This is a genomic window from Comamonas sp. wu1-DMT (genome assembly GCF_040187805.1).
Taxonomy (GTDB): Bacteria; Pseudomonadota; Gammaproteobacteria; order Burkholderiales; family Burkholderiaceae_C; genus Comamonas; species Comamonas thiooxydans.
In genome coordinates this window covers 169349-211333 of record NZ_JBANEM010000011.1, presented here as the reverse complement: position 1 = coordinate 211333, position 41985 = coordinate 169349, and the positions used below count along the sequence as shown (strand labels likewise).

Here is a 41985-nt window from a genome sequence, read left to right as displayed (position 1 = left end):
TGCCCACCACAACCTGAGCCTGGGCGTGGCCAACTCCATCGTGGCGGTGGAAGAAGGCTGCGACCGCGTGGATGCCAGCCTGGCCGGCATGGGCGCGGGTGCCGGCAATGCTCCGCTGGAGGTGTTCATCGCAGCCGCAGAGCGTCTGGGCTGGAACCACGGCACCGATCTCTACAAGCTCATGGATGCCGCCGACGACATCGTGCGCCCGCTACAAGACCGTCCGGTGCGCGTGGACCGCGAAACACTGGCACTGGGTTACGCAGGCGTTTACAGCTCGTTCCTGCGTCACTCCGAAGCTGCGGCGGCCAAGTATGGACTCAAGGCCGTGGACATTCTGGTGGAGCTGGGCAAGCGCCGCATGGTCGGGGGTCAGGAAGACATGATTGTCGACGTAGCGCTGGACCTGCTGAGGCAACGCGAAGCCGCCTCCCTCTGATCTTTTCACCATCCTCGCGGTCAGCCAGCCGTGGCTGCCGCCTTCACGGAGTCATTTATGAACGCACCCCACACGGAAGCCTCCAGCAGTCGCTTTGTCACGATCACCGAAGCGGGACAGCCCCTGAGGCTGCACTACAACGATGTCGGCTCCGGCAGCGAAGTCGTGGTCATGCTGCACGGCTCCGGCCCAGGCGCCAGCGGCTGGGCCAACTTCCACCGCAATATCGAACCGCTGGTGGATGCGGGATACCGTGTCATTTTGCTGGACTGCCCCGGTTGGAGCAAAAGTGACACCATTGTCAGCACAGGCTCGCGTTCGGATCTGAACGCACGCTGCCTCAAAGGCGTGCTGGACGCGCTGAACATCGCCAAGGTTCACATCATCGGCAACTCCATGGGCGGTCATAGCGCCGTGGGCTTTGCGCTGGCCAATCCCGAGATGGTGGGCAAGCTCATCCTCATGGGCGGCGGCACCGGCGGACCCAGCGCCCTCGTGCCCATGCCCGCCGAAGGCATCAAGCTCATCGGTGCGCTGTACCGTGACCCCACCGTGGAAAACCTCAAGCGCATGATGAATGTGTTTGTGTACGACAGCAGCAGCCTGACCGAAGAGCTGTATCAGCAGCGTCTGGCCAATATCCTGGCCCGCCGCGATCACCTCGAAAACTTCGTCAAGAGCGCCCAGATCAACCCGAAGCAGTTCAGCGACTACGGCGCACGCCTGCATGAAATCAAGGCCAGGACCTTGATCATCTGGGGCCGTGACGACCGCTTTGTGCCATTGGACATCGGCCTGCGCCTGCTATGGGGCATTCCCAACTCGGAATTCCACGTGTTCAGTCAGTGCGGCCATTGGGCACAGTGGGAGCACGCCGAGGTCTTCAACAATATGGTTCAAGACTTTCTCGCTCGCTGACCGGCCAGTGAGCCAGCAAGAAGTGGAAGCAAGCCATTGAGATGAATGCCATGCATGGACAACATGCTCAATGGCTTTTTTGGGATGCAGAGCAGGCAGCGGCCCAACCATCCCTGCCTCCAGCAGACTCCGCCGCCGATTGAGCGCAGCTGGATGCGACAGCCTGGTTGTCAAACGGATATTGGCATCAATCAAGCGAAATTCCGCGTCTCGTCGCGAGGACCACTTCGAAGCATTTCACTCACTGTGATCCTTCTGCGACTCAAACATATCCGCCCGGGTCATGCTCCGCTAGTGGGAAAATGCAGCCCTTACCGAGAGCGGATTGAATTGTCATTTTTTGCCACCGCATCCTCAGGATTCAGCAAAGCCGGAATCTCGGCCACCAGCGCGTCAATGGCCACCCGCAATTTGCAACGCAATTGCCGTGCCTGTGGCCAGAGTGCATGGATCTCATAGGAGCGTGCCCGATAGTCGGGCAGGATATGCACCAGCTCTCCACGCTTGGCATAGCTGCTCAGCAGCCAGCAGGGGACCCAGGCAATGCCATAGCCCGCCACAGCAGCAGCGGCAATGGCCTGGATATCGTCCATGCTGATCTGGGTGCGCACCTGCAGGCGGTAGTCTGAGCTGCCGTCTCGCCCAGCAACTGGCGAAACATTCCACGGAGCGACAACACCCGAGTGCGAGTAACTGATGACCGCATGACCATCGAGCTCTTCCAGTTTGCTGGGCGTGCCGTGGCGTGCCAGATAGGCCGGGGAAGCTCCGATGCTGATGTGCTGTGTGCCCAGCAGGCGCGCAGACAAAGTGCCGCTGTCTTGCAGCGGGCCTATGCGTATGGCCAGGTCAAACCCCTCCTCGATCAGATCGACTGTACGGTCGCCAAACGACAGATCGATGCTCAGCTGCGGATACAGACGCGTCAGATTCAGCAGTATTGGCGCAACGCACAGCTGCCCAAAGCCTTCTGGCACGCTGACCCGCAGGCGCCCGATGGGCTCCATGCGGCCACTGTCCAGATCCGCCTCGGCTGCATCCAGCTCCTTGAGTGCACGGGTGCAGCGCTCGTAGTAGATCTGTCCTTCCGCAGTCAGGGTCTGGGTACGCGTATTGCGCTGCAGTAGCCGCGAGCCCAGACGTGCCTCCAGCCTGGCAACGGCCTTTCCCACGGCAGAGCGCGTCACGCCAAGCCGCTTGGCAGCAGCAGTGAAGCCGCCCGCTTCCACTACCTGTACAAAGGTGGAGACTCCTTCCAGAGGGTCTTGCACAGTCATGTCGATTGGATCCTTCAGATCCCCAATTATGGGAAATAAGTGCGTAAATTTAAGAATTTTATTCCCATAGACTCGCGTTGAACGTTCTGCGCCAGAACGCTGTTTCCCTTTTCTGGAGTGCGCAACCATGTCCTCGAATGATGTTGATCTCTTGAACACCAGCAGCCTGGAGCCGGCACCGACCCGGCGCAATCGCATTGCGCTGCTATCGGTCTGTCTGGCCGCACTGATGTTCAGCCTTGAAATATCCAGCGTGCCTGTCATCTTGCCCACGCTGGAGTCCGTTCTGCACAGTGACTTCAAAGACATTCAGTGGATCATGAATGCCTACACCATCGCCTGCGTCTCGGTGCTCATGGCCACCGGGACACTGGCGGACCGGTTTGGCCGCAAGCGGATCTTTCTGATCTCCATAGCCCTCTTTGCGTTTTCATCGCTGCTGTGCGGCCTGGCATGGAACACACCGATGCTGATTGCCAGCCGCGTGTTCCAGGGGGCCAGCGGCGGCGCCATGCTGATCTGCCTGGTAGCCGTCCTCTCGCATCAATTTCCGCAAGGCGCCGAGCGCAGCCGCGCCTTCAGCACCTGGGGAGTTATGCTCGGCATAGGCTTGGGCTTTGGCCCGCTGATTGGCGGCATGATCGTCGCCCTATCGGACTGGCGCTGGGTATTCTGGGTACACGTGCTGATTGCCACGCTGACCTTCTTTCTGGCCGCCATCGCCGTGCAGGAATCGCATGACCCAAAGGCCGGCGCGCTGGATCTTGCGGGCATCGTCACGCTGTCCCTCGCGGTGTTCGGCCTGGCCTTCTTTGTGACGCAGGGCTCCGATACCGGTTTTGGCAGCATGTCTGCGCTGGCCGCCATGGCTGTGGGTCTGCTGAGTTTTGCAACCTTTGTGTGGGTGGAACTGCGTGCCCAGCATCCCATGTTCGACTTCTCCGTCTTTCGGGTGCGCAATTTCTCCGGTGCACTGATGGGCTCCATGGGCATGAACTTCAGCTTCTGGGCGTTCATCATCTACCTGCCCATCTATTTTCAAAGTGCGTTAGGTCAGGATGTCACGGCCGCCGGCGTCTCGCTGCTAGCCTACACCCTTCCCACGCTGGTGTTCCCGGTGGTTGGAGAACGCATCGCCATGCGCTATGGCCCGCGTATCGCCATTCCGCTGGGGTTATTCGCCATCGGCCTTGGATTCATGCTGATGCTCGCTGGCAGCCAGCTCGCCCACAGCCACTGGCTTTACGTGCTGCCGGGCTGCATGATTGCCGGTGCAGGGCTGGGTATCACCAACACCCCGGTGACAAATACCACCACGGCAGCGGTCTCCAGCACACGCGCCGGCATGGCGTCCGGCATCGACATGAGTGCCCGCATGATTACGCTGTCGATCAATATCGCGCTGATGGGTTTCCTGCTGGTGCATGGCGTACAGCAGCACCTGCAAACCGCATTGCGCGACCCTGTCGATGCTGCAGCGCTGCGCGAGATGGCCAACGGCATTGCCTCTGGCAACCTGCAAGCCCTGTACGCCCAACAGGCAGGCGCTGGCGCCGTCACTTCGCCACAGGCACTGACAGACATTGCCCGCGAGGCATTGGTGCACAGCTTTGGCGGCGTAATGCTCTATGCGGCCATCGCCGTGTGGCTGCTGGCACTGGGCAGCTTTGTGATCTTTTCGGGTCGCAGGGCAGCACGGTGACTTGTATGGCGGTCCAAGCCGATGGGCAAGAATCTGCTCGCTGATCTGCAACTTGGTTGCCTGCATTGTCATGGACATCGATTTCCTGCCTGGGCAGCAAGCGGCAGGCCTCGACAACCTCACAGACATTGGCAACCGTGCCACCTGCTGTGTGCACCAGGCCAGAATCAGCATCCATGCCGAAGTACCACCGGCTGCCTTTCCAGCTCTGGTGCACCTCTTCACCATGCACCTTGTTTCGATTCCTGGTGAATGCCAGTGCAGCACTCAGGGTAGCGTCCACAGTGGTGCCAGTGTGCGGCATAGCTGCCCAATGCGTTGCCGTGGCAAATTCATGACACGCTCCAAGTCGATCAAAGACTGCCGTACTTTGGCACCACCTGCGATTTGCTGAATCGTGTCGGCGGCTCTTCACAGATAAAAGAGGCACATCGCAATATATTTAAAAATCAGGATATTTATCCCAATAAATTTGTTTAACAAATTTATCGAAACCATCCAGACTTCCTCCAAGACTCATAGAACTTGGAGACATCTGTTGGAGCAAAAAATTTTCAGTGCGCCTGGGCACTTTTTCCGCCCCTCGCGTTCACATGCTGTTGTGATTGGCGGCGGGACTATGGGAGCCGATGTCGCGGTCGTCCTTTGCCGAGGAGCTTGCAAAACGACTGTTGTCGAGTCCAATCCCGACCGGGCTGCCAAAGTCCCTGGGCTGGTCCATCACGGCTTGACCCAACTGGATGCGGCGCAGCAGCTTGCCCACCTGTCCGTCGTCTCGTCATTGGACGACCTCGACTGGAGCTCTGTGGATCTTGTGATCGAATGCATCCCGGAGCGCTTGGACATCAAGCAAGCGCTTTTCAAGCAACTCGAGCAGCGCGCCCGCAAGAATGCATTGCTGGCCAGCAATAGCTCTAGCTTCCCCATTACAGCCATTGCACAAGGCCTGGCAACGCAGGAACGCATGCTGGGTCTGCATTTCTTCATGCCTGCGCACCTGACGCCTCTTGTCGAAGTGGTGTGCGGCGAGGCATCCCGCATGGAATGCGCAGAGAACCTTCATGCCTTCATGCGCCAGTGCGGCATGGTGCCGGTGCTGGTCAAGAAAGATTTGCCAGGCTTTTTGGCGAACCGCCTTCAGCACGCGCTGGCTCGCGAGGCTTTTGCACTGATTGAAGCGGGCATTGCATCGGCCGAGGATGTGGATGCAGCCGTGCGCTTTGGCTTCGGCTTTCGCTTTCTTGCAGCGGGCCCCGTGCTTCAGCGCGACCATGCAGGTCTGGAAGTCCACTGCGCCGCTGGAGCGACTATGTATCCATCGCTGGCGGACAACAAGGAACCAAGCCCATGCCTTTCGCGAAGAGTGGCTGAAGGCAAGTTCGGCATGAAGTCCGGTGAAGGATTTTTCAAGTGGACCCCGGAGAGCATCGCGCAAGAGAAACAGCGCTACCAGAAGACGCTGCTGGCAGGTCTCGAAATTCTCAAGAGCGAATTGCCTTCCGTGGGCGACGCTGCCGAGCAATAAGAGGAACGCATGATGAATACACCTCTGATCATCACCGTTGCCCCCAACGGAGCCTACAAGACCAGGGAGCAACACCCCGAGGTTCCTCTGACTGCCGCCGATCTGGCACAGACCGCCAAGGAATGCCTGGACTCCGGGGCGTCCATGATTCATATGCATGTACGCAAGCCTGACGGCAAGCATTTACTCGATGCCCGCGCCTACATTGAAGCCACTGCTGCAGTGCGCAAAGCAGTGGGCCGGGAACTGGTGGTTCAGGTCACCACTGAAGCGGCACAGGTCTACCAGCCATACGAGCAGATGCGGGTCGCCCGCGAAACGGCTCCGGAAGCGATCTCTGTCGGCTTGCGCGAAATACTCAAACCTGAAGTTCCCGAAGCGGATATCCGGTCCTTCTTCACATGGCTCAAGCAGAGCAATGTGATGACCCAGGTCATCCTGTATGACGTGGAGGACGTGCAGGCCTGGCAGCGCCTGCTTGCAAGCGGCGTCATCCCGGCAAACAAATGGTTTCTGCTTTTTGTACTGGGCCGCTACTCCGCCGGTCAGACCTCTTCGCCCATCGATCTGCTGCCGTTCCTGAATGCCCACGACGATGCCCATCCATGGGCGATGTGTGCCTTCGGCCCTCAGGAAAATGCATGCGCGATGGCTGCTGCAAGTCTCGGAGGCCATGCGCGCGTCGGCTTCGAGAACAACCTGTTCCTGAAGAGCGGCGAGCCGGCAGCAAGCAATGCAGCCTTGGTCGCCCAGGTTTGCGAGGGGGCCGCAGCGCTGGGCCGTCCTCTGGCCACGGCTCACGATATTCGAGGCATGTTCCTGAACTGATCAGCACTTCAAGGCAGTAGCGCCTCTTGTGTCTTCAAGTAGTGATCTCTTGGAGGCACAAGATGCTCTGCCGTCAGGCAGATCAGGCGCTCCCTCGACCCCTCCCCCTGCGCCAGCACCGCCAGCAGCTCGTGATGCTCCTTTTGGGATTGCAGCTGACGCTCTCTGGACATCAGCGTTCCAAATCGAATCGCATGCGTTTGGCGCGCGAAGTCTTCGATGGACTGCGACAGAAAAACATTGCCGCATTGAGCAAACAAAAGCCGATGAAACTCCTGGTTGGTTCGAAAAATGCCGCGCGGGTCCTGTTGCTGGATAGCTGCGTCGTGCCCGGCCTGAATGCGCCTGAGCTGCTCCAGGGCATCATGGTCCAGAGGCAGCGCAATTCTGCGCATCGCCTCCAGCTCAAGCAGCTCTCTCATTTCATAGAGATGAATGACTTCCTCCCTGCTGAAAGCCTTCACCATGGAGCCAATGTTGCGCCTGCGCTCAAGCAGGCCAGCACTTTCCAGCTGAGCCAATGCGTCTCGCACCACATGGCGTTTGGCTGCGAACCTTTCCATCAGATCATCTTCGACAAGACGCACTCTGGGAGCCAAGAGGCCCAGAACAATGTCTTCCTCCAATGTCGCGGCAATCACGGATGCACCGTCCTCGGATGGACGGCGCTCCTTGGCAAAAGCGCCCGTCGGCATATGAACTTAACTCCTTGGAATCGAACCCTTGCGCTGCGTCGCGGTCAAGAAATCAAAGTCTGCGCCACGATCGGCCTGCAAAACAGTTTTCTTGAACAGATGCGCGTAACCACGCTCTGCCACAGGAACTTGAACAGGCTTGGCATTCTGACGCATAGCCAGCTCTTCATCGCTGACCAGCCATTTAATACTGCGCTCGCGCACCGACAGGCGAATTCTGTCCCCGGTTTGCACCCAGGCCAATGGTCCGCCAATCGCCGCCTCTGGCGTCACATGCAGGACGATGGTGCCGAAAGCGGTACCGCTCATACGGCCATCGGAAACACGCACCATGTCTTTCACGCCTTGGGCGGCGAGTTTCTTGGGAATGGGCAGGTAACCCGCTTCCGGCATCGCCGCTGCTTTGGGACCGATATTCTTGAGCACCAGCACATCCTCGGCCTGAACATCAAGCTCGGGCGAGTCGATACGAGCGGCCAGATCCTCTGCATTCTCGAAAACAACGGCACGGCCCTCATGCTCCATCAGCTCGGGGTTCGCTGCGGACTGCTTGATGATGGCGCCTGCCGGGGCAAGATTGCCGTGCAGCACAGCAATGCCTCCCTGTGGATACAAGGGGGCATCCAAAGTCTTGACCACATGCTGCTTGAAGCCTGGGCCGGCCGCCTCCAGCTCCTCGCCCAGGGTGCGCCCCGTCACGGTCAGAGCATCCAGGTGCAGCAGGGGCTTGAGCTCTCGAAGCAGGGTATGCATGCCGCCGGCTGCATGAAAGTCCTCCATGTAGTGGTCGCCGGAAGGCTTGAGATCGAGCAACACGGGAGTATTGCGGCTCATGGCGTCCAAAGCCTTGAGATCCAGCTCGTAGCCCAGGCGACCCGCAATCGCGGCCAGATGCACGATGGCATTGGTCGAGCCTCCCATGGCCAACAACACCCGCATGGCATTTTCGAAGGCAGCAGGCGTGAGAATCTTGTCAATGCTCAGTCCAACACGCGCCATGTACACGGCCACCTCACCGGATCGCTCCGCAATTCGAATGCGGTCGGCAGTAACCGCTGGAGGAGTTGCACTGCCAGGAATGCCAATCCCCAGAGCCTCTGCAATGCAGGCCATCGTGCTGGCAGTGCCCGCCACCGAGCAGGTACCCACGCTGGCGACGAGCTGATTGTTGACGTCGGAAATTTCCTCAGCATCAATTTCTTCGGCACGAAATTTTCCCCAGTAGCGCCGGCAATCGGTGCACGCACCCACTCTTTCGCTTCGATGCGATCCCGTGAGCATGGAGCCGGTAACCAGTTGCACTGCCGGCAGTCCGACCGAAGCAGCTCCCATCAGCTGAGCCGGCACCGTCTTGTCACACCCCCCCGATCAACACGACCGCATCCATGGGTTGCGCTCGCAGCATCTCCTCCGTGTCCATGGACATGAGGTTGCGCAGATACATGCTGGTCGGCTGGGAAAAGCTCTCGTGCAGCGAGATGGTCGGGAAGTCCATGGGCAGACCACCTGCCATCAGGATGCCGCGCTTCACTGCCTCAATCAATTGCGGCATGTTTCCGTGACAAGGGTTGTAGGAGCTGCCTGTGTTCGAGATACCGATCACAGGCCTGTCCAGCGCCTTGTCGGTATAGCCCGCTCCCTTGATAAAGGCCTTGCGCAAAAAGAGAGAGAAACCGCGATCACCGTAGTTGGTGAGTCCTTTGGAAATGCCGCTCGAAGCGGCTTCCGGATGAATCGTGGCTTGCTGGCCTGGCTTGTTCGTCATGGGAGGGTTAACCATTGTTGATGCATTGATTATTAATAATATTATTGATTAAAAGAAAAATCGAGCGCTCAAACAAGAAAGCGCATACCTGAAAACCCTAAAGGAGACTTCATGAAACCCACAGAACTCGTTAATCCGGGCATGCGCCGCCGCAAGCTCATTAACCTGGTTGCAACCGCCCTCGTCGCATCTGGTGCATCGGGAGCAGCCTGTGCGCAAACTGACTACCCCACCAAACCCGTGAGGCTGGTAGTTCCCTATGCGCCGGGTGGAGCGACCGATGTCATTGGCCGCGTTCTTGCCAAGCAGCTTTCAGACGCACTCGGGCAGCAGTTCGTCGTCGACAATCGCGCCGGAGCTGGCGGTAGCCTTGGTGCAGGTCAAGTCGCCAAATCACCTGCCGATGGCTACACCTTGCTGATGGGTGCATTCACAAGCCACACCATCAATGCAGCGCTGACGCCTGCTGCGGCTCCTTTTGACATCCATAAGAGCTTCTCTCACATCTCGGTCGTAGGTACCGTTCCACTGGTATTTGTGGTCAACCCCAATGTTCAGGCGAAGTCCGTCAAGGAACTGGTAGCGCTTGCCAAGGCCAGCCCCGGCAGCGTCACGTTTGCATCCGCAGGCAATGGCTCGCCTCAGCATCTCTCGATCGAGATGTTCAAGCGTCAGACACAGGTTGAAGTCGTTCATGTGCCCTACAAAGGCAGCGGACCCGCTCTTTCCGATCTGCTCGGCGGTCAGGTCAATGCCATGATTGACACCGTTCCTGCCGCACAAAGCCAGATCAAGGCAGGCAAGCTCCGGGCCCTGGCCACCACGACCAAAGAACGCGTTGCCTCGATTCCAGACATCGCTACTGTCGTGGAAGCTGGATTTCCAGACATGCAGGTCAGCTCCATGTTTGCACTTTCGGCTCCTGCAGGAACTCCAGGTGCAGTCATTCAGAAGATCAATTCAGCGCTGAAAGTGATTCTGTCCAAGCAGGATGTCAAGGACTCCATGCTCGCCCAGGGCACTATTGCTACCTACAGCACGCCGGACGAGTCGGCCAAGATCATCAACGCCGAATACGCCAAGTGGGCCCGATTGATCAAAGACAGCGACATCAAGGCTGAATAAGCGAAGATAACGGAGCTCCAGGACGCTGCAGCTCCGCTACCTATACTCTGGTGGTGGAAGCCAACCTATCAACCAAAGACCTGAGAGCGGTAGTAGCCCTGAGCCAGACCAAGAGCTTTGGTCAAGCCGCCCTCCTGGTTCACCTCTCCCAATCTGCGCTGTCGGCCCTGATTGCGCGTGTAGAAGCCCAGATCGGAGCAAGACTGTTTGAGCGCACCACTCGCGCTGTCGAGCTGACCGATGCGGGGCATGTTTTTATTGCCCATGCCCAGGAGATCTTGCGAGATACGCAGCGAGCTCTACGGGCCGTGACGGACACCGTCCAGCTCAGAACGGGATCGGTGACGGTTGCCGCACTCCCCTCTTTGGCCGCCTCGCTGCTGCCAAAGGTCTTTGCCGAATTCACGCGGATTCATCCCGGGGTACGCTTGTCCTTGCTTGATACCTTATCTGGCCCTGCGTTTGATCTCGTTCGTGATGGCAAGGTCGACTTTGCACTCACTGCAGCAGATCCCAAGCAAGAAGACCTCGCCTATGAGCAATTGATGGAGGACCAGTTCTTTCTCATCTGTCCCGATGACCACCCTCTATCCAAGCAGGCAGGTCCCGTCGCGATCGAGAACACCTTGGACTATCCGCATGTCTCCATGCCCAGTTCTGCCAGCGTCCGGCAGTACATTGATGCGGATCTGCACTCAAAAGGGCTTTATTTCGCTCCTGTCTTTGAAGTTGACCATATTGCAACCATCGGAGCCCTGGTCAGTGCCGGTCTGGGCATCAGCGCACTGCCTGAAACAGCCGTATCGCTGTTGCAAGCTGGCCGCCTTGTGCAGATTCCTTTGTCGCCCCCTGGAATTCAACGCCCCTTGGGCATGGTGATGCGCCGCCACGCACCTCGAAGCTCGGCGGCCAAGGCATTGGAGGCGTTAATCAGAGCGAGCCTGCACAACCTGGCCTCTCATTCAAGCTAGAGCACTGCTGCAGATTCCGCAAAAGAGAGAGGTCGAAGGGAATGTAAAAAATTCTCCACGAATCGACACGAGCCGCCTGAACCGTCAAAAACCAACAAAAGCTGTGGGAACTTTGTCTTTAGCACTCTCTCTAACGGAGTGCTAATATGAAGATCATGGAAGAAAGGAAACCTGCAATGAAAACTGCCTCCGGCTCCATTGCTACTGCCTTGGCGCCCGCGAACCCCTGGGCGCTGGTACCTCCGCTGGGCAACCTGGATGCCTATATCTCGGCGGTCAATCGTATGCCAATGCTCACCCTTGAGGAAGAGCAGGACTACGCTCGCAAGCTCAAAGAACACAATGATCTGGACGCCGCCGGGCGTCTGGTGATGTCCCACCTGCGTCTGGTCGTCTCCATCTCGCGCCAGTACCTGGGCTATGGTCTGCCTCACGGCGACCTGATTCAGGAAGGCAATGTGGGCCTGATGAAGGCTGTCAAACGATTCGACCCCGATCAGGGCGTGCGTCTGGTCAGCTACGCCATGCACTGGATCAAGGCGGAAATCCACGAGTACATTCTGAAGAACTGGCGCATGGTCAAGGTCGCCACGACCAAGGCCCAACGCAAGCTGTTCTTCAATCTGCGCTCGATGAAGCATGACCTGAAGTCCGATGCTGCCATGGCGGACGAAGAGCTGGCCCTGCGCGAGACGCTGACCTCGAACGAAATTGACGCGGTTGCTGCCAAGCTCAACGTCAAGCGCGAGGAAGTCATCGAGATGGAAACCCGTCTGGCCGGCGGCGATGTGCTGCTGGATCCTTCTCCCAGCGACGACGGAGAGCAGGCCTTCGGCCCCATCGCCTACCTGGCTGATGCCAGCCACGAGCCTACCGCCATGCTTGAATCGCGTCAGCGCGATCATCTGGCGACCGATGGTCTGGTCATGGCCCTGGAGGGACTGGATGACCGCAGCCGCCGCATCGTTGAAGAGCGCTGGCTCAAGGTCAATGACGACGGCTCTGGCGGCATGACGCTGCATGAGCTGGCTGCCGAATACGGTGTGAGCGCCGAGCGCATTCGCCAAATTGAGGTAGCTGCCATGAAAAAGATGAAAAAAGCGCTGGCCGAGTTTGCGTAAACGCCAACTTGCGCTCCAAGCCTTTAAAAGGCTGAAATGCTGAACCTCAAACCCGGATAATTTCCGGGTTTTTTATTTTTCGGCATTGATGCATGTTCTCATGCACACCGATCGCCTATCAAGAATTCAAAAGAGACCTGCCATGCCTATTCGCACTTCGCACATCTTGAAGAACCTGTCCCGCCGCAACCTGGTTGCGGCAGGAGTCGCCATGGTGGCGACAGCAATGGCTCCGGCCGTCCTGGCAGCCGACAACTGGCCCGACAAGCCCCTTCATCTGATCGTGGGCTTCCCCGCAGGCTCCTCGCCCGATCTGACGGCCCGCGCGTTGGCCGAGCCATTGGAGAAGAAGCTGGGTCAGACCATCATCGTGGAAAACCGCGTGGGAGCCGGCGGCAATATCGCCGGCGAATATGTCGCCAAGGCTGATGGCTACACCTTCAGCGTGATGATCAACGGCAATATGACCATTGCCAAGATGCTCAACCCTGCCGTGCGCTATGACCCCATCAAGGACCTGCAGCCCGTGAGCCTGATCGGCGTGGCTCCGCTGGTACTGGTGGCCCCTGCGTCGGCCCCACAAGGCAAGGCCTTTATGGAAGCGGCCGCCAAGGCTGGCGACAAATGGAGCTATGGCTCGCCCGGTGTCGGTACCGTGGGCCATCTGGGCATGGAACTGCTCAAGAGCCGCTCGGCCATCAAGGCCGTGCACGTGCCCTATACCGGCTATCCTCAAGTGTTCAACGGCATTCAGGGCGGCGATTTGAAGCTGTCCATGCTCCCTCCGGCACTGGCCATGGCACAGATTCAGGCCGGCAAGCTGCACGGCATTGGCGTAACCTCTGCAGCACGCAGCCCGCTGGCTCCCGGCCTTCCCAGCCTCAAAGAGCTCGGCGTCAACAACTTTGATCTGGAAATCTGGAACGCCGTGGCTGCGCCCAGGTCCATGCCCAAGGCCCATGTGGACAAACTGGCGGCTGCCGTCAGCGAGATCGTGCGTACGCCCGAGATGCGCCAGAAGCTGTCCATGCAAGGCTGGCAAGCCGTGGGCAGCTCGCCCGAAGGCCTGAGCAACCGCATCCAGCAGGATGTGAAGGCACTGGGCACCATCATTCGCGAGCAGGGCATCACGGCGCAGTAAACACGCCCCCTGAGCCGCCTTGCGGCTTCCCCCGAGGGGGGACGACAGCCTCGCTGCGCGGCGGCGCTTGCTCGCTGTCACCAGATGACGTGCGCCAGTTTTCCTCCATCCCACACGCTGAAGCGACTGCGGGTATCAACGAGAGCTACTGCGGCGTCCTTTATCATGCGCCCGACAGGCATGGGTTTACGCTATGCCGTCGGGCGCATTGTTGTATCTGGGGCAGCGCCACCGCTTTTGGAGCCTTCATGGACGCTGGTACCTGGTTCACGCAGCTCAATGCCTGGCAAGTCATGGCATTGGGCCTGGTTTTTTTCGGGCTTATTTATCTTCTGGGCGGCCTGCTCATGGGCGCTCTGACGGCATCTCTTGCCCGTGCCGGTATTGGTAGGCCACTGGATATACGTCCGCTCAAGCCCGACCAGTTGCAACGTGAATGGCGCCAGTCCTTTCATTCCATACTGATCTTCGGCATAGGCATGATCGTCCCCTGGGGCTTTCTGCAACTGGGCTGGGCCCAGCTCTCGCCCACAGCCAGTGCTGGACGCATCGTTGTGGAGATCTTTGCGCTGCTGATCTGGAACGATGTGCACTTCTGGATCAACCACCGCCTACTGCACACGCGCCGCCTGGTGCGCTATCACGGCGACCATCATCGCTCCGTGGTGACCACGCCCTGGTCCACCTACAGCTTTCACCCCATCGAGGCGCTGATGCTGGGCAACATCATCTTGCTGCCCATGCTGGTGCATGACTTCTACTTCTGGTCGCTGGCCTCGGTGCCGGTGCTGAGTCTGATCCTGAATCTGATCGGCCACTCCAACTACGATTTTTTCCCCTCAGTCTCAGATACCCATCCACTGGCCGCCAGCCGCCGTCACCATCTGCACCACGCGCGCCCGGCAGGCAACTATGGCTTTGCGCTGGCCTTCATGGACCAGATCATGCGCACGCGGGTCGCAGACAACACCCCCAAAAGCTCCAGTCACTGAATGAGCAGGCACCCAGGCCAGCGCCGGTATCCAGTCCTGCGCCACTGGCGGGACTGGCAATCCGTCTTCTACATGATTCTGCTGCCGCTGCTCGTGTGGTGGCAGTGGAGGCATGGCTTCAGCTTCATTCTCTACAGCATCGAGCTGTTTCTGACATTGGGAGTAGGCGTGATTCATCACAACCACACCCATGTGCGCATGTGGTGGGGGCGCTGGACCAACCGCTTCACCGATTACTGGCTGACCCTGCTTCAAGGCCACCCCACCTTTGTGTTCTGGCCCGCCCATGTGGCCAATCACCATCGATTTCGCCATGGACCGCGCGATCTGGCACGCACCTACCGGCCAGAATGGGGCGGCGATACCAATCATCTGTGGGGCTATCTGATGCACCCGGTGCAGGCGGCTTTCGTGCTGTATCCGCTGTTCTTTCGCTGGCTGAACAATCTGCACCGTCACTGGCCTGGCGCCTTTCGCTACTGCATGGGGCAATACACGCTGTGGCTGGGAAGCTGGAGCTTCTTTCTCTGGCTGGACTGGCAAAAGGCGTTGATCTTCATCATTCTTCCCCAGTTGCACGGCCTGCACTGGCTGCTGGCTACCAACTATCTGCAGCATGCCCACGCCGATGGAAGGCCGATGACCAGAGCGCAGCGCAATACTCCAGGTATCGAGCTGAACTACGCGCGCAACTTTGAAGGCCTGGTCAACCCCCTGCTTTTTAATATTGGCCTGCACACCGCGCACCATGAATGCCCGCATGCCCACTGGTCCGAACTGAGCGGGCTGCATGAGCACATTTACCGCCAACGGGTCACACCTGCATTGAACGAAGGTGGCCTGCTGCCTTATATGGGACGCGTGTTTGTATTGGGTCTGGTCTGGCCCGCGGCAAGAACCCAGCCGCAGATGCCGCCCGACGCTGTGAAGTAAAAACCTGTTGAGGATCTATGCCTGTTGCCTATTCCAAGGTCTATCTGCAATCTGCCGGCATGTTTCTGCCTGGTGCCCCGGTGGACAACGCTGGCATGGATGCGTTTGTAGCACCGCTGAACCGCATCTCCGAGCGCATCAAGCGCCGCATCCTGGCCGAAAACGGCATCCAGACCCGCCACTACGCCATTGATGGCGAAGGCCAGACGGTGTTCAGCAACGCCCGCATGGCTGCCGGCGCCATCGAGGAGACCCTGGCCCTGGCCGGCAAAAAGCTCGGCGATGTCGGCTTTCTGTCCAGTGGCTCCTCGGGGGGCGATGCGCTGATGCCCGGCTTTGCCAGCATGATTCAGGGCGAAATGGCCGCCCCGCCCATGGAAACGCTTTCTGTGCATGGGGTCTGCGCCGCCAGTGTGGGGGCCATGCAAGCCGCAGCCATGGCTGTGGAGAGCGGCGCCCATGCACTGGCCCTGTCGGTGGCCAGCGAAATGCCCTCGCGCCTTTTCAAGCGCTCGCGCTTTGCAGCCCAGGGCTATGACACCGATTTCGACGCCCACTTTCTGCGCTGGATGCTGTCCGACGGCGCGGGCGCCGTGTTGCTGGGCGGCCCCAAGGCCCTGCCCCAGGCCAACGGACTGCGCCTCAAGCTCAAGTGGACGCACCAGCGCAGCTTTGCCGGCGACTACCCCGTGTGCATGCAGCTTGGCATGACGGCCGATCGCGGCAAAAGCCATCTGGACTTCCCTGCCTGGAGCGATGCCGAGGCCGCAGGCGCTCTGGCACTGCGCCAGGACATTCGCCTGCTGCCACATCTGTTCGATGTCTGCATTCACGAATATGCAGCCCTGGCCCACCAGGGCTGGGTGCCCGAGCGCGGCATAGACCACTTTCTCTGCCACTATTCGTCGGAGCGCTTCATTCCCGTGGTCGACGAGCTGCTGGGCAAGGCCCAGCTCAGCATTCCACGCGAGCGCTGGTGGAGCAATCTGGCCTGGCGCGGCAACACGGGTGCAGCCTCCATCTTCATCATGCTGTCGGAGTTTCTGCAAAAGCAGGGCCAGAGCCTGAAAGCAGGCGACACCGTACTCTGCTTCATCCCCGAGTCGGGCCGCTTCACCGCAGGCTACATGCTATGGGAAGTAGAGCTGGATGCGATTACCGAGCAAGCTCCAGAGGCCAGTTTCCCTTGGAAATCTGCACAGTCAGCGGCGCTGCCGGATGATGCTCTTCCCGATGTATCCACCATCGCCGCCCCCCATGACCCGGCCGCTGCGCCATCGCAGCTGGCGCCACTGCTAACCGAGCTCGCCAGCATCTGGCAGGACTACCGCAGCAATGTCTGGCGCACGCCCCTGCTCCAGCGCATGCGCACACGCCAGTTGCAGATCACCGACTATCTGCGCTGGATGAGCCACTGGATTCCCCAGGTGCGCGAAGGCAGTCTGTGGATGCGCGAAGGCGCGGCCTCGCTGACCGGTGACTACGCCACGCTGGCCTCGCTGATCGACCTGCATGCAGGTGAGGAGCAGAACGACTTCAAGATTCTGCACAGCGACTATCTGAAGGCCGGCGGCACCGAGACCGACATCAACCGCCTGCGCCGCAACCCCGGCGGCGAAGCGCTCAATGCCTATCTGCACAGCCTGGCTGCCACGCCCAACCCGATCGGCCTGCTGGGCGCCATCTACATCATCGAAGGCACGGGCCAGCGCATCGTTCCGAGCCTGCTGCCCCTGCTACGCCAGAGCCTGCCGCTGCCGCCCGATGCCTTCCGCTTTCTCGAATACCACGGTGCCAACGACGAGAACCACCTGGAGCGCTGGCTGCTGGCCGTGCAGATGGCGCTGGAGCTGGACAGTGAAGGCACGGCCCAGCAGGCCATACTGCAGACCGCACGCAACACGGCCGCCATGTACCTGATGCAGTTCCAACATGTGCTGGCCGAGCGATAACTAGAAGCAGCAAAAAGCACCGGGAGGATTCATGAAGAACGAGTTCAACGACCATGTCTGGGACGAGCGCGACCCCAGCCCCTGGCTGGCGCTCTACCTCGACCAGAGCACACCTTTGCCCGATGACGTCAAAGCCGCCTGGCTGCGCGACTGCAGCAGCAGCTCGCGCCAGTTCTTTCTGCCGGCCATGCGGCCGCTGGCGCGGCTGTCCATGATCGTCATTCAGGCGCTGAAGATCTTTCTGCCCAAGCGCTGGTCGCACTCCATGCTGCTGCACCGCCTGCTGGCCTTCGGCATGAAGAAGTTTCTCTCGCCAGAGGCCAACTGGCTCATCATGCGCCACTTTCATCTGGGCTCCCAGGTACTGGCCTTCGTCGCCGCCAATGCCCCGACCAAGGTCAGCACCGCGCCCTTGATGCCCATGGAAATCGACGATGTGAAGGACGAGCTGTTTCTCAAGCACGACCTCAACCTCTTCAACTTCGTGATTCGCCTGAACAAGGCACTGCGTGAGAACGGGCAGGAACTGGTACCCGTGGCCGAGCCCGATTTTTCCATGATCCGCGAGCCCGATCTCAGGCTCGAAGACATGCCGCGCGGACGCTTCAACGTCATCGACCTGCAAAGCGCCATCGAGCTGTACACGCCCATCTACCAGCTGCTGCTGACCGACAACGACTTCTGGCGCGCCAGCAACTCGCTGCAGCTCGACGAAACCGTTGCCATTTACTGCGCCAAGATCCTGGCCTCGCCAGAGCATCTGGTGCTGCTCAACAACAAGCATCCCATGGTGCCGCTGTCCACCCTGTATGCGGCCTACCGCCTGGTGCTGCACGGCCTGTCCACCGAGATGCTGCACTCGCTGCTGACACGCATGGCCAACGGCGAGCACCCCATTCCCGCGCGCGAGCTAGCCAAGATGCACCGGGCCGCCGAGACGGTGATGGATCAGACCGCCGCACAAAGCTGAACCATGGACCCACAGAGCAACCGCATCACAGGCGTTCGCATCGACGAGCAGACCATCTGGCTGGCACTAGCAGATGGACGTGAACTGGCCGAGCCCATCAAACGACATATCCGCCTCGAAAAAGCCACACCCGAGCAACGCCTGGCATGGGTGCTGAGCGACGAGGATCACGGTCTGAACTGGCCGGCGCTGTGGCAGCCATCTCCCGAAGGCATGGTCAGCGTCTGGGACCTGGATCAGGACAGTCTCTACAACCAGGCTATGGGCGCGCTGCTCGCCGCCCAATGGGACATCACCCGGATATCTCCGGTCCAGCGTGAACTGGTGGCTCTGTGGCGCATGGAAGCCGATATCAACAACGGCGGCTTTCTGCAGTTTCTGGGCAACTGGGGAGTGGAGAACCATCAGCTCACCCTGCAGGCTCTGCAGGCCATAGGCGCTCCCCTCACGCATCAATGTCTGCAAGACATGTTTGCGGTACTCAAGCGCTTCGAGGAGACGTCAGAAAATGTGGACTTCTCCGATCTGCCTGCACTGCTGACGGACGCCGAGCATGAGCAGTTGCAGGAACTGGAAGAAGCCTTCTGGGACTACCCGGAGCCTTTGAACAAGCTGGTGGTCATGCACTACGGACCCGTCCAATGAAGTCTGAAAACAAATCCAGCAAGACTTATTCGCTGGCATTTCGCAAAGCCCTGGTGGACGAAGCGCTGAATCGCACACCCGGCGGCGGGTTTCCGGAGCTGGAAAAGCGCCACCACCTCAAGCCCGGCACCCTGTTCGACTGGGTCGATGAGCTGGGCCCGACACCGCCGCCTGCGCCTTTTTCTGCACTGCATTTCTGGATAGGCAATACGCCGCTGGGCGAGCCGGAATTTGCCCGCTACTTTGAACATGCAGACAGTTACTGGGATCTGGAAGTCGAAGACATTGAGGGCAGCAGCGAAGATGTCACGGGTTGCGGTTTCTGCCAGGACCTGGGCAGAAAATTTCTGTTCGACGAAGACCTGCTGCTGGTGATCTGGCTGCCCGAGCCGGTCCCTGTCGCCGCCATCGCGGGACAAAGCACGCTGGACTCCGACGTATCGCTCGCACTCATCGTGCAGGCCTGCGAGGCCCAAGGCATTCAGACGGCCAACGCCATGTTTGTCTATGCCGACCCCTGCGAGACGATCACCGATCCAGACAAGCTCTACAACGGACTGAGCTACATGGGTCTTTTTGACGACTGACGCAGCTCAGGCGCTTTTTCATCTTCTTCATGCAAGACTTGATTGCCCAGATTTCGCAGCAATGGCTGCAGCTTCCGGATTGCCAGGCCGAACACAAGGACGCTGCCAGAACACGCATCAGCAGCAGCGCAGTAGCCGGCTCCATGGATGTCGAATTCTTTGTGCACCACGGTGGCAACGGCGCTTTCTCGGCCACCAGATATGAGGAGGCCATGCAGTTGGGCGCCGAGCACAGGCTGCATGCCTGGATCACGCTGCGCGATGCGGCCGGTGAAGTCATACACCATGAAGTCAGCTGCAACCCCGGGCGCTTTGCACAGCTGCTGCATGAGTGGCGCACAGCGCCTGATGCAGCGCCGGCACAGGTCACCATCCAGGCCATGGCCCGCAGTCCATATACCGACGAGACTGAAGCCTGTGTACCTGCGATGGATCAGGATCTGAACCTCGGCATGCTGGACACGCTTGCCGATGCCGGGCCGGCGCTCGAACAGCTGCAGGCCGATGTGGCGGCCATCGACCCCGTGCGCCTGCTTCAATCCTGGCCACGCGATGATCGCGGACGACTTGCGGCGCGCACCACCGCCATACTCGCGGCCTATGGCCCCGCCACACGCAAGCGCCAGCCCTGCCTGATGGTTCGATCGGTCATGCAGTCAAAAATGCCCGGCTGGCAATTGCTTCTATCGTCCGAGTTTCTCTACAACTGCCGCCATCAATGGAGCGATGCCCGCTGGCTGTGGTCGTCAGCAGACGCCCCCAAGGACTCCGCGCTGGAGCGCAAGGCACGCCGGCTGATGGCGCAGGGCAAGATCAGCGAGGCCTGCGCACTGTATGGCATCGAGCTGCACGAACGCGTGCGAAGACTGGCCGAAGGTCAGTCATTCCAGCGCTTCTCGCCCGTACCAGAGCCTTGGGTGCAAGAGCTGCAAGCGGCGCTTCTGCAATTGGCACCATGGCGTCTCGCAGCGGGGCTGCAACGCATACAGGAACATCTGACTCAGGCCAACCGCAAGCCGCCCAAGCCCGGCAGCTGGGAGCGCAAGCTGTTCTGGTTCTCGGGCCAGCGCCAGCAGGCGCGTTGGGGCCCCGGAGTGCGCTTCAACGAAGATGGCAAGCCGGAGCTGGACCTGATCGTCACCGCATCCAACGAGCATTTTCCCGAGCCTGACTGGAAGCAGCAGCCACACTAATCCCGTCAAACCACTGCCAGCCAGTCCCGCACCTGCTCGGCGGGCATGGCGCGCGAATGCAGCCAACCCTGGAAAAACTCGCAGCCGATGTCGCGCAGCAGCTGCAGCTGATCGAGTTCTTCGACACCTTCGGCCACCACCTCCAGATCCAGTGCATGGGCCATATGCACAATGCCGCCCATCAACCTGTCACGGCAGGGCGAGGGAAACAGGAACTCCCGCCCCAGCTTGACGCGCTGCAGCGGCAGATATTGAAGATAGGCCAATGACGAATGGCCGGTGCCGAAATCATCCAGCGCAATCGTCACTCCCAGCCGAGCCAGCCCCTGCAGCACTTCGCTCCCCTGAGCGGGATTGATCATGGCCTGGGATTCGGTCACTTCCAGCTCCAGCCATTGCGGCGGGACCTGATAGCGCTGCAGACAGCTGCTGACCTGCTCGACCAGATTCACCTGCCGCAGTTGATAGGCAGAAAGATTGACCGCTACCCGCAACGGCGTACCGGCCTTGAGCCACAAAGCGATCTGCTTGCAGGCTGCGTCGAGCACATAGTTGCCCAGAGCCACGATCTGGCCCGAGGCCTCTGCCACCGGAATAAAGCGCGCCGGACTGACATTGCCTAGCAAGGGATCATGCCAGCGCAGCAAGGCCTCCACAGCCACCACAGCGGCGCTCTCGACCTTGACCTGAGGCTGGTAGTGCAGTTGCAAACCACCATAGCTGAGCGCCATGCGCAAGCGCTCGGCCAGTTGCACGCGTTCGGCCATTTCCTTGCCCATGGCGGGTTCGAAAAACACCGCATGGCCGCGCCCCTGGCCCTTGGCGCTGTACATGGCCATATCGGCAAAGCGCATCAGGTCGTCACCGGTCTGCGCATCGTCGGGATAAAGGGCAATGCCCACGCTGGCACCGAAATCCAGCGCCAGCCCGTCATGCTTGAAGGGGATGGAGAGCGCCGCCAGTATCTGCTCGCTCCAGAAACGGGCCCGGGCCGCATTCTCACCCACCAGCAGCACCATGAATTCGTCGCCACCCAGGCGTGCCAGCACGCCCTCGCTGCGCAGCTGGGACTTCAGCCGCCTGGCGACCTCCCGCAGCAGTTGATCGCCTGCTGCATGGCCGTAGCCGTCATTGATGGCCTTGAAGTTGTCGAGATCAAGTTGCAGCAGGGCCAGTGCTTCGCCGTCGGCTTGCGCGAGCTTGAGTTGCTCCTGCAGCTCCTGGCCGAATTGCCAGCGATTATTGAGTCCGGTCAGGGTGTCCTTGGTGGCCTGAAACTTCAGGCGTTGCTGCATCTGATGCAACTCCGTCACATCGCGCACAAAGGCTATGGCCAGACCTTTGTCGTCATCGCCAAAATAGCCAAGAGCAATGTCCACCGGCACGGCATTGCCCTGCTTGCGCTGCAGCCACAGCACGCCACCCAGCCCCATGGGCCGGCGCGATGGCTGGGCGAAGTAGCTGCGCAGGTAATGGCCATGCCCGGCCTGAAACTCGGGCGGCAGCAGCGTGTCCAGCGCCTGCCCTTCGAGCTCGCCGCGCCCGTAGCCTGAAATGGCCTGCATGGCGGCATTGGCCGTCACGATGTTTCCGTCGCGGTCCACGAGCAAAATGCCGTCCGGAGCGGCATCCAGTGCCTGCTGCTCACGCCGGCTCAGCATGACAGAAAGGCTCACCCCCTCCTGCCAGGCCGACATGGCCAGTCGCAACCGGCGCTGACAGTCCGCCAGCGCTGGTTCAGACACCGGTTTGAGCATTGAAGAAAAAGGGCACTCGGCCATACACAGACTCCAGATATCCACTCTGGCGTCCCTGCGTGCAGCCACTCCCCATGCTGCATCAACGGCCTGCATGCCCAACTCTAGAAAAGTCGGATCGAGCCTTGCCAAGTGTTTGAAGTCGCTCACTATGCGCGCGACATCGCACGCTCTCCTTGCGCTATATCAAACACCAACATGTAACAATAATTTTCAGAATTCGAGACCAATGCTGCTGGTCGCGACAGCTTCAGCCCAGCAGTGCCTTCACGTCCTGAGTCAGCAACTGCGGCCCCGCGCCGTAGCGCTCGTACACGCGCAACCGGCCCTGGGGATCGAAAAGATAGGTACCAGCCGAGTGATCGAGGGTGTAAGTTCCGTCAACCTTGCCTGGCACCTTCTTGAAGAAAATCTTGAAATCCTTGGCCACGGCAGCAATCTCGTCGGCCGTACCGCTGAGCCCCACAAAGCTCTCGTCGAAGTTGGCCAGATAGGCCTTGAGCACCTCAGGCGTATCACGCTCGGGGTCCAGCGACACAAACACGGCCTGCAGCTTGTCGCCATCGGTGCCCAGCGCCTGCTTGACTTCAAGCAACTCCTGCAGCGTGGTGGGGCAGACATCAGGACACTGGGTGTAACCGAAGAACACGGCCACCACCTTGCCCGAGAAGTCCTTGAGGCTGCGCTTTTTTCCGTGGACATCGGTGAGCGGAATGTCCTTGGCGTAGTCTGCGCCCGTCACATCCACGCCCTGAAACTTGGGCTTGCTATCGTCCTTGCAGCCAGTCAATGTCAATGTGGCCGCACCGGCCAGTGTTGCGGCGCCTAAAGCGCCGAGTACGCGCAGCGCAGCTCGTTTATCCATGGTCGATCAGGCTAGGTAGTGATCCACCAGCAGCGCAGCAAACAGCAGGCTCAGATGGATCAGGGAAAAGCGGAAGGTCTTGCGTGCCAGCGCATCCGAGTAGTTGCGCAGCAGTGCCCAACCATAACCGCAAAAGCCCAACCCCAGAATCACTGCGGCAAAAAGGTAGAGATAGCCACTCATGCCCACCACAAAAGGCAGCAGACAGCCGGCAAACAGCACCAGGGTATAGAGAAACACCTGCAGCCGCGTGAAGGCATTGCCATGCGTGACCGGCAGCATGGGCAGACCGGCGCGGCGGTAATCCTCCACTCGGTACAGCGCCAGCGCCCAGAAATGCGGCGGCGTCCAGAGAAAGATGATGAGAAAAAGCAGCAGGGCTTCATGCCCAACCTGCCCCGTCATCGCCGCCCAGCCCAGAACGGGCGGCATGGCACCCGATGCCCCGCCGATGACGATGTTCTGCGGCGTCAAAGGTTTGAGCACCAGCGTGTAGATCACGGCGTAACCAATGAAGGTGGCCAGCGTCAGCCACAGCGTGAGAGCATTCACGGCCAGCAGCAAGATGGCGGCACCTGCTGCGCACAGCAAGGCCGAAAACAGCAGGGCCTGGGAATGCGAGAGCTCGCCGCGCGCCGTGGGCCGCCAGGCCGTGCGCTTCATGCGTGCATCAATGCTGCGCTCGACCAGGCAGTTGAAGGCCGCTGCCGCTGCCGCAACCAGCCAGATGCCCGCGCAGGCCGCCAGCATGCGGCCCCAATCCTGCCAGCCGGGAACGCCCGGCACGGCCAGCACCATGCCGATGAAGGCGCAAAAGACGATGAGCTGCACCACCTTGGGCTTGGTCAGCGCGTAGTACTGCACCCAGCGCGAAGCAGCCGCTCCTGCAGCCGGAACAGCGCCGTTCAAATCCGAGATTTCTGCCTGCATGCGGCCCTCCTCGCTGACTGTGATTCAGATGGCTGGCAGTGCCTTGCGAAAGCAGGCTAAAGCCGGTTTCAACACCTATTTCTGTGCTGCATCGACCGTAGCCCGCCCGGCCTCGTCCCATGAGGCAGAGGCGCGCAGCAGCCGCTCCAGATCGCGCCTGGCCTTGCCGGCCGTGGCTTTATCCATGCTTGCTGGAAAGCGCATCATCCAATGACCCTGCGGATCGACCACATACAGATGCTCGTCCAGTGCATGCCCGACCTCGGGCTTGAGCCAGTTGCCGATGACTGCAGCGGGCACACGTACCGTTATGGCTTGCTCGACAGCCGGCAGGATTTTTTCAGGCACAGGCTGCTGGTCGCTGATGAGCCAGACCCAGTCCAGCCGGTCTTTTTCACGGCCCAGGGTTTCACGCAGCTGGCGCTGCAGATAGAGATGATCCTGACAGCGTTGCCCGCAGTCCCCGGCACTGGTGCTGAGCAGCAACCACTGGCCCTTGAGGCTGCTCAGATTTACGCTGCGTCCGTCCAGCGTATTGGCCTGTACCTCGGGCAGACCGGGCTGCTCGGCAATCAGCTCACCATAGCTGCGCTGCTGCGAAGGACGCAACACGTAGTAGGTGAAGTAGGAGGCCAGCACCGGGGCCGCACAGACCAGCAGCACGGCCAGCATCTTCCAGCGACCGCTGCGCGCCAGCTGCTCCTGCTGTGTGCGGCTTTGTGCGGGATCGGGCAGGCCGTGGACCGCAAAGCTCAGCGGTTCATCCCTCGGGCTGCGCTGCGCGGCGGCCGGGGTAAAAGCGTCGGACGAGTTGAAGCCAGACATAGAGCAACACCACCAAGACACTGAGTCCGAACCACTGAAAAGCATAGCCGTAGTGCTTTTGCACACCGGCATTGATCTGCGGCCAGTCGCGCAGCAAGCCTTCGCTGGCGCTGCCGCTTTGCACCACGCTCAGCGCCAGCAGCGGCAAGCCGCTTTGCTGCGCCCACAGGGCAATGTCTGCATTCTGTCGGATGCGCGACTTTTGCTCATCAGGGTCTGCCCCGCCATGGGCCGCTTCCAGCTCCATCAGCCTGGACGGCGGTGCCTCCAGCCTGCCCTCGATGCTGACCAGGCCTGCAGGCGTCTGCACCTCGGGCAGGAGCGCGCGGTCCATGAAGTTGCGTGGTGCCCAGCCACGCTGCACGACGACGACCCTGTGCCCGTGAGGCGCACTCAGTCTGAAAGGCGTGAGCACATAGAAGCCGGCTCGACCCTGCATCTGCCGGTTGTCCAGAAACACGGTCTGCTCGGCCAGCCACTGGCCCTGCAGTTGCACGGGTCGATGCAGCAGCGTCGCCTGTTGCGCTTGGCCGATGGATTCGGATGCCAGCGGCACTTCTGCTGCCAGTTGTGCGTTATGCCAGGGCTCCAGCACCTGTTGGCGCGTGATGGCATCAAAGATGGCCTGCTTCTGCGCTGCCCGGCCCAGTTGCCAAAAGCCCAGCGATGCTGTGGCGGCCACGCAGATCAAGGCCGCCGCAGAAATCAGTAGAAACCGCCAGAGGTCTGGAAATCGGGAAATGCGCACCAGATAATCCGTTCATGAAATTCGTGATCATTCTCGCCTTTCTCGCCATTTTGGCGAGTCTCGGCAGTGCGCTGTTCTTCATGATGCGCAGGGGCGACGACAGCGAAAGCTCGGAGGCCGACGACGCCGAGCGCAGCCGCAAGATGTTTCGCGCCCTGGCCCTGCGTGTGGCTTTGTCGGTTGCGCTGTTTCTCTGCGTTCTGATGGCGGCCAAGCTGGGATGGATACAGCCCACGGGCTGGCAGCCCGGGCAATAGACCACTTTGAGTCGCGCAGGATAACGCTCCTAAAACAAAAGCGCCTTGCGCCTTCCACTCATCGAATTCAGCATTGTTTAATGCTGAAACTGATGTTGGTCATGCGCAAGACGCTTCTATTTTTGAGAGTCTTACATCCAGTACACGAGGATGTAGAGAAAGACCCAGACCACGTCCACAAAGTGCCAGTACCAGGCAGCCCCCTCAAAGCCGAAGTGGTGCTTGTCGGTAAAGTCCCCCTTCATCAGGCGTATGGTGATGAAGAACAGCATCAGCATGCCCACCAGCACGTGGAAGCCGTGAAAGCCCGTCAGCATGTAGAAGGTGGAGCCGAAAACGCCCGAGTTGAGCTTGAGGTTGTAGTCGTTGTAGAGATGGTGGTATTCGTAGCCCTGCACGCAGAGGAAGACGAAACCCAGAATCACCGTCATCCACATGAAGCTGATGCAGCGCGCGCGGTTGTTGACCTGCAGCGCATGGTGGGCGATGGTCAGCGCCACGCCCGAGCTCAGCAGCAGCGCCGTGTTGATGGTGGGCAGCCAGAACGGGCCCACAGTCTTGAAGGGCTCGACAATATTCGCGGGCGACGCCGTGGCACCGGGGGCAACGCTGGGCCACACGGACTGAAAGTTGGGCCACAGCAGCTCGTTGGCCAGGCTGCCCAGCGCCGGCACCGAGTGCGCGCGAGCCCACCACAGCGCAGTGAAGAAGGCGCCGAAGAACATCACCTCCGAGAAGATGAACCAGCTCATGCTCCAGCGGTAGGACAGATCGATCTTGCGGCTGTTGAGCCCGGCCTCGCTTTCGCGCGCTGCATCGCGGAACCAGACGAACAGCACGGCCAGCCACCAGACCAGACCGACGAACAGGGAATACATTCCCCATTCGTGACCATTGATCCAGGTGCCTGCGCCCAGAATCACAAAGAACAGACCGATGGCCGCCATCACGGGATGGCTGGATTCGGCTGGCACATAGTAGTAAGGGGTTGCGCCCTGCGGGGTTGCACTCATCACTCGGCTCCTGACTCTGTTGATCGTTGTTTTGACCGACGCTCCACTATCACTTGCACTGCATTCGCCACACCTGTTTCAGCCAAGGCTAAACGACCAGGTTGACGATCCATATCAACGCTAATACCAAGGCAAAAATCGCTACCAGCCCCACGGCAATCACATGCAGCGGCGTGATGCTGGCGAAATCCTTTTCGTACTCCTTACCCTTGCGCACGCCCAGCATGGCCCACGCGACGGCCACGATGCTGCGCCAGAATCCGGTCTTCTTGACGTCCTGAGTCATGAACTGCCTCCGGGCGTGACGACTGCCGCCGTACTGGCATCGGGCGCTGCGGGGGTCTTGCCGCCCACCTCGAAGAAGGTGTAGGACAGCGTGATGGTCTTCACATCCTTGGAGATGCGCGGATCGATGACGAAGGCCACCGGCCACTCACGCTTCTCGCCGGGCTCCAGCGTGTACTGCGAAAAGCAGAAGCACTCCAGCTTGTTGAAGAAGGCCGTGGCCTGGCGCGGTGCATAGCTGGGGATGGCCTGGGCGGCCATGCGCCGGTTCTGCACGTTCTGGAACTCATACATCACCGTGGCCAGCTCGCCGGGGTGAACCTGCACCGAACGCATGGCCGGCTTGAAGTCCCAGGGACCGCGAGCATTGGCATCGAACTCCACGGTGATGGTGCGGCTGGTGTCGATCTGGCTGTTGGGCGGAAGCTTCACGTCGCGGCCCGCCACGCCGGCGCCGGGCACCTGCTTTTCGGACAGCGACAGGATGTTGATGCCCGTCAGCTCGCAGATATGCTTGTAGATGGGAATGAGCACATAGCCAAACGCAAACATGCCCAGGGCAACGATCGCCAGCTTGCCCACCATCTTCGCGTTTTCCTTGGCTATGCTCACCTCAAGCTCCTCCACTCGTTGCCATCGGGCTGCCTCAATGCAGCCAGGCCATCTTCACCACAAATCCGATAAAGAACACGACAGCCGTGGAGGCCAGGATCAGCCCCAGCCTCAGGTTGTTCTTGCGTTGCTCCTGGGTCGTCATACGCGCCTCCTCAGGCTATCACCTTCGTCGCGGTTTCATCGAGCTTGGGAGGCGTCTCGAAGGTGTGGAACGGCGCCGGAGAAGGCACTTCCCATTCCAGACCCTCGGCCGCTTCCCAGGGTTTTTGCGGTGCCTTCTCGCCATGGCCGCGCATGGCGGGCCAGACGACGAACAGGAAGAAGTACACCTGCATCAGACCGAAGCCAAAGCCGCCGATGGAGGCAATCATGTTGAAGTCGGCGAACTGCATGGGGTAGTCGGCATAGCGACGCGGCATGCCAGCCAGACCCAGGAAGTGCATGGGGAAGAAGGTGATGTTGAAGAAGATCAGCGAGCCCCAGAAATGGATGCGGCCACGCGTCTCGGGATACATCACGCCCGTCCACTTGGGCGACCAGTAGTAATAGCCTGCAAACATGGAGAACAGCGAACCGGCCACCAGCACATAGTGGAAGTGGGCCACCACGTAATAGGTGTCCTGCAGCTGGATATCGATGGGCGCCATGGACAGTATCAGTCCCGTGAAGCCCCCCATGGTGAACACGAAGATGAAGCCCACCGCGAACAGCATCGGGGTTTCAAAGCTCATGGAGCCGCGCCACATGGTGGCCGTCCAGTTGAACACCTTCACGGCCGTGGGCACGGAGATCAGCATGGTCGCGTACATGAAGAACAGCTGACCCGTGACCGGCATGCCCGTGGTGAACATATGGTGGGCCCAGACGATGAAGGACAGGATGGCAATCGCCGCCACGGCATAGACCATGGAAGTGTAGCCAAACAGCTTCTTGCGGCTGAAGGCGGGCACGATCTGGCTGACGATGCCGAAGGCCGGCAAGATCATGATGTAGACCTCGGGGTGACCGAAGAACCAGAAGATGTGCTGGTACATCACCGGATCGCCGCCGCCCGCAGGATTGAAGAAGCTGGTGCCGAAGTGACGATCGGTCAGCGTCATGGTGATGGCGCCGGCCAGCACCGGCATCACGGCGATCAGCAGGTAGGCGGTGATCAGCCAGGTCCAGGCAAACAGCGGCATCTTCATCAGCGTCATGCCGGGCGCGCGCATGTTCAGGATGGTGACGATGATGTTGATCGCGCCCATGATGGAGCTGGCACCCATGATGTGCATGGCAAAGATGCTGGTGTCCATGGACGGACCCATCTGCAGCGTCAGCGGGGCATACAGCGTCCAGCCGGCCGCCGGTGCACCGCCGGGCATGAAGAACGAGCCCACCAGCATGATGCCGGCAGGAATCAGCAGCCAGAAGCTGAAGTTGTTCATGCGCGCAAACGCCATGTCGGACGCACCGATCTGCAGCGGCAGCATCCAGTTCGCGAAGCCCACGAAGGCCGGCATGATGGCGCCGAACACCATGATCAGGCCGTGCATGGTGGTGAGCTGGTTGAACAGCTCGGGGTTGACGATCTGCAGGCCGGGCTCGAACAGCTCGGCACGGATCAGCATGGCCAGAATGCCTCCCACCATCAGCATGGTGAAGGAGAACAGCAGGTACATCGTGCCGATGTCCTTGTGGTTGGTGGCAAACAGCCAGCGGCGCCAGCCCGAGGGCATGGCGTGGTGATGGTCGTCGTGCCCATGGTCGTGACCATGGCCCTCATGGGTGTGGACGGGAGGAACTACGGCGCTCATATTCTTTTCTCCAATCGGTCTCTATACCCGGGGCTTACTTCGCGGCCGTGATGTCAACACGGCGTGCCTGCTGGTCCGCGCCTGCCGCAGCCGTGATGGTCTCGGGCTTGCGCAGCTCGATGCGGTCACCGGCAATGCCGCTGTCCTCCAGCAGCTTGGCCACGGCCTTGGCTCGCTCCTTGGCCAGCTCCGCGTTCTTGTCGGCGTTGCCGGTGGAGTCCACAAAGCCCGACAGAGCAATCTTGCCGTCCTTGTGGGCACTCCAGTACTCGGCCGCCTTCTTCACCGCAGCCTGGGCCTTGTCGTCCAGCACGCTCTTGCCGGTCTCGAAAAAGACTTGATAAGGGCCGGCGTCGCTGGCGGCAGCGGCTGCACCTTGCGCAGGGGCAGCAGAGTCTGCCGCAGGAGCGGCGGGTACAGCACTGCCTCCGCCTTCAGGGAATTTGCCGCCACGCGCTGCCACGAACTGGGCGGGCTGCACCAGTTGGCCGGTCTGGTTGCTCCAATGATTCTTGGCAAAGGTCACCACTGCGGCCAGTTCGGTGTCGCTCAGCTGCTTCCAGGCCGGCATGGCACCGTTGGCGCGACCTTCGAGCACGGCGTGCATCATGTCGGCCGTGGGGCCCAGGACCACGGGACTGCCGTCCAGCGGCTTGATGGGACCGGCTCCCTTGCCATTGGCCTGGTGGCAGGCAGCGCAGTTGGCGGCATATACTTTTTCGCCACGTGCCACCAGATCGGCCAGCACCCAGACCTTGTTCGGGTCATCGGCCTTGGCGGCCAGCTTCTTCTTCTCTCCGGCCACCCAGGCGGTGTAGGCTTCGGCAGATAGCACCTTCACATGGATGGGCATGTAGGCATGCTCCTTGCCGCACAACTCGGCACACTGGCCGTAGTAATCGCCGGTCTTCTCGGCCTTGAACCAGGTATCGCGCACAAAGCCCGGAATCGCGTCCTGCTTGATGCCAAAGGCCGGCACCATGAAGGAGTGGATCACATCGTTGGCCGTGGTGATGATGCGTACCTTCTTGCCCACGGGTACGACCAGCGGGTTGTCGACCCTGAGCAGATAGTCGTTGGGCGCATTGCTCACATCGCCGCTGTTGGACATCTGGCGCTGGGCGTTATCCAGCGTGGAAACAAAGCCCAGGCCTTCGCCCTCGCCGCTCAGATAGTCATAACCCCATTTCCACTGATAGCCGGTGGCCTTGATCGTGAGGTCGGCATTGGTCGTGTCCTTCTGCGCCACCAGCACCTTGGTGGCGGGTAGCGCCATCAGAATCACGATGATGAAGGGAGCAACCGTCCAGGCCACCTCCACCTTGACCGATTCATGAAAGTTCGCAGCCTTGGCACCCTGGGATTTGCGGTGCTTCCAGATGGAATAGAACATCACCCCGAACACCGCGATAAAGATCACCGTGCAGATGATGAGCATCATCCAGTGCAGCCAGTGCTGCTCCACGGCAATGCGTGTCACAGGCGGATGCAGATTGAGCTGGTTGACGGCAGGGCCTCCCGGCAGATCCTGCGCCGCATAGGCCATGGAACTACCCCACGCCGCCAAGGCCAAACTCCAGGGAACCAGCTTGGTGGAAATGTTTTTCATCGTTTTCACTTACCTCTAAGCCTCAGTTGTCCACTCGCTCACACCGCTTCGTGCCGCTGCCGGCCAGAAGGCTGTGACACTCACACTACCTCGCGAACTTCAACGCAGCATGCCCCAGAATTTGATAGCACTGTCTGCGCGCATTCACTAATGCATGTACCGGAAACCCATGCCAATCGACCTTGCGTAGGCAGGCCTGATCGGACTTGAAACTCGTACTGGCAAGCGCATCTCACGGCAAGTGCAGGAGATGGCTGAAACTGGCCTGGCAGCCAAGACAGAAGGGAAGAAGATGGGACGTCCCTGCACCGCGACAACCGCCGGGCACAGGGATGCGTCAGCGCAGCAAAAGGCTGGCTTGTGGTGATGATGAAATGCGAAAACCGGCCGCTGTCGAACCCGCTGGCCAGTCCCCTTGGCAAAGCGAAACACCCGATATCTCCCCTGGCGGCTTGGGCCGCACTGTCTGGTTTCCTTCAGGCAGGAGAGAAGCCCGAAGGATTGCTGCTATCCATGAAATAACTAGGGGAAATTGTAGGCAGCTTTGTGTCGAATCAATGACCGGAAAACGACAGATGTGCTATCGCAAACCCGTGTTGCGGGGCTGCTTGAGCATGGCCTTCATGTCTTCCAGCGACACGGCGCTGTTGGCTTCCAGACGCAGCTTGGGCTGCGGTTTGTAGGCGTGGCCATAAACGATCTCGAAGGTCAGCGAGAGCTGTCCATCGGGCTGCTTGTCGGCCCAGCGCTCCGCCATTTTCTGCAGCAGCCCGGCCTTCCAGCCACGGCCGCGCAGACCGGCAAAACGCCCGGGGTGCAGATTGCGGCCCAGTTCGCGCAGTTCCTGCAACAGACGCTGCGGCGTGGCAAAGGTCAGGGTGATGCGCTCCATGTCCATCACCGGCTCGGCAAAGCCGGAATGCACCAGCATGTCGCCCCAGTCATGCATATCGGTAAACGTATGACCTGCCGGCCCCCAGCCCAGCTCGGCGTAGAGCCGATGCAGCTGCTGCACCGTATCCGGCCCGAGGCAGGAGAACATGACATAGCCGTCGACCTTGAGTGCCTTGTGCCAGCGCTCGAACAGGGTCTGCGGATCGGCTGCCGTATGCAGCAGCATATTGGCCCAGAGCATGTCCATGCTGGCATCTGCGGGCGCCCCCATCTGCACGGCAGCCCCCTTCCAGCGCGAGAGCTGCCACCAGCGGCTGCCGAGCTTGTCCTGGGCCACGGCCTCGCGGCGGGCTACGGGTTCATAGATCGTGCATTCGGCCTGCGGATAGCGCTCGCGCAGCAGTTGGTGAGCCTGCATGCCGCCGCGAACCGGCTCCCAGTGACACCATTGCTCAGGCGGCTTCACGATCCAGTCCAGGCGCTGCTGCATGCGACTGGCCACCTCTTCGTGCAACCAGGGGGATTCGGCCGGAGCGGCCATTTGCCAATGGTTTGCAGCTGCAGAATCAATTGTTGGAGGCAGGACGTGGGACATGGGCGGACAGAAGCAGGCAGAGAGTCGAGCGAGCCGCTCACCAACTGCCGGAGTGAAGATCAATGCGGCGCGAGTATATTGATTCCATGCCCGACCTTCATGTGACATGGCTTTCACACCTGCGCCGCCAGCAGCAGCGTTGGCTGGATGCCTTGCCCAGCCAATGCGCAATCTGTGGACGCTGGCCGGGGCCGCGTATCTGCCGCGACTGCCATGCACGCTGGGCCCAGCACAAGCACCGCTGCCACAGCTGTGCCCTGCCGCTGCCGGCTCTGGTCAGCCTCTGCGGCAACTGCCTCAAGCAACCACCCCGACTCAAGCGCTGCACCGCCGCGCTGGACTATGCCTACCCATGGCAAAACCTCATCACACGCTACAAGTTTCAGGCCGACCTGGGGTTGGTGCGCAGTCTGGGCAGGCTGATGGCCGGTCACCCCGAAGTCAGGGAGCAGTTACGGGCCTGCGATGCCTTGCTGCCCATGCCGGCCTCCGCACAGCGCGTGCGCGAGCGCGGCTTTGACCACAGCCTGCTGCTGGCACGCTCCCTCTCTGAGCAATACAACAGGCCTTTACCCTTGCTGAGCGAGGCTGTGCAACGCCAACACCTGGAGCTGCCCCAACATGCCTCCAGCCGAGAACAAAGACTGCGCCAGCTGCGCGGCATTTTCAGCCTCGCCCCGGCTCGACAGGCTCTGGTGAAAGGGCGGGAGATTTTGCTGCTCGACGACGTGATGACCACCGGTGCCACGCTGGATGCACTGGCAGGCTGCCTGCTGTCGGCCGGCGCGGCATCGGTCAGCGCCGTCGTGCTGGCACGCACGCCTTGACCCATATTCGCCAGTCTGGAACTGCGAAGGCGGCAGCGTGGGTCAAAGCCGGGCTGCACAATAGCGCCCCATGTTTCATATCGTTCTTGTGGCGCCCGAGATCCCTCCCAACACGGGCAATGTCATCCGTCTGGCCGCCAATACGGGTTGCAGCCTGCATCTGATCGAGCCGCTGGGCTTTTCCATGGAAGACCGGCATATGCGCCGCGCCGGACTGGACTATCACGAGTACGCCAATGTAGCCCGCCACGCCAGTTGGGACGCCCTCCTCGAAACCTGTCAGCCGCAGCGCGAGCGCATGTTCGCCATGACCACGCATAGCAGCAGCCCGGCGCATGCCATGGAATTCAAAGCTGGCGACTGGCTGGTCTTTGGCTCTGAAAGCAAGGGCCTGCCACCCGAGGTGCGCGCCCAGTTCCCCAACGAGCAGCGACTGCGCCTGCCCATGCTGGCATCTCAGCGCAGCCTGAACCTATCCAATGCCGTGGCCGTAACGGTGTTCGAAGCCTGGCGTCAGCAGGGCTTCGCGGGTGCTGCCCTTGCAGAGCCCAAGACGGCTCTTTAAGTTCCCGCTTATTGTCTCTATTTTCAGAACAATAAGTTGCGAAACAAGGGGTTTTTCTCGCAATTAGATCGTCCTAAAGTACGACTCATGGACTTGCAGCCGACCGACGATATCCGCCAGGACTGCAGGCCCGATGTACCCAAAGGACGAATCATGAAATACGCCAACCGCCTCGCCATCGTTGCCACCCTGGCCATGTCCGCCGCCGCTGCACAGGCCGCAGGCTTTGACTTCACCGGCGATCACTACCCTCCCGAAGTTGCATCACAGTCCACCCTGACCCGTGCCCAAGTCAAGGCCCAGGTGCAGGACGCCATGACCAGGGGTCAGCTGCAGCCCGTTGGCGATGCCTATCTGCCTCTGTCCCAGCAACAGCAATCCAGCAACCTCAGCCGTGAGCAAGTGCGCCAGGAAACCATTGCCGCTGGCAAGGCCGGTTTGCTGGACAACTATGGCGAATGACGGCTTCTGCGCAGCACCCTGCTGTGCAAGGTGCTGCTCAATAACAAAGCCCCAAGGCCGATGCCAAGGGGCTTTTTTCATGGCTTGAAAATTACGCCGCGAATCAGGCCGCAGCACCAAAGCTGCGCGCCAGCGACTCGGCCACGCACACAGGCTTGTCGCTGCCCTCGCGCTCCACCGTCACCAGCCAGGTCATCTGGATGCCGGCCGGCTCGATGCGCTCCGCCGCCTGCAATGTCATGCGGGCCCGCAAGCGGCTGTTGACGGGAACCGGGGCCATGAAGCGCACACGGTTGAGCCCGTAGTTCACTCCCATCTTGGCGCCTTCGATCTTGAAAGTGCCTTCGAAAAACTGAGGCAGCAGGGACAGCGTGAGAAAGCCATGGGCAATCGGTGCGCCGAACGGCCCATGGGCTGCGCGCTCGGGATCGGTATGAATCCATTGCTGATCGCCCGTGGCATCGGCAAACATTTGAATCTGGGCCTGTGTGATGGTGATCCAGTCGCTGACGGCGACTTCCTGCCCAATCGAGGCCAGCACTTCGGAGTAGGAGCGAAAGGTTTTCATGCCCCCAATGTAGAAGCCCCCTGCCCTGCGCCATGTCTGACGCGGGACAAGGGGCTTACCCTAGATTATTCGATCAAATATGCCGCTGGCTCAATCTATTCATACTCTTGCAGCTATGTTTTTTAAAGCGGATCAGGCTTCACCAGAGCGCTGCACAAAGAACAGCCCCGTGCCCACCGCCATCAGCAGGCCGCCGAACACGCGGTTCTGGTTGCGCATGGCGCGTGCGCTGCGCATCAGGCCGCGCAAGGCGCTGGCGCCTGCGGCATAGCTGTGCATCACCGTGGTATCCACGGCCAGCATGGTCACGGCCAGAATCGCCAGTTGAGGGGCCAGAGGACGGCTGGTGGTCATGAACTGGGGCAGCACCGCCACCATGAAGATGATGCCCTTGGGATTGGTGGCATTGGTCAAAAAGCCCGTCAGTACGCGCTTTTTGAGACTGGCCTCGGGCACGGCCTCTTGCGTTGCCAGCGGCGAGCCACCGGAGCGCCACTGGCTGATGCCCAGATAGATGAGATAGCCGGCGCCCACGATCTTGACGGCATTGAAGGCCCATTCGGATGCCATGAGCAGCGAGCCCACGCCGGCCCCGGCTATCAGCAAGATGAGCAGCAACCCGAGCTGCAGACCCATGATGGTGGCGCTGGTCTTGCGCACGCCGTAGGACAGACCATGACTCATGGACAGCACGGCCCCCGAGCCCGGCGAGACCGCAATGATCCAGGAGGCCACAAAAAAAGCAAACCAGGTGTGCAGATCCATACTCACTCCAAACGCCGATCTAAAGCGCCAGTCACAAAGCGCTTATCTTAAAAGTTGCGCGGTCAACTTGCAGACGCATGGTTGACCAGGCGCTATAAGCAGCAGGTAATCATTCGTCCCATTTTTCTTTCTGTCAAAAATCTGACGCCTGACTGCGGGTGCCAAAATGGAATCTCTCTAGGGTTAACACCACATAACATTCCCATGGAACACGGCTCTCCCATCTGGCTGACTTACGGCTTCATCTATCTTACGGCGGCAGTTCTAGCCGTCCCCATCGCCAGAGCCCTGGGCCTGGGAGCCATCATCGGCTACCTGGGCGCCGGCATTGCCATGGGCCCCTGGGGTTTTGGTCTGGTGCGCAATGTGGACGACATCCTGCACTTTGCCGAATTTGGCGTGGTGCTGATGCTGTTCGTGATCGGACTTGAGCTGCAGCCCAAGCGCCTCTGGGAGCTGCGGCGACCGATCTTCGGCTGGGGCATGGCACAAATGGCGGTCTGCACCGGCATTCTGTTTCTGGCCGCATGGGCCTTTGGTCTGTCCTGGCGCGTCAGCCTGATTGCGGGCATGGGCCTAGCCCTGTCGTCCACCGCTGTCTGCCTGCAGATCATGGCCGAGCGCAATCTGATGCGTACTCCCAGCGGACAGGCCGCTTTCTCCATCCTGTTGTTCCAGGACGTGGCGGCCATCCCCATCCTGGCGCTGATTCCGATTCTCGGCGCTTACAAGGCTGCCCATGCCAGCCACGGTGACAGCCATGTCTGGCTGGCCATTCTCAAGACCGTGGGTACGATTGGCGCCGTCATCATCGGAGGCCGATTGCTGCTGCAACCGCTGCTGCGCTGGATTGCGCGCAGCAAGACCCCCGAGATCTTCACCGCCACTTCCTTGTTATTGGTCGTAGGCATTGCCATGCTGATGACACAGGTGGGCCTGTCCATGGCGCTGGGCGCCTTCCTGGCCGGCGTGCTGATGGCCGACAGCGAATACCGCAGCGAGCTGGAAACCAATATCGAGCCGTTCAAAGGGCTGCTGCTGGGCCTGTTCTTCATGGCCGTGGGCATGAGCATTGACTTTGGCGTCATCCTCCAGTCTCCCTGGGCCATGGCCGCCATGGTGACGGGCTTTATTGCACTGAAGGCAGTGATGATCTTCGGCTTGGCCAAATTCATGCAGATTCCCTGGCGCGAACGCCCGGTGTTCACGCTGATGCTGGCGCAAGGCGGGGAATTCGCCTTTGTGGTGTTCCAGACAGCCGCGCAGTACAAGGTGTTTCGCCACAGCGTCTCGTCCATGCTGGTCGCAGCTGTGGCTCTGTCCATGCTGCTGGGCCCGCTGCTGCTGGTGCTGCTGGACAAACTGCTGCTGCGCCGCTTTTCCACCATCAAGGATGAGGAATGCGGCTCCGACAAGGCCAAAGAGATCTCCGAGCCTCAGGACTCGCCCATCATCATTGCCGGCTTCGGCCGCTACGGCCAGATCGTGGCTCGCGTGTTGCTGGCCCAGGGCATACGCCCGACCATCCTGGACCATAGCGTGGAAATGCTGGAGGCCGCGCAGATCTATGGCCACCGGGTGTTTTACGGCGATGCCACTCGCATGGATCTGCTGCGCATTGCAGGCGCAGCCAAGGCTCATGTGCTGGTGATTGCCGTCGACACTCCCGAGCAGTCCCTCAAGATAGCCAGCCAGGTACGCAAGCATTTCCCCAACCTGGAGATCGTGGCCCGCACCCGGGATCTCAATCACTGGTTCCAACTGCGCGACCTGGGTGTGGAGCATGCCCAGCGTGAAGTGTTCGAGTCCAGCCTGATCTCGGCCCAGTCGGTGCTGGAGCTGTTAGGTCAGAGTCCGGCCGAGGCCAAACGCATCACGGCACGCTTCAGAGAGCACAATCTGGCACTGGCCGAGCGCATGTACCCGCATTACAAGGACAAGAACCAGCTGATTGCGGTGGCCAAGCAGGGCCGCCAGCAACTGGTGGAGCAAATGGCCAAGGAACGTGCCGATCTCCTGGCTGGCAACGCCGAGGCAGAGGATACGCCCCAGGCCAGCGAGCAAGACCACAGTCCGGCTGATGCCCGACAGCCGTGATACGCTGCGCGCCATCATGTTCAACCCCAGTCAAGCCGACGTACGGCGATTTTTTTTGCGGTGTGCGCGCCAAGATGATCAGCGGCGCGCCCATGGAGGCCATCGAGACACTGGCCAGCCTGTGGATAGACGAGCACCCCGAGTATTTCGATGAGCTCTCCGACATGGATGCCGCCGTGGCGCGCAACTATGACTCAGAGCCCGAGCGCACCAACCCGTTTCTGCATCTGTCCATGCATCTGTCCATCAGCGAGCAGTGCAGCGTGGACTCGCCACGCGGCATCCGCCAGGCGGTTGAGTTGCTGGCCAAGAAGCGTGATCTGCATGACGCCCATCACGCCGCCATGGAATGCCTGGGCCAGATGCTCTGGGAAAGCCAGCGCTCGGGACGCCCGCCCGATGGCGAAGCCTATGTCGCCGGAGTGCAGCGTCTGGCCACCACCGACGGCAGTTTTAAAAGTACCCCCTGATGCGCTGCGCAGCCTCCGGTGGGAGATGACACACTCGCGGCAGGATGGCTCCAGCTCTGCCCCCCCAAGCCCTGGGGACCGGCCCCCTGAGTTGCATCTCGTTGAGAAAAAGCAAAAGCCCGTCTGACGGGCTTTTGCTTTTTCTGAAACAAGGTCTATTTCTGGCCCAGGCGGAAGTGCGGCTGCGCCACCACCTGCATCTCGCTGTCCAGGCTACCGATGTACTTGGCGAGCTGCTGCAGCTCGTCGTTCTTGAACTGCTTGGCAATGCCGGCCATCACGCCATTGCTGCGCCCTATGAGCGGATTGCCATCGGTTTTGTATGACTGCAAGGCGCGGAAAACATAGTCCGAATACTGCCCCGCCACCTTGGGATAGGACGGGTCAATCGGCTTTGAAAAGCCTTCACCGTGACAGGAGAAGCAGGCGCCTTTTTGCAGCAGCGCCGTGACAGCAGGGTTCGCCTCCTTGGCCTTGCCGTCCTTGGCATTGCCATGACCTGCATAGAAGGCCGCCACATCGGCCATGTCCTGCTCGCTCAGCGAGTCGGCAATGCCACGCATAGTGGGGTGTTTTCGTTCGCCTTTCTTATAGGCATTCAGGGCCGAGACGATATAGGCCTCGTTCTGCCCGCCGATCATCGGCACCTTGTAAACCTCAGGGAAGCTGGCCTGATAACCGGTGATGCCATGACAGCCTATGCACATGGCGATCTTGCCTTCGCCAGCCTTTGCATCGCCCTTGACAGCCTGGGCGTTTGCCGCGCCGGTCACTGATGCGACAACTACTGCCAATACCGTGGTCCAAGTTTTTATCATTTTGCGCGCACAATCCTTCAAGAGTTCAGACGGGTGCTCAAATGCCTTGCTGCAGTGCAAACGATTATGGCAGTGAGAATTTCGCACGCTTATCAATACTTACGCTGATACCGCCCATGAAGTTTCAAGGTTCCGACAAATACGTGGCCACGCAAGATCTGATGCTGGCCGTCAACGCTGCCGCTACCCTGCAGCGCCCTCTGCTCATCAAGGGCGAGCCCGGCACGGGCAAGACCATGCTGGCCGAGGAAGTGGCCCAGGCGCTGGACATGCCGCTGTTGCAGTGGCATATCAAGTCCACCACCAAGGCCCAGCAAGGCCTGTATGAGTACGACGCCGTGAGCCGCCTGCGCGATTCGCAGCTGGGAGACGAGCGCGTCAAGGACATTCACAACTACATCGTCAAGGGCGTGCTCTGGCAGGCCTTCACGGCGGAACGTCCCGTGGCCCTGCTGATCGACGAGATCGACAAGGCTGACATCGAGTTCCCCAACGACTTGCTGCGCGAAATCGATCGCATGGAGTTCTATTGCTACGAGACGCACGAGATGATCCGCGCCAAACACCGCCCCCTGGTGTTCATCACCTCGAACAACGAAAAAGAGCTGCCTGACGCATTTTTGCGCCGCTGCTTCTTCCACTACATCAAGTTCCCCGATGCCGACACCATGCGCCAGATCGTGAACGTGCATTTTCCCAAGCTGCAGGGTGAGTTGCTGAATGCTGCCATGAAGGTCTTCTACGATGTGCGCAATCTGCCCGGCCTCAAGAAAAAGCCTTCGACCAGCGAGCTGATCGACTGGCTCAAGCTGCTGGTCGCCGAGGAAATTCCTGCATCGGCCCTGCAATCCGAGGAAGGCAAGGTCAGCGTACCGCCCCTGGTTGGCGCGCTGCTCAAGAACGAACAGGATATGAGCCTGTTTGAAAAGCTGGTCTTCATGAATCAGCGCAACCGCTAACCGTCCTTAAGAACCGAGGAGACGCAGCCCATGAGCACCGCACAACAACTGCTGCTGGAAGGCGGCTCCGACGCCATCGGCTTTGTGGGCGGCGCCCTGCTGGGCTGGGGCCTGTCCCATGTGCTGGGCCTTGACCTGTTTGCCCAGGGCTATGGTGCGGGCAGCATTGCCGCCATTGCCATGGTGGGGCTGGGCGGAGGCCTGGGGCTCAAGCTGGCCCGACTCTGGCGCAGCAAGCGCAATCCACTTTGAGTGAGCAAGCCATGACTTTTGTAGAACCTGTGACCTTGCGCGACCGCGGTGTGCGACTGGAGCCGCTGGATCTAAGCCATGAGCCTGGACTGGCAGCGGCCGCTGCCGATGGAGAGCTGTGGAAGATTCGAGTGACTTCCGTGCCCGAGCCTGGCGAGGTGCGCAGCTATATCGAGGCCGCGCTGCTGGGCCGCGACCAGGGCCACCGCTTTGCGTTCGCCGTGCTCGACGATGCCAGCGGCAAGGTGCTGGGCACGACCAGTTATCACGACATCGTGCCGGCCATTCGCCGTGTGGAGATTGGCTACACCTGGTATGCCAAAAGCGTGCAGCGCACTCATGTCAACACTTCGGCCAAGCTGCTGCTGCTGGCCCATGCCTTCGGTACGCTGGGCTGCCATGTGGTGGGCTGGCGCACGGACAACTTCAACTTCGCCAGCCAGCGCGCCATCGAGCGCCTAGGTGCCAAGAAAGATGGCGTGATTCGCGGCCATGCGCTGCGCCGCGACGGCACGATTCGCGACACCGTGATGTACAGCATGCGCAGCGGCGAATGGCCTGAAGCCCGTGCACAACTGCTCTATCTTCTGGAGCAGCATGCACCCGCTACATAAGCGCTGGAGACATTTTTCATGCTGATCGACTTCTTCTACACCCTGCGTGCCGCCAAACTGCCTGTGTCGGTCAAGGAGTTTCTGGCCCTGCTGGAGGCACTGGACGCGGGCATCATCGGCCCCAAGAGCGAGGATCGCTGGAGCCTGGACGATTTCTATCACCTGGGCCGAACCATTCTGGTCAAGGACGAGAAGCACTACGACAAGTACGACCGCGCTTTTTCCGCCTATTTCAAGGGGGTTGAGATGCTGGCCGACTTGACCAAGGAAATTCCGCAGGACTGGTTGCAAAAGCTTCTGGAGCGAGAGCTCAGCCCCGAGGACAAGGCCAAGATCGAAGCCATGGGCTGGGACGAGCTGATGGAAACGCTCAAGAAGCGCCTGGAGGAGCAAAAGGAGCGCCACGAGGGCGGTAACAAATGGATAGGGACGGGCGGCACCAGCCCCTTCGGCCACGGCGGCTACAACCCGGCAGGCATACGCATTGGCGGGCCGGGCCGCAACAAGAGTGCCGTCAAGGTCTGGGAGCAGCGAGCCTACCGCGACTATGACGATACCCAGGAACTGGGCACGCGCAATATCAAGGTCGCGCTGCGCCGCCTGCGCAAGTTTGCGCGCCA

The 41985-nt window shown here is 60.4% G+C and carries 41 protein-coding genes and 3 pseudogenes (1 of these 44 running past the window's edge); 26 read left to right on the top strand and 18 right to left on the bottom strand.

Going from position 1 to position 41985, the window contains the following annotated elements; genetic code table 11:
• Together mhpE and V8Z78_RS17055 are read left to right on the top strand one after the other, a co-directional pair.
• A pseudogene (mhpE, locus tag V8Z78_RS17060) lies at positions 1 to 439 on the top strand (4-hydroxy-2-oxovalerate aldolase); the annotation flags it as partial.
• A gap of 57 nt (positions 440 to 496) precedes the next feature.
• Positions 497 to 1357 (top strand): alpha/beta fold hydrolase, encoded by an 861-nt coding sequence (locus tag V8Z78_RS17055; protein WP_046461844.1) that lies wholly within the window; start codon positions 497 to 499, stop codon positions 1355 to 1357.
• Positions 1358 to 1668: 311 nt separating this feature from the next.
• On the opposite strand, the gene V8Z78_RS17050 is transcribed toward V8Z78_RS17055, so the two are convergent.
• Positions 1669 to 2634, bottom strand: coding sequence for a LysR family transcriptional regulator (locus V8Z78_RS17050; RefSeq protein ID WP_179626801.1), 966 nt, complete (start codon positions 2632 to 2634; stop codon positions 1669 to 1671).
• Positions 2635 to 2761: 127 nt separating this feature from the next.
• On the opposite strand from V8Z78_RS17050, the gene V8Z78_RS17045 reads away from it, so the two are divergent.
• The 3 genes from V8Z78_RS17045 (at position 2762) to V8Z78_RS17035 (ending at position 6689) form a co-directional block, all read left to right on the top strand.
• Positions 2762 to 4336: an MFS transporter gene (locus tag V8Z78_RS17045; RefSeq protein WP_179626802.1), complete on the top strand. Its 1575-nt coding sequence runs from the start codon at positions 2762 to 2764 to the stop codon at positions 4334 to 4336.
• Between the two features lie 619 nt (positions 4337 to 4955).
• Positions 4956 to 5861 (top strand): 3-hydroxyacyl-CoA dehydrogenase family protein, encoded by a 906-nt coding sequence (locus V8Z78_RS17040; protein ID WP_255443448.1) that lies wholly within the window; start codon positions 4956 to 4958, stop codon positions 5859 to 5861.
• Between the two features lie 12 nt (positions 5862 to 5873).
• Positions 5874 to 6689, top strand: coding sequence for a beta-keto acid cleavage family enzyme (locus V8Z78_RS17035; protein WP_080944481.1), 816 nt, complete (start codon positions 5874 to 5876; stop codon positions 6687 to 6689).
• An 8-nt stretch (positions 6690 to 6697) separates the two neighbouring features.
• On the opposite strand, the gene V8Z78_RS17030 is transcribed toward V8Z78_RS17035, so the two are convergent.
• On the bottom strand, positions 6698 to 7330 hold the full coding sequence (locus V8Z78_RS17030; protein ID WP_231879738.1) for a GntR family transcriptional regulator: 633 nt from the start codon (positions 7328 to 7330) through the stop codon (positions 6698 to 6700).
• A gap of 60 nt (positions 7331 to 7390) precedes the next feature.
• Positions 7391 to 9149, bottom strand: a pseudogene (locus V8Z78_RS17025) (IlvD/Edd family dehydratase).
• 111 nt (positions 9150 to 9260) lie between these two features.
• Here V8Z78_RS17025 and V8Z78_RS17020 point away from each other — a divergent pair.
• The 11 genes from V8Z78_RS17020 (at position 9261) to V8Z78_RS16970 (ending at position 20779) form a co-directional block, all read left to right on the top strand.
• Positions 9261 to 10274 carry a tripartite tricarboxylate transporter substrate binding protein gene (locus V8Z78_RS17020; RefSeq protein WP_046461849.1) on the top strand — a complete coding sequence of 338 codons (1014 nt, stop codon included), beginning with the start codon at positions 9261 to 9263 and terminating at the stop codon, positions 10272 to 10274.
• A 50-nt stretch (positions 10275 to 10324) separates the two neighbouring features.
• A complete protein-coding gene (locus V8Z78_RS17015; RefSeq protein WP_054074875.1) occupies positions 10325 to 11245 on the top strand; it encodes a LysR family transcriptional regulator in 921 nt (306 codons plus the stop codon).
• A 176-nt stretch (positions 11246 to 11421) separates the two neighbouring features.
• Positions 11422 to 12366 (top strand): RNA polymerase sigma factor RpoH, encoded by a 945-nt coding sequence (gene rpoH / locus V8Z78_RS17010; RefSeq protein ID WP_003071304.1) that lies wholly within the window; start codon positions 11422 to 11424, stop codon positions 12364 to 12366.
• Between the two features lie 142 nt (positions 12367 to 12508).
• A complete protein-coding gene (locus V8Z78_RS17005; RefSeq protein ID WP_003071303.1) occupies positions 12509 to 13507 on the top strand; it encodes a Bug family tripartite tricarboxylate transporter substrate binding protein in 999 nt (332 codons plus the stop codon).
• A 248-nt stretch (positions 13508 to 13755) separates the two neighbouring features.
• Positions 13756 to 14499: a sterol desaturase family protein gene (locus V8Z78_RS17000; protein ID WP_003071302.1), complete on the top strand. Its 744-nt coding sequence runs from the start codon at positions 13756 to 13758 to the stop codon at positions 14497 to 14499.
• Complete coding sequence (locus V8Z78_RS16995) at positions 14500 to 15432, top strand: fatty acid desaturase (RefSeq protein ID WP_034363578.1); 933 nt, start codon at positions 14500 to 14502, stop codon at positions 15430 to 15432. It begins immediately after the preceding gene.
• Between the two features lie 17 nt (positions 15433 to 15449).
• The gene (locus V8Z78_RS16990) at positions 15450 to 17384 is read left to right on the top strand and encodes a StlD/DarB family beta-ketosynthase (RefSeq protein WP_003071300.1); all 1935 of its coding nucleotides are present in this window, start codon (positions 15450 to 15452) and stop codon (positions 17382 to 17384) included.
• A 31-nt stretch (positions 17385 to 17415) separates the two neighbouring features.
• The gene (locus tag V8Z78_RS16985) at positions 17416 to 18354 is read left to right on the top strand and encodes a DUF6999 family protein (protein WP_003071299.1); all 939 of its coding nucleotides are present in this window, start codon (positions 17416 to 17418) and stop codon (positions 18352 to 18354) included.
• A gap of 3 nt (positions 18355 to 18357) precedes the next feature.
• A complete protein-coding gene (locus V8Z78_RS16980; RefSeq protein WP_003071298.1) occupies positions 18358 to 18999 on the top strand; it encodes a DMP19 family protein in 642 nt (213 codons plus the stop codon).
• Positions 18996 to 19586 (top strand): immunity 22 family protein, encoded by a 591-nt coding sequence (locus tag V8Z78_RS16975; RefSeq protein WP_179626804.1) that lies wholly within the window; start codon positions 18996 to 18998, stop codon positions 19584 to 19586. The genes V8Z78_RS16980 and V8Z78_RS16975 overlap by 4 nt, the downstream gene beginning before the upstream one ends.
• Before the next feature lie 29 nt (positions 19587 to 19615).
• Positions 19616 to 20779 carry a hypothetical protein gene (locus V8Z78_RS16970; protein ID WP_179626805.1) on the top strand — a complete coding sequence of 388 codons (1164 nt, stop codon included), beginning with the start codon at positions 19616 to 19618 and terminating at the stop codon, positions 20777 to 20779.
• Positions 20780 to 20784: 5 nt separating this feature from the next.
• Here the strand turns inward: V8Z78_RS16970 and V8Z78_RS16965 are convergent, their stop codons facing one another.
• The 5 genes from V8Z78_RS16965 to V8Z78_RS16945 all read right to left on the bottom strand — a co-directional run bounded on the left by V8Z78_RS16965 (position 20785) and on the right by V8Z78_RS16945 (position 25904).
• A complete protein-coding gene (locus V8Z78_RS16965; protein ID WP_179626806.1) occupies positions 20785 to 22560 on the bottom strand; it encodes a putative bifunctional diguanylate cyclase/phosphodiesterase in 1776 nt (591 codons plus the stop codon).
• Positions 22561 to 22786: 226 nt separating this feature from the next.
• Complete coding sequence (locus V8Z78_RS16960) at positions 22787 to 23401, bottom strand: SCO family protein (RefSeq protein ID WP_034363575.1); 615 nt, start codon at positions 23399 to 23401, stop codon at positions 22787 to 22789.
• A gap of 6 nt (positions 23402 to 23407) precedes the next feature.
• Complete coding sequence (gene cyoE / locus V8Z78_RS16955) at positions 23408 to 24331, bottom strand: heme o synthase (protein ID WP_057093431.1); 924 nt, start codon at positions 24329 to 24331, stop codon at positions 23408 to 23410.
• Between the two features lie 75 nt (positions 24332 to 24406).
• On the bottom strand, positions 24407 to 25156 hold the full coding sequence (locus V8Z78_RS16950) for a redox-active disulfide-containing membrane protein (protein ID WP_003071287.1): 750 nt from the start codon (positions 25154 to 25156) through the stop codon (positions 24407 to 24409).
• Complete coding sequence (locus V8Z78_RS16945; RefSeq protein WP_349731785.1) at positions 25092 to 25904, bottom strand: SURF1 family protein; 813 nt, start codon at positions 25902 to 25904, stop codon at positions 25092 to 25094. The genes V8Z78_RS16950 and V8Z78_RS16945 overlap by 65 nt, the downstream gene beginning before the upstream one ends.
• Positions 25905 to 25918: 14 nt before the next feature.
• Here V8Z78_RS16945 and V8Z78_RS16940 point away from each other — a divergent pair, with 14 nt between their 5' ends.
• A complete protein-coding gene (locus tag V8Z78_RS16940) occupies positions 25919 to 26161 on the top strand; it encodes a twin transmembrane helix small protein (RefSeq protein ID WP_003071283.1) in 243 nt (80 codons plus the stop codon).
• Positions 26162 to 26292: 131 nt separating this feature from the next.
• Here the strand turns inward: V8Z78_RS16940 and V8Z78_RS16935 are convergent, their stop codons facing one another.
• From V8Z78_RS16935 to V8Z78_RS16905, 7 genes are all read right to left on the bottom strand, one after another.
• Positions 26293 to 27174 carry a cytochrome c oxidase subunit 3 gene (locus V8Z78_RS16935; RefSeq protein ID WP_349731784.1) on the bottom strand — a complete coding sequence of 294 codons (882 nt, stop codon included), beginning with the start codon at positions 27172 to 27174 and terminating at the stop codon, positions 26293 to 26295.
• An 88-nt stretch (positions 27175 to 27262) separates the two neighbouring features.
• A complete protein-coding gene (locus V8Z78_RS16930) occupies positions 27263 to 27460 on the bottom strand; it encodes a DUF2970 domain-containing protein (RefSeq protein WP_003071276.1) in 198 nt (65 codons plus the stop codon).
• Positions 27457 to 28071 carry a cytochrome c oxidase assembly protein gene (locus V8Z78_RS16925; RefSeq protein WP_034353987.1) on the bottom strand — a complete coding sequence of 205 codons (615 nt, stop codon included), beginning with the start codon at positions 28069 to 28071 and terminating at the stop codon, positions 27457 to 27459. Before V8Z78_RS16925 ends, V8Z78_RS16930 begins: the two co-directional genes overlap by 4 nt.
• Positions 28072 to 28105: 34 nt before the next feature.
• Positions 28106 to 28216 carry a cytochrome oxidase small assembly protein gene (locus V8Z78_RS16920; protein WP_003071272.1) on the bottom strand — a complete coding sequence of 37 codons (111 nt, stop codon included), beginning with the start codon at positions 28214 to 28216 and terminating at the stop codon, positions 28106 to 28108.
• A gap of 10 nt (positions 28217 to 28226) precedes the next feature.
• Positions 28227 to 29870 carry a cytochrome c oxidase subunit I gene (gene ctaD, locus V8Z78_RS16915; protein WP_349731783.1) on the bottom strand — a complete coding sequence of 548 codons (1644 nt, stop codon included), beginning with the start codon at positions 29868 to 29870 and terminating at the stop codon, positions 28227 to 28229.
• A gap of 34 nt (positions 29871 to 29904) precedes the next feature.
• Complete coding sequence (gene coxB / locus V8Z78_RS16910; RefSeq protein ID WP_046461859.1) at positions 29905 to 31479, bottom strand: cytochrome c oxidase subunit II; 1575 nt, start codon at positions 31477 to 31479, stop codon at positions 29905 to 29907.
• 580 nt (positions 31480 to 32059) lie between these two features.
• Positions 32060 to 32914, bottom strand: coding sequence for a class I SAM-dependent methyltransferase (locus tag V8Z78_RS16905; protein WP_502878855.1), 855 nt, complete (start codon positions 32912 to 32914; stop codon positions 32060 to 32062).
• Positions 32915 to 33054: 140 nt separating this feature from the next.
• On the opposite strand from V8Z78_RS16905, the gene V8Z78_RS16900 reads away from it, so the two are divergent.
• The 3 genes from V8Z78_RS16900 to V8Z78_RS16890 all read left to right on the top strand — a co-directional run bounded on the left by V8Z78_RS16900 (position 33055) and on the right by V8Z78_RS16890 (position 34822).
• Positions 33055 to 33795, top strand: coding sequence for a ComF family protein (locus V8Z78_RS16900; RefSeq protein WP_046461861.1), 741 nt, complete (start codon positions 33055 to 33057; stop codon positions 33793 to 33795).
• Positions 33796 to 33865: 70 nt separating this feature from the next.
• The gene (gene trmL / locus V8Z78_RS16895; protein WP_003071265.1) at positions 33866 to 34360 is read left to right on the top strand and encodes a tRNA (uridine(34)/cytosine(34)/5-carboxymethylaminomethyluridine(34)-2'-O)-methyltransferase TrmL; all 495 of its coding nucleotides are present in this window, start codon (positions 33866 to 33868) and stop codon (positions 34358 to 34360) included.
• Positions 34361 to 34447: 87 nt separating this feature from the next.
• Positions 34448 to 34822 carry a DUF4148 domain-containing protein gene (locus V8Z78_RS16890; RefSeq protein WP_349731781.1) on the top strand — a complete coding sequence of 125 codons (375 nt, stop codon included), beginning with the start codon at positions 34448 to 34450 and terminating at the stop codon, positions 34820 to 34822.
• Positions 34823 to 34925: 103 nt separating this feature from the next.
• On the opposite strand, the gene V8Z78_RS16885 is transcribed toward V8Z78_RS16890, so the two are convergent.
• Positions 34926 to 35390 (bottom strand): MaoC family dehydratase, encoded by a 465-nt coding sequence (locus V8Z78_RS16885; protein WP_179626809.1) that lies wholly within the window; start codon positions 35388 to 35390, stop codon positions 34926 to 34928.
• A 132-nt stretch (positions 35391 to 35522) separates the two neighbouring features.
• Entirely contained in the window at positions 35523 to 36155 is a 633-nt protein-coding gene (locus tag V8Z78_RS16880) for a LysE family transporter (RefSeq protein ID WP_003071257.1), read from the bottom strand.
• A 204-nt stretch (positions 36156 to 36359) separates the two neighbouring features.
• On the opposite strand from V8Z78_RS16880, the gene kefC reads away from it, so the two are divergent.
• Both kefC and V8Z78_RS16870 read left to right on the top strand, forming a co-directional pair.
• Positions 36360 to 38252 carry a glutathione-regulated potassium-efflux system protein KefC gene (gene kefC, locus V8Z78_RS16875; RefSeq protein ID WP_349731780.1) on the top strand — a complete coding sequence of 631 codons (1893 nt, stop codon included), beginning with the start codon at positions 36360 to 36362 and terminating at the stop codon, positions 38250 to 38252.
• A gap of 16 nt (positions 38253 to 38268) precedes the next feature.
• A pseudogene (locus V8Z78_RS16870) lies at positions 38269 to 38722 on the top strand (DUF1841 family protein).
• A gap of 155 nt (positions 38723 to 38877) precedes the next feature.
• On the opposite strand, the gene V8Z78_RS16865 reads toward V8Z78_RS16870, so the two are convergent.
• Positions 38878 to 39540: a c-type cytochrome gene (locus V8Z78_RS16865; protein WP_179626810.1), complete on the bottom strand. Its 663-nt coding sequence runs from the start codon at positions 39538 to 39540 to the stop codon at positions 38878 to 38880.
• A 116-nt stretch (positions 39541 to 39656) separates the two neighbouring features.
• Here V8Z78_RS16865 and V8Z78_RS16860 point away from each other — a divergent pair, with 116 nt between their 5' ends.
• The 4 genes in view from V8Z78_RS16860 to V8Z78_RS16845 are tightly spaced (at most 30 nt apart) and all read left to right on the top strand, a layout consistent with a single transcriptional unit that may run on beyond the window.
• Positions 39657 to 40499, top strand: coding sequence for an AAA family ATPase (locus V8Z78_RS16860; RefSeq protein ID WP_003071243.1), 843 nt, complete (start codon positions 39657 to 39659; stop codon positions 40497 to 40499).
• A gap of 30 nt (positions 40500 to 40529) precedes the next feature.
• Positions 40530 to 40751: a hypothetical protein gene (locus V8Z78_RS16855; RefSeq protein ID WP_003071240.1), complete on the top strand. Its 222-nt coding sequence runs from the start codon at positions 40530 to 40532 to the stop codon at positions 40749 to 40751.
• Between the two features lie 11 nt (positions 40752 to 40762).
• Positions 40763 to 41365 (top strand): GNAT family N-acetyltransferase, encoded by a 603-nt coding sequence (locus tag V8Z78_RS16850; RefSeq protein ID WP_003071238.1) that lies wholly within the window; start codon positions 40763 to 40765, stop codon positions 41363 to 41365.
• 18 nt (positions 41366 to 41383) lie between these two features.
• A protein-coding gene (locus V8Z78_RS16845; RefSeq protein ID WP_003071236.1) for a vWA domain-containing protein crosses the window boundary here: on the top strand, positions 41384 to 41985 show its 5' portion. 586 nt of this gene lie beyond the right edge of the window; the window shows 602 of its 1188 coding nt (coding positions 1-602); its start codon is at positions 41384 to 41386; its stop codon lies off the right edge, out of view.

Excerpts from the sequence above, each read along its gene's own strand:
- kefC (WP_349731780.1), top strand. The coding sequence starts at position 36,360 with ATGGAACACGGCTCTCCCATCTGGCTGACTTACGGCTTCATCTATCTT.
- V8Z78_RS16965 (WP_179626806.1), bottom strand. The coding sequence starts at position 22,560 with ATGGCCGAGTGCCCTTTTTCTTCAATGCTCAAACCGGTGTCTGAACCA.
- V8Z78_RS17040 (WP_255443448.1), top strand. The coding sequence starts at position 4,956 with ATGGGAGCCGATGTCGCGGTCGTCCTTTGCCGAGGAGCTTGCAAAACG.
- V8Z78_RS16995 (WP_034363578.1), top strand. The coding sequence starts at position 14,500 with ATGAGCAGGCACCCAGGCCAGCGCCGGTATCCAGTCCTGCGCCACTGG.
- V8Z78_RS17035 (WP_080944481.1), top strand. The coding sequence starts at position 5,874 with ATGAATACACCTCTGATCATCACCGTTGCCCCCAACGGAGCCTACAAG.
- V8Z78_RS16855 (WP_003071240.1), top strand. The coding sequence starts at position 40,530 with ATGAGCACCGCACAACAACTGCTGCTGGAAGGCGGCTCCGACGCCATC.
- V8Z78_RS16920 (WP_003071272.1), bottom strand. The coding sequence starts at position 28,216 with ATGACGACCCAGGAGCAACGCAAGAACAACCTGAGGCTGGGGCTGATC.
- V8Z78_RS17000 (WP_003071302.1), top strand. The coding sequence starts at position 13,756 with ATGGACGCTGGTACCTGGTTCACGCAGCTCAATGCCTGGCAAGTCATG.
- V8Z78_RS16905 (WP_502878855.1), bottom strand. The coding sequence starts at position 32,914 with ATGGCCGCTCCGGCCGAATCCCCCTGGTTGCACGAAGAGGTGGCCAGT.
- V8Z78_RS17005 (WP_003071303.1), top strand. The coding sequence starts at position 12,509 with ATGCCTATTCGCACTTCGCACATCTTGAAGAACCTGTCCCGCCGCAAC.
- V8Z78_RS16940 (WP_003071283.1), top strand. The coding sequence starts at position 25,919 with ATGAAATTCGTGATCATTCTCGCCTTTCTCGCCATTTTGGCGAGTCTC.
- V8Z78_RS16890 (WP_349731781.1), top strand. The coding sequence starts at position 34,448 with ATGGACTTGCAGCCGACCGACGATATCCGCCAGGACTGCAGGCCCGAT.
- V8Z78_RS16860 (WP_003071243.1), top strand. The coding sequence starts at position 39,657 with ATGAAGTTTCAAGGTTCCGACAAATACGTGGCCACGCAAGATCTGATG.
- V8Z78_RS16960 (WP_034363575.1), bottom strand. The coding sequence starts at position 23,401 with ATGGATAAACGAGCTGCGCTGCGCGTACTCGGCGCTTTAGGCGCCGCA.
- V8Z78_RS16985 (WP_003071299.1), top strand. The coding sequence starts at position 17,416 with ATGAAGAACGAGTTCAACGACCATGTCTGGGACGAGCGCGACCCCAGC.
- V8Z78_RS17020 (WP_046461849.1), top strand. The coding sequence starts at position 9,261 with ATGAAACCCACAGAACTCGTTAATCCGGGCATGCGCCGCCGCAAGCTC.
- rpoH (WP_003071304.1), top strand. The coding sequence starts at position 11,422 with ATGAAAACTGCCTCCGGCTCCATTGCTACTGCCTTGGCGCCCGCGAAC.
- V8Z78_RS16865 (WP_179626810.1), bottom strand. The coding sequence starts at position 39,540 with ATGATAAAAACTTGGACCACGGTATTGGCAGTAGTTGTCGCATCAGTG.
- V8Z78_RS16900 (WP_046461861.1), top strand. The coding sequence starts at position 33,055 with ATGCCCGACCTTCATGTGACATGGCTTTCACACCTGCGCCGCCAGCAG.
- ctaD (WP_349731783.1), bottom strand. The coding sequence starts at position 29,870 with ATGAGCGCCGTAGTTCCTCCCGTCCACACCCATGAGGGCCATGGTCAC.
- V8Z78_RS16935 (WP_349731784.1), bottom strand. The coding sequence starts at position 27,174 with ATGAGTGCAACCCCGCAGGGCGCAACCCCTTACTACTATGTGCCAGCC.
- V8Z78_RS16980 (WP_003071298.1), top strand. The coding sequence starts at position 18,358 with ATGGACCCACAGAGCAACCGCATCACAGGCGTTCGCATCGACGAGCAG.
- V8Z78_RS16990 (WP_003071300.1), top strand. The coding sequence starts at position 15,450 with ATGCCTGTTGCCTATTCCAAGGTCTATCTGCAATCTGCCGGCATGTTT.
- V8Z78_RS17050 (WP_179626801.1), bottom strand. The coding sequence starts at position 2,634 with ATGACTGTGCAAGACCCTCTGGAAGGAGTCTCCACCTTTGTACAGGTA.
- V8Z78_RS16975 (WP_179626804.1), top strand. The coding sequence starts at position 18,996 with ATGAAGTCTGAAAACAAATCCAGCAAGACTTATTCGCTGGCATTTCGC.
- V8Z78_RS16850 (WP_003071238.1), top strand. The coding sequence starts at position 40,763 with ATGACTTTTGTAGAACCTGTGACCTTGCGCGACCGCGGTGTGCGACTG.
- V8Z78_RS16930 (WP_003071276.1), bottom strand. The coding sequence starts at position 27,460 with ATGACTCAGGACGTCAAGAAGACCGGATTCTGGCGCAGCATCGTGGCC.
- V8Z78_RS16970 (WP_179626805.1), top strand. The coding sequence starts at position 19,616 with ATGCAAGACTTGATTGCCCAGATTTCGCAGCAATGGCTGCAGCTTCCG.
- V8Z78_RS16885 (WP_179626809.1), bottom strand. The coding sequence starts at position 35,390 with ATGAAAACCTTTCGCTCCTACTCCGAAGTGCTGGCCTCGATTGGGCAG.
- V8Z78_RS16950 (WP_003071287.1), bottom strand. The coding sequence starts at position 25,156 with ATGTCTGGCTTCAACTCGTCCGACGCTTTTACCCCGGCCGCCGCGCAG.
- trmL (WP_003071265.1), top strand. The coding sequence starts at position 33,866 with ATGTTTCATATCGTTCTTGTGGCGCCCGAGATCCCTCCCAACACGGGC.
- V8Z78_RS16880 (WP_003071257.1), bottom strand. The coding sequence starts at position 36,155 with ATGGATCTGCACACCTGGTTTGCTTTTTTTGTGGCCTCCTGGATCATT.
- cyoE (WP_057093431.1), bottom strand. The coding sequence starts at position 24,331 with ATGCAGGCAGAAATCTCGGATTTGAACGGCGCTGTTCCGGCTGCAGGA.
- V8Z78_RS17045 (WP_179626802.1), top strand. The coding sequence starts at position 2,762 with ATGTCCTCGAATGATGTTGATCTCTTGAACACCAGCAGCCTGGAGCCG.
- V8Z78_RS17055 (WP_046461844.1), top strand. The coding sequence starts at position 497 with ATGAACGCACCCCACACGGAAGCCTCCAGCAGTCGCTTTGTCACGATC.
- coxB (WP_046461859.1), bottom strand. The coding sequence starts at position 31,479 with ATGAAAAACATTTCCACCAAGCTGGTTCCCTGGAGTTTGGCCTTGGCG.